Source organism: Rhizobium mongolense USDA 1844 (assembly GCF_000419765.1).
Lineage (GTDB): Bacteria > Pseudomonadota > Alphaproteobacteria > Rhizobiales > Rhizobiaceae > Rhizobium > Rhizobium mongolense.
In genome coordinates, this window is sequence record NZ_ATTQ01000001.1 from 392,059 (window position 1) to 448,652 (window position 56,594).

Consider the following 56,594-nt stretch of genomic DNA (forward strand, 5'->3'; position numbering starts at 1 on the left):
CCAGCTCGAACAGGCAGCGGGCTTTGAACGCGATGATCCATCGGCCGTCAAGCTCGCCAAGCTCCAGGCACTGCTCGCGGAACAGGTGGGTGAGGTGAGCGAAGCTATCCCATTGCTGGCAGAGCTTCTCGGAATCCCAAGCAGCAGCCGCTATCCAAGACTGAATCTTGCGCCCCAGCAGCGCAAGAATCTCACCTTCGAAATGCTCATCGCCCAGCTTGCCAGACTGGCTGCGGAGCAGCCGGTGCTCATGATACTTGAGGATGCGCACTGGCTGGACGCGAGCAGCCTTGAGCTGTTCGGCTTGTTCGTGGACCGCATCCAGCAGCTCTCGGTGCTGCTGGTCATTTCCTATAGGCCCGAGTTCGTGCCGCCTTGGCGTAGTTACCCGCACGTGACAAAGGTGGTCTTGAATCGTCTCGACCGGGTGCAAGCTCAATTGCTGGTCGAACGGCTGACCGGTGGAAAGCTCTTGCCTCTCGGAGTGCTCGATTACATCGTGGCCAACACCGATGGTGTGCCGCTGTACCTTGAGGAGTTGGCCAAAACCATGCTCGAATCTAGCCTATTGGGAGTGGCCGGCGATCAATTTGGACTGCCTGCACCTATACCGCCGCTGGCGATCCCGGTAACGCTCCACGGTTCGCTTATGGCCCGCCTCGACCGCCTCGGCGGGGCCAAGGTGGTCGCCCAGATCGGCGCCTGCATTGGGCGCGAGTTCTCCTATGAGTTGATTGCAGCGTTGGGCGTACTCGATGAGCCTGAGCTGCAGCAGGGACTCGATCAACTGGTTGGTAGTGAGCTGGTTTTTCGGCGCGGAAGTCCCCCTAAAGCGATCTACAGCTTCAAGCACGCGCTTGTTCGCGATACCGCATATCAGTCCCTCCTCAAGAGCCGTCGCCGGGAGCTCCATCGTCGTATTGCCCAGGTCATCGAAGAGCGAGCTCCACACGTCGTGGCCGCCGAGCCGGAAGTCTTAGCGTATCATCTCACCGAGGCCGGACAGCTACCGCAAGCGGTCGTGTTCTGGCACCGTGCCGGCGAGCACGCCAATGACCGGGCGGCGAATGCCGAGGCCGCCGGCCATTTGGCCAAGGGCCTCGATCTGCTCACTCAGATGCCCGAGAACCCGGAGCGCCTCGAGCATGAGCTGACATTGTTGACCACCCTGGGGCAAGTGCTTACCGCTGCGAAGGGCTATGGCCACCCGGAGGTCGAGCGTGTCTACAACCGTGCTCGCAACCTGACGGAGCGGGTCCAAGATACGCCCAGGCTGTTCCCGGTGCTTCTCGGCCTCACCATCAACCATGCAGTGCGGTCTGAGCTTTCCGCGGCGCGGGGCCTTGGCGAACGGCTCTTGGCGTTGGCGCAGCAAGCCTCGGATCCCGTGCTCATGGTGGAAGCGTCCTACGCGCTGGGCATCACCTGCTCCTGGCTTGGCGAATTCGCCTCGGCATGGCAGCACCTCGAACGCGGGATCAACCAGTACGACATCGCCCAGCACCAGGCGCATCTGGCGCTTTATGGACAGGATGGAGGACCGATCTGCCTGTGCCGCGGCGCCATGGCGCTGTGGTATCTCGGCTACGACGACCGGGCGCTGGAGCTGATGGACGAGGCGCTCGCCATTACTGCGAAGCTCGGACATTTGTTCAGCCGCGCCTATGTCCTAACATGGGCGGCGATTCTGCACGTGCATCGACGGGACGTCGCGAAGGCTCAAGAGGCGGCGGAGTTGGCGTCAGCCTTCGCGACCGAACACGGATTTCCATTCTGGCACACCCAGGGGGTCTTCCTGCAGGGGTGGGCGCTGGCCGAACGGGGCCAAGTCACGACAGGCATCGAGCGGTTGCGAGAAGGGCTGGCTGGCATGCAGGCGATCGGGTCACGAATGACCGAGCCTTGGGCAATGGGCTTACTCGCGAAAGCGTATGGCAAGGTCGATCGTTTTGTTGAGGGCGACACCTTGGTTGCCGAGGCGCTTACCATTGTCGCGCGCACTCGCAACCGTTGGTGCGAGGCGGAGCTGCATCGGCTCAAGGGCGAACTCATATCATCGCGCTCGGAGCGCGATCCTGCCGAAATCGAGGCGTGCTTCCGCCGTGCCCTTGACGTCGCCCGCATGCAGGATGCCAAGATGTGGGAACTGCGCTCGGCGGTGAGTTTGGCCCGGCTTTGGCGAGCACAGGGTCTTAGGGCGCAGGTTTGCGAGTTGCTCATGCCGCTCCTCGGCTATTTCTCGGAGGGCCACGGGACCCACGATCTTCAGGACGCCCAAGCGGTCCTTGAGAGCTGCGGAGGTAAGTTGAGCACCTGAACACGAAGCGCTGTTTTAACGCCACGTTGAAGGGATGCCTAGATCGGCGGGTAGGACTTCGGCACGCGGTGCGAGAGTCAGCACTACAGAAGCATGACGTTGACCACCGCCCTTCTCGAACGGCTGACGCATCGCTGCGAGATCGTAGAAACCGGAAACGAACAAATCCTGGCGCTTCAAGAACCGCTCGCAAGGCTAAAACCGGTATCCTCCATCACCCGCACTTGGCCCGCCCTCTGCAACCCCGGCCGGCGCCGGGCGGGCCAATTGCTGATCCGCAAATGCGCATGGGGTGTCATATTGTATGCCAGGGTCAAAAAGAGCTATGACGCCGACCATGCCGAGATCCTCATCCGCCGCATGATCTTCCGGGCGCGCAAAACTCCGATGAGGATGTGAAGCGTAGACTCATTCCGATCGTGCGCCAGCTCGTGCAGAAAGTGGTGATCGGCAAGACGGCCGGCCACCGGCCAGCGACGTTGCAGGTGCACGGCATGATCGCCAGCATCCTGGCGTCGATGGATGTTCTCGACCTGATGACCAAGCGCTATCTCGCGGAAGTACAGAACGATTTCGAAGAGAAGCTGGCGGCCGGCGAACTTGCTACGGAGACTAAACGCAAAGAGCTCCTCAACCGCTAGGTGAGGAGCTCAAGGGCAAATACCCTGCATGGGAAAATTTGCAATTATCACTGGTTGCGGGGGCTCACAACCAACGATTCCTGCGATTGGTCGAACGCTGCATCCCGAGTCTGGCGGGGTGAGAATAAGCTGGTCGAAGATGAAAGCACCATCGGCACGGGGCCGATGACGCGACCGATGGCCGTGCACTCAACAGCGGAGCTCAAAGCAGACTTTTCAGCGTCTTCACGTCAACGCGCCGGCGACCGTTCCGAAGGACGTCGCAACGGCGCTCCAGCGCGGTGATCCGGCTCCGGGCCGCTTAGATTCGCTTAAGAACTTCTATACAAGGAGCACGGGCCAGATCGCGATAAAAGCGTGCTCGCTGCAACAATGACTTCGGAGGGAGTTGGACGAATGCTGAATAGAAGCCAGTTATCGGACCTCTCGATTTTCCTACAAATTGTCCAGCATCGCAGCTTTCGAAAGGCAAGCCTATCATCTGGACGTGACGGTGTCGGCACTTAGCCATCGCATGAAGTCCCTCGAGGAACGACTGGGCGTCCGGCTTCTCAACCGCACAAGCCGCAGTGTCGCCCCGCCGCGGGTCTTGACCTCATCAATTCAGGCCTGGAACAGCTGCAGGCGCAATCCGAGGGAGTAGTCGGAAGTGTCCGCGTCAATGTTCTGCGCGATGCGGTGCCTCTGCTTTTGAGCCCGGCACTGCCAATTTTCGCACAAAGATTTCCGAACATCGAAATCGAAATCGCCGTCGACGACCATTTCGTCGACGTTACGGGGGAAGGCTTTGATGCCGGGCTTCGCTACAGCGGCACGATCCCGGAGGACATGATCGCGATGCCCTTGACTTCGCCCTTGCAATGGATTGCCGTCGGATCACCGGACTATTTCGCTCGTCATGGCCGACCTGTGGTGCCGGAGGATCTGAACAGGCACCGGGCGTTCTGTAATCGCGTCTTTCAAGCTGGGTATCAGGAATATCGTTGGTAGGCTCACGGTTCTCGTCGTGGTCGGCGTTCTGATGCCGCCTCATCATGGCTGTCTTTCAACACATGTCTGAACCGTCGCACCAAGGTTCGTCTCATGGCATTTTTCATAGAATTCGAACACGTGCATGGGTAAGTCCTCCGGAATGGGCACAATATCCTGAAGTCGGAGGCCGCTTGATTTGCTCAGCTCTGGGTCCGCCAGTTGGCTTTCGCTTAAATTGCGAACACGATTAGCCAATTCTTCGAAATAGACCAGATTATCGTCTACCGTCGAAGGAGAAAACGTCCTGCCGTGGGCGGGGATAACGAACTTTGCATCCAGGTCGCGTATCCGCTTGAGTGACGAGCAGATCAAGCGGAGGTCGTCCGGATTTTTACTCCAGACCTCGGGGATTGGGTACTCCACCGCATCGACGGCTAGACAGGTGCGAAGTTCAGGGATCCACACAGCAACGTGGTCGGGCGTGTGTCCCGGCGTATGAATGAGTTCCAGCGTCAGATCGCCGCCATTGAGCGTCATCGAGCCGGAGAATGTAATATCAGGACCGATGAGCTCGACGTTCTGAAATCTTGAATTCTGGCTCGCCTTGTCTCTTAGGACCTGCCGTGAGGACGGATCGCGTAAGCGTTCGAGCGCCGCAGCATGCGCAACGATAGGAGCCTGCCCGGCAACGGCAGCGTTACCCCAGAAATGATCCCAGTCCATGTGCGAGTTGACGACGATCAGCGGGCGAGCCTCCGCTTTTCCCCCAAGCATTTCCAACGCCATCCGGCATAACTCGGGCGTCCCCAGAGTGTCGATCAGGACGTTAAATCGTTCAGTTAGAACAAATATGGCATCAACCTCGTCTCCCGCCCTGACGACCACGATCCGATCGTCAAGTTCGGGGTAAGAGCTCAGTTCTACGGAAACATTCAGCGGGGTTGCCCTTCTCAAAAAATCAACCTTCTACTCAGACAGTTCATGGGCCGAACGACCGTCTACCTGAGCAAGGCGCCTCACGGGAATACTACCACGCGAATCGCTCTATTTGGTTTGGTATCACGTGTTTGTTACTCCACTGTGGGCGGGACAACCGCGGCGCCGAATAGCCTTGGATCGAGCACGAACGGCTCGGCGGTAACTACTTTGATGGCAGCAGCGTCAAGGTGTGCGTGATTGACCAGAACATTAAGGTCGGGCGAGTTGGCGACGGGCACAATGGCCGAAGGCACGCGCAACAGCAGACTAGATCGTCCCTGATGCCAGTTATCCCCTATTTGCTGGGTCAGACCTTCCCGCAGACGCCAATCCTCCGGAAGGGCGTCAAGGGTGACAATCTCGATTTCGGCGTCATCCGGCGTCTCATAAGTGACCATCGTGAGCGGCGGGAGAAGCGCAGGATCTTCGATGTGAACAAGCTTCTCTAAGACACATAAGGACGGAGATGTCGCGCAATAGGTAATCGGGTGGCCAATCGTGTTCCATCGGCCGTCGAAATGAAGACCATATCCATCATCCAACGCATGCGCATATCGCGTCCCCGACAATCGCCAGAGAAGCATCAGGCAGCAGCGCCCCAGGCGATTTTACCGAGTATCGTTTCGATGACCCTGGCGCCCGTTTCAGTCTGTGCCACCACAAGCGGCGTTTGGCCACTAAGCTCGGTGAGAGGCCGGCGCAGCCAGCGACCAGCCTTGTCGGCGGATTCGAACGTCTCCTCGGCGAGGGTCTGAATTCGCATAAGCCGAACGGCACGATCGGATTCATCGACGGTGAGTGGCTGCTTTTTGTCGGCACGATGCCGCCGTGTGCGCTGAGGGATGACGAAGCGCTCGATTTCCTTCTCGCTCAGCCCGGCTAAGCTGAGCCCCTTCAACGCTGTCAATGGCAGGCGGTTGCTGACCGCGAGAGCAAGATCAGCCTGAGAGCGAACCACGGTCCCGAGCACCGAGCGGCCACCGAGCTTCCGGGCGATTTCCTCAACGACGGTGATCGACATCATCTACTCCTGATCTGTTCTGGCAATATGCCATATAGATACGCGGCATATTGCCATTTTACAAGAGCCGATGCTATAAACTCCACGTAGCGGACAGCTTGAAAAAAACGGCCGGCGGGCGATAGAGCACTTGGGAAATCAAGATTTCGATTCGGGATGACGGCCCTGTTGCAAAGAACGAGAGCAGGCGTGGAGTGGGTCGCGGCTTGAAACGTGGATCGCGATGGATGTGATAGTGACAGCGAACAAGACTGACGCAATGAGGAATCTCATATCCCATTCAACCGTGCCCTGGGCAATGTAGGCCAGCATGCCGGTGCTACAGGTGGCGTGGATCCTATGGCTCGGCCATGAGACGGTCAAAACCACGCTGACCTATCTTCACGCGCATCTTGAACCGAAGGAAGCCGCACTTGCGAAGCTGAAGCCATATGAGCGCGCAAAGGCCGAACGATTTTCGACTAAACGACCGGCTTCTGGAATTCCTAAACACGCTTAGCATGAGAACTATGCCGAGTGTCAACGGCCGGTTTTTGGTCGAAATGGCGGGAAAATCGCTTCATACCGCCGCGATAGGAAGAGGCGCTCGGCATAGTTCGGCAGGCGGCATAAACGGCCAAGATCAACGACGCCGATCCTCTGGCCTGGCGGACGCAAATACTTGAACGCATCGCAGCCGGTTGGCGATCGAGCGATATCGAGGCTCTCATGCCCTGGAGCTTCCAAACGTAACGGTCTCAGTTCACCGCTCTGATGTCCGCTGTCAACGCTTCAGACGCACAGATCCATCCGTTTCGTAGAACGGCCCGGTAGATAGCTCGCGCATTGGTGGAGGCGGAACTGAAGGACGTCGGTGATCAAGCTCTGATGGGGTTGGCTACCGCATTCCCGATTATGCGTCTGGGGCTGTTTCTGTCTTACTGCGGGCGTCGGTCTTGCCGGCCACAAAGCGGTGAACGGACATTCCCTTGCCGTTGTCCCGCTTCCGCTAATGCGCGAGTTGCTGAGCCTGCGCTGTTTATGACGGGTCTGCCGCGCCTCCCTTGCAATTGCCCACATGAAGCCAGAGTTCCCGCGCGACTGCCGTGCACACCACCGTCGACTTCTTAAAGAGGATCGGCATTACGAAAGCGGGAAATGGCCGCGTTCGGACATTGCTGGTCGAGAGTGCCTGGACGTATCGGTATCCAGCCCGGATCGGCAAGAGAAAGCTCTATCGTCTCGAGCACAACTGGCTGGCCTACAAGGGCGGCGTCACTGCGTTCTGAGGGAGCAAGCTCAGACATGGGGTAATCGCGGCGCGATCGTCCCAGGCCATTTTCATATGATGATGGCTGGCGGAGGTGGTCGCCCCCGATAAAGTGGAAATACGGGCTCACGATTGGAACCGGGCCAGAACGACTTCGAGGATATGCTTGTGTCAGGCGAGTTGGGCACGGCGCGCAAACAAAAAAGCTCCTCGACCGGTATGGTGAGAAGCTCCAGGGCAAATACGCCGACTGGGCGAATTTGCATGTTTGTCTGGTTGCGGGGGCTCGCAACCAACGATTCCTGCGATTGGTCACCCATGGCCCGCGGATCGCTCTTACCTGTCCGAATCGTCCAGCAAGGCATCCAGCAACATATGCCGGACTTCCGCGAATGGATTGACCACCGTTACACCGCGGAGAATTTGCAAGCTTCCGTGGTTGCGGTGGCCCGATTGAACCGCGACTTGTAATTTCAAGCCTTTTACGAACCTCAGCTAACATGTGCGTTTTGGGGCCACATCCGGACCTTCGCTAATGATGTCTCCAGGTCCGCTTATCGAACCGTTGCGGCCACTGGGTTTGCTCGCGCTATGGCGCAAGTGTACCGCATTCCGATCATTCCTGAGTTTGATCACAGAGCTATCTGGGAATAAACTGGCTGAGGAAAGCCCGTGATCATGAAACCAATGAATGAAGAGCACCTCGCGGTCCTGCGCAGGCACATGGTCGAGTTGATTGCAATCCATGTTGAGCTTGCGAGCGAAGAGCTTGGCAGGGCGGCGCTCAATGAGCGGGTGATGGCTGCGATGCAGCGGGTGCCGCGACATCTCTTCGTGCCAGCCCAGCTTGCGCCGTATGCCTACCAGGACATGCCGTTGCCGATCGGCTTCGATAAAACCATCTCGCAGCCCTTCATCGTCGCTCTCATGACCGATCTCCTCGCTCCCCAACCGCACGAGGCAGTGCTCGAGATCGGCACCGGCCTGGGCTACCAATCCGCAATCCTCGCGGAGCTCGCCGGGCAGGTCTGGAGCGTCGAAATCATCGAGGAATTCGCAAGCCGTGCCGAGGCTCTGCTGCCGGGCCTGGGCTTTACTAATGTCGGCATTCGTGTCGGAGACGGGTCCCGCGGCTGGCCTGAGCACGCCCCGTTCGACAAGATACTGGTCACGGTGGCAGCCGAGCGGTCGCCGCCGGCATTGCTTGAGCAGCTCAAGCCCGGCGGGCGCCTGGTTATGCCGTTGGGATCTGAAAAAGAACAGTCCCTGACTGTCATTGACAAAGATGCGGCAGGGCAACTCAAGATTCGCAAACTTATCCCGGTTCAGTTTAGTCTGCTCGAAACGGTCTAACGCGACGTGCGGACATCCGGCGCGACCGCATCTCTCCGATCGTACACAGAAGTCAAAATTCTGCCCGTCTGCACCGTTGGCGGACGTGCAAGTTCGACCCTTTGCGGACCTTGGTCCGGATCAGCCTCTCCCAATCACTCTGATTGTGCTTATCGGGTGAAGTGCGCGCTGTCGTCGGGCATCGCGATCCCGTAGACAAGCACCTGCTCGTGGCGAAGGCCGCATGACATGACCATGCAGATAGAGCTTTAAGGTGCTTACTATCGGCGAAGTGCCAGTGGTCGCGACAGATATTGATGCCGCGAAGGTTCCCGTCACGACCCAATGGACCCTGAGAGTCGATCACGCTGCGCCACCATGGGGCCCCTGAAGGAACTTTCACCCGGACCTCTAGTCGCGCCCGAAGCCGAGGCATAGGATGCACCAGACCTTTAGGCGGGGGAAGCATGGGCGAAGTTCTCGACGTAGTCGTGATTGGCGCTGGCTCGACTGGGCTCGGCATTAGCTACTTCCTGAAGCGCGAAGCCCGCGAACACAAGGTGCTTGATGGAGGTCGAATCGGTGAGACGTGGCGAACGCAGCGATGGGACTCGTTTCGACTGAACTCGCCGACTATCCGCTCCGTATTGCCCGGCGATTCCTATCGGGGACCGGACCCTTGGGGCNCGATAACCCACCACGAGTTCGTCTCTTACCTCGAAGACTATGCGGANCGACACTGCTTGCCGGTATGCACTCAAACCTCGGTGAAGGAACTGACGCGAGAAAATGGGCTGTTTCGGCTAACGACGGCTCCCGGCGTTCTTCTGGCGCGCAACGTTGTGATCGCCACTGGCGACCAGAATCGACAGGTCCGGCCGCCGGCGTCGGCGGATTTGCCGGTCGAACTTTGCCAAGTGGACTCTTCGGCCTATCGCAACGCGGCCCAGCAAGCGAGATCTCCCCAGGTAAGGACGCACTCCTTCACTGCACGACCGCCGGATTTACTTCGCCGTTCGTTGCCCGCTCGCCCTGGTCGGCACCGCCTCATATCCGGTTCTTGTCCATCGGCCCGCAGTTGCGATCCACGCTTCCTCCCCACGGTCGGTCGCCCTTCCGCCGTTGCGCTTCTCTTCGCTCGCCATGACCAGCTTACGGTGGGACTTCCACCCACAAGAAGGCGCCCATGCTGGGCGCACAACGCAAAAAGGGCTCCGAGTTTCCTCGGAGCCCATTGAGTTTGACGTAATCTTTGGTTGCGGGGGCTCGCAAACAACGATTCCTGCGATTGGTCCAACGGCACGTACCAAAGCTGGCAGCGTAACAATCATTACTCGCCTTGATAGGAACCGAACTCACGACGACTTAGATTAATATCTTTGTTGTAGTGACCAAGGATTGATCACTTTCACCCCGGCGGCCTCGAAAGGGCTCGTGTCTCGAGTTGCGACCGCGAGGCCGTTCGCTGCTGCTGTGGCTGCAATATATCCATCCGCCTTGCCGATCGCTTTCCCGGATACTCGAGCTCGCACCATCAGTTCCGAGTAGAATTGCGAGGCGGCAAGGCCGAAAGGCAGTATGCGCTCGGCAAAGTGCGGAAGCACTTCGCCCTCCAGGCGATCGCGAAGGATAGTTTGCCGTTTGCCTGAGGGCATGGCAGCGATCCCGAAACGAAGTTCAGCAATTGTTATCGCGGAGAGGAACAGTGTCTCGATGGCTTGGGCGTCCATCCACCCGATCACTGCCCCGTCAGGAACCGGTTTCCACGGCTCCGATATCACATTGGTATCCAGCAAGATCATTCGAAAGTCATCGGCTCGGCAGGCGCTTTATCGCGATTTTGCTGCAGAGCTTCAACGTCGTGGTTGGAAAGCTCAGCGTCACGACCTATGGCCGCGAGTAAGGAGCCGAGTTTCACGCGTTCAGATGGACGAACGGCGGCCTCGATAATGTCACGGATTTCGGCCTCGGTGCTTCGGCCATGGTGAGCCGCTCGCACCCGTAGGGCGCGATGCGTTTCATCAGAAAGATTGCGAATAGTGACCGCCGGCATTGATATCACCCTTCTAGAAACGATGACTTTGATATCGAAATACACCCAATGATATCTCATTTCAAGAGGGCCAGATGTGCGACCCTATCAAATTCGATTACGTTGAAGTTGAAATTCCGCTGGTGGAGCATTGAGTCCGTTCAGTTGACCGCGCACATCGTTCCGATCTTTCACATCCTCGACCGCCAAGACTGAGCCATTCGGCGCACGTCCGGACGGACCGAGAGCGTTAAGTTTCAAGCGTTAAACGGGAACCTTTTTCCGAAAGCCACGTTTGTCTGCTGTCACCGAACTCGACCAAGTCGATGACATTCATGGGGCTCGCCGACATGACAGGAGGCGAGCTCCTTCCGTTTCCCTGGTTTGCTCAAAAATAGATCGACATCTCCAGGTCCTGGTCGAAATCCCCGAAGCCCTTGCCAAAAATATTCATGCCGCCCGGATTGTCCGCTTTCTCGTCAATGCCGATGCGAAAGCGAATGGAATGATGATCGGCAATGCCGAGCGAGGCAATCGTCTGTGTCGAGACCATCGCACCATCGATCCAGGTTCCCTTGTCGTCGATCGTCCAGGTCTTGAGTTTGCCGTACTGCGAGCCGCTGAGTTTCCACCAAGCCGGCGAGTACATGCCGCGCCGGTCGCCGAAATCGCCCGGTGACGTCCAGTGGCCGGCCTTGATGCCGTTCACCCAGATCGAGATGTCGGATGGCCAGTTGGCATTGGTCGCCGGGGTCTCGGAGCTGAGCTCCGCCGAAAACTCCACCTTGCGGATCTTCCGGCCCGTGACCTTGGCATTGTTCGGAAATTTGTACTCCACATAGCCGCGGGTGAACCACAAAAGTGCGGCCTGCATGCGTTGCGGGTCGAGGAAGACTTCCTGCACGTCCAGCATGCCGATGACGTTGTTGACCGAGCACAGGCCGCAGGGCGCCTCCGCTTCGAACTCCGTGAAAAGCCCGATCGGCATGCTGACGGTTACGACGTCTTCAGCAGACTTTGTGCCACTGGCGCCGAAACGGATCAGAATTTCGTCGTAAATGCAGGAGCAGACCTTCTGATTACCCTTCGTCGCCTTCATCGTCTGCGTCTGTATCAGCCCTGCCTGTTCCAGCGCCTTCAAGTTGGTCGCTGCCGTCGATTGCGGCAAGCCCATGTGACCGGCGATGTCGTTCACATTCAGGGGGCCTTTCTGGCGCAGCAGGTTGAGGATTTCGATACGCGTCGTTGAACCGAGGGCCTGTACGACTTCGGCATCCTTCATCGGATCGACGGTTAGAAGCTTAGTCTCCATGCTCTACTACTGGTTCTCCAGTCTTTCTCGGCTGTACTTCGCTGATACCATGCAGGGTTGCCGGTGTCGCCGCCTTTTCTATAGGTGCCGGCCCGCGCCTCGGGAGAGCTGCCGCGGACCGGCTGGGCCTTCTCACCTCGGCCCGAAAGGTGTTCTTCATTCGTCTACCCCTTGATGCCGGAAGAGAGCATCAGCGCCTGCGTCACGCGCTTCTGGAAGAGCAGATAGGCAACTGCGACGGGCATGGCGGCGAGGATCGCGACGGCCATGTCACGGGCATATTTGACGCCGAAGGCATCGCTGATCTGGGTAATGCCGACGGTAACCGTCATCATGTCCTCCGAGCTCGTGACAAGGAAGGGCCACAGGAAGGCGTTCCAGGCCATGATGTAGGTGATGATCGCAAGTGCCGTGGTAATTCCCCAGTTCAGCGGCAGATAGAGCTTGAAGAGGATCTGGAATTCCCCGCAGCCGTCGAGCTTTGCCGCTTCGCGCAATTCCTTTGGAACGGAATCAAAGAACTGCTTGTAGACGATGACGACCACCGGAACGATCAGTTGCGGCAGGATGATGCCACCCCACGTATTGATCAGGCCCAGCCGGTGCATGAGCACGAACTGCGATACCACAAGAGCCTGCGACGGCACCATGAAGCTCGCGAGGATGATGCCATAGAGCAGTTTGCGACCCGGAAAGACGATCTGCGACAGCGCGTAGGCGCACATCACGCTGATCACGATCACGACGATCGTGACGGTGACCGAGGTCACGATCGAATTCATGTACCAGGTGGCCAGATTGGTATTGAAAAGCGCAAAGTAATAGGCCGAAAAGTTGAAGACGTCCGGAATGAAGGTGGTTTTCGATACCACCTCCTGCTCCGGTTTGATCGATGTGACGATCGCCCAATAGATCGGGAATGCCCACATGCAGGCGATGCACAAGGTCAGGACGAGAAGAAGCGCGTTGCCGATAGTCTTGCCGGGCATGTGTCAGCGCTCCCTTACGCGCAGAAGCTGGTATTGCAGCACGGAAACGACGACGATGATCAGGAAGAGCATCACGGCGACCGCCGAGCCGACACCACCATGATTGAGGCGGAAGGCCTCGCGGTAAACAAGCTGCAGCAGCACATAGGTCGAGTTGAAGGGTCCGCCTTCGGTCATCAAATATACCTGGTCGAAAATCTTCAGCTGCAGGATAAGCTGGAGCGTGAGAACGAGCGCCGTGACCGGCCAGATCAGCGGCCAGGTGATGCGACGGAAGCACTGGAGGCGCGTCGCACCGTCGAGCATCGCAGCCTCATAATAATCCTGCGGAATATTGCGCAGTCCGGCGATGAAAAGCAAAAGGTTGAAGCCGTTCGTCCACCAGACCGTGACGAGGGCCACCATCGGCATGGCCCAGACGGGATCACGGAAAACACTGATGCGCTTGCCGGTGAAGAATTCGATGATGTACTGCGCGATGCCGAACTGCTGGTCGAGCACCCATTGCCATATCTGGGTGACGACAGAAACCGGCAGAATATAGGGGATGAAGAAAAGCACGAGTATCAGGCTCTGCAGCCAGCCCTTCAGCCGCACGACCATCAGCGCCAGACCAAGGCCGATCAGCGTGTTCGGAATGACGGTCAACAAGACGAAATAGCCGGTGTTCCACACGGACGTATAGAAGAGCTTCTGGCCGAAAAGCTTCACATAGTTGCCGAAACCAACCCATTGCCCCACGCCGATCAGCGGCGCGTCGGTGAAGCTCAAGGCAAACATCTTGTAGACCGGGTAGGCGAATACGACCAGATAGGCGGTCAGAAACGGCGCGATCATGATGATCGCCGTCAGCGTCTTGCCTCGTCTTTCACTGCTGAACACTAAGCATCTCCTTCAAGCGCGTCGGCCGGAGGGTCGCTCCGGCCGGCGAATTTTCACATCTGGCTCTTCAGTTCTTCGCGCATCTGCTCGATCGCGTCTTCCGGTTCGAGCTGCCCGTTCAATGCCGGAACCACGAAGTTCTGCGTCGCTTCGTAGATCGGGCCTGCGACGCCTGCGAGTTTGGAGACCGGATCGAAGGCAGCCGTATCTGCGAGCTTCGCATAGGTCGCATTCGGCTGCATTTCCTTGAATTCCTTGCTGTCGGTCACGGGCTTATAGGCCGGAATGTGACCCGCGCTCGCCCAGGAGATGCTGTGCTCGTTCATCCAGTTGATGATCTCGAGTACGATCTTCACCTTCTCCGGAGCGATCGGCTTGGCATCGCTGTTCGGGATCGCGAAGGAGTGCGAGTCCGCCCAGGTCGCCTGCGTACCCATCAGGTTCGGGATTTCGATGGCACCCCATTCGAAACCGAGATTGCCGTTCTTCTGCAGGTCGACCATGGTCGGCACCTCCCAGACGCCGTTGATATGCATGGCGGCCTTGCCGGAGGTGAAAAGCGCAATCGAGGCTTCATAGGAAATCAGTTTCGGCGAATAGCCGGTGGAGACCCAGTGCGCCATGGTCTGCAGCGCCTTGACGCCGGCATCGCCCGGCAGGATCTCGTCTGCGTCGATGAACTTCGCGCCCTGCTGTGAAAGCAGGGTATAAAAGACGCGCCACATCGAACCGCCTTCGTCGGTGTGCAGCGACAACGGATACTCGACCTTGCCGGTTGCCTTGATCTTCTCGAGAGCGGCATTGAAATTGTCGAGCCCGTCGAGACCCTTGGGCAGACCGTCGTCGCCCAGCAGCCCGGCCTCTTTCAAAATGGTCTTGTTGTAGTAAAGGACGATCGAATGAACGTCGAAGGGAATGCCATAGACCTTGTTGTCGAAAGTCGCCTGTTTCCAGGCAGCGTCGACGTAGTTTTCCTTCTTGATTCCGGCAGAAGCGAGCTCTTCATCCGAGAATGGCCGCAAGATGCCGGTCGGGACGGCGAGCGGATAACGCGACATATGATAGGTCATGATGTCGGGCTGCTGGCCGACGGCTGCGGACGTCTGCACCTTCGTATAGAAAGGAACGCCCCATTCAAGCGTCGTCGCGTTGATCTTGATGTCGGGGTGGGTGTCGTTGAACTCCTTGATGAGCGCCTTCATGCGGATACCGTCACCTCCGCTTAAGAAATCCCACCAGGTAATATCCGTCTGTGCGAATGCCGCTGCCGAGGGCAGCAATGCGATTGCCGCCGAAACGGCCAGTTTCAATAGCTTTTTCACGTCGGTTCCTCCTCGATAAATTCGTAGGTTGTGACCATCCCGCGATACGGAACGGTCTTTGGTCGCAGACCTCCTCCAAGGCCCGCATTCACTTCGAAATCCGGGCTCGGACGCCCGAATTGCGGGTATCAGCTGAGCCTCCTGCCTTCGCTGTCGAAGGCCAGCATTTCGGGCACCCTCAAAGAGAGGTTGATCTTTTCCTTGGGCTGCGGGCGGCTGTCGCGGCACTCGACCGTCATTTCCGCGCCACTCGCAGTCAGAATATGCAGGTAGCCGGTGCCGCCGAGCTCCTCGGTGAATTCGGCCACGGCCGGAAGCGTCACAGTGCCTTCGCTCGCCCCGAGCCCGATATGCTCCGGACGGACGCCGACATGGACGGATGCGCCGGCAGCGACACCCGTGCGCGTCGGCAGATCGAACGGCTGACCGGGCGCGTCTTCAAGCTCGACCCGCAAAAAGCCTTGCCCCGCGTTTATGACTTTTGCCTTCAGAAAGTTCATGCCCGGCGAGCCGATGAAGCCTGCGACGAACATGTTTTGCGGATCGCGATAGAGCTCGAGCGGCGCGCCGACCTGCTGGACGACGCCTCCTCTCAGCACGACGATCTTGTCGGCAAGCGTCATCGCCTCCACCTGGTCATGCGTGACATAGACCATGGTCGCGCCGATCTGCCGGTGCAAGCGGGCGATCTCCATGCGCATCTTTACGCGCAGTTCGGCGTCAAGGTTGGACAGCGGCTCATCAAATAGGAAGACGCGCGGCTCGCGCACGATCGCCCGGCCGATCGCCACGCGCTGGCGCTGGCCGCCGGAAAGCTGGCTTGGCTTGTGATCCAGATAGTCACCGAGACGCAGAATGTCGGCCGCCGCCTTGACCTTCTGCTGGATCTCCGCTTTCGGCCGACGCGCGATCGACAGGCTGAACGCCATGTTTTCGAAAACGGACAGATGCGGATAGAGCGCATAGGACTGGAAGACCATCGCCACGCCGCGCTTGGAGGCTTCCCTGTGGGTCACGTCGTCGTTCTCGATGCGGATTTGCCCGCCGCTCGTCTCCTCCAGCCCCGCAATCATTCTGAGCAACGTCGACTTTCCGCAGCCCGAGGGACCGACAAAAACCGCGAACTCGCCCTGTTCGATCTCGATATCGACGCCATGAATGACCTTGAACGAGCCGAACGACTTGCTGACATTCGTCAGCTTGATACCAGACATGCATCCTCCCGATTGTCGTTTTCATCGGGGCGGCTCCTCCGCCGCCCCGATGGCAATCAGTTCACGCCGAGGCGACAGACAGCAGTATGAAATGATAGGATTTTGCCGGCAGGGCCCCGATGAGCGCACCCTCGTCGGTGATGGAAAGACCCGCCCCCGCCTTTGGGACGATGCGCTCCTGGTTCTCGACCGAGTTCCTGGCCTTCAGATCCTCGCCGGTCATGACGTGATGCTGCACGATCTTTAGACCCTTGAAGCCTTGCAGGTCGACGCTGAGGTCCAACGCCTCGTCAAGGCTGCGGTTGATTGCAAAGAGCGCTATGGTCTTGCCATTGTCGTGCAGCACCGCCGACAGATCGAGATAGGGCACGTCCTGCGCGACCTCGCAGTCGTAAGCGGGGCCGGACGACGACACCGTCAGCGCCGTGCCACGACCGTATTTCGAGGCAAATTGCAGCGGATAATAAATCGACTGGCGCCATGCCGGACCGCCGGCCTTGGTGAGGATCGGCGCAATCACGTTGACGAGCTGCGCCATGCAGGCGATCTTGACCCGGTCAGAGCGGCGGATGAAGACATTGATCAGCGAAGCGACGAAAATCGCATCCTCGAGATTATAAAGCTCTTCGAGGAGCGGCGGCGCTTCCGGCCAATCCCAGCTCGCGATACGCTCGCCGTCTTCCTTGCGATCGTGATACCAGACGTTCCATTCGTCGAAGCAGATCTTCACATCGCGCTTCGACCGCTTCTTCGCCTTGATGTAGTCGATGACGCCGCCGATGGTGACGATATAGCGATCGAGCTCGATCGCCTTGGCATAATAGTTCAGCGTGTCGTTTTCTTCGTTGCCAAAGTACTTGTGCAACGAAATGTAGTCGACACTGTCATAGCTCGCATCGAGAACTGTCGCCTCCCATTCGGGATAACTCTTCATCTTGTCGTTGGACGAGCCGCAGACAACCGTCTCCAAGGTCTTGTCGAAATATTTGAAGGCCTTGCTGACCTCGTTGGCTAGGTGGCCGTACTCGGCAGCACTCTTGTGGCCAACCTGCCAGGGACCGTCCATCTCGTTTCCGAGGCACCAGATACGGACATTGTGCGGGTCCTTGTAGCCGTGCTTGGCACGAAGGTCGCTCCAGTAGGTTCCGCCCGGATGATTGCAATATTCGAGGAAGTTGCGGGCATCGTTCAGTCCGCGCGAGCCGAGGTTCATGGCGAGCATCATCTCGGTGTTGGCAAGCTTCGACCAGTCGGCGAATTCGTTGATGCCCACTTGGTTCGTTTCACGTGTTCGCCACGCCAGATCAAGCCTTGTCGGACGCTGGTCCCGCGGGCCGATACCGTCTTCCCAATGATAGGCCGAGACGAAATTGCCACCCGGATAGCGCACGATCGGCATGTCGAGATCGCGCACCATATCAAGAACATCGGTTCGAAAGCCGTTCTTGTCCGCCTTCGCATGGCCCGGTTCGTAGATGCCGGTGTAAACGGCGCGGCCCATGTGCTCAAGGAAGGAGCCATAGACCCGCTTGTCGACGGTCGAGATCGTGAATTCCCGGTTGAGGGTGGCTTTTGCCCGCATGAATGTTCCTCGTTTATTGAATTTGATTTTTCCGCAAGCTAGACTCGGAAATTTTTTATTTCAAGTATTTTGTTTTGTATCAAAAAATCAGTTTCATATGGTGGGTGTGTGCGATTGCCGAACGTATTTGCGGTGATGCGTAACGCTGATTCCAGGCATGTGTTGTGCCTTGCTTTTTCTTGGCCAGCTGCGCATTTCAGCTTCGCATCCGGTCGCCATCGACCGGCCGCGATCCACTTGAAGGATCGCTGCTGCGGCGTGACATTGACCGCAGAAACTGCGATTATGAGCGCCAGATCGAGAGGAACCGTCACCAGGACAATCCGAGGCAAGGATCTCTTTGCACGTTCGCGTCGTTTCCTCTTCGAGGACTTCTTTGGCGGCGGGACGGCGGATAGTCGGCGGCTATTGAACAGCGATCGTCAACCAGGAAATAACCTTGACCCCGACGAAGCCACCCGGGAACGGACCCCAAGCCGAAAACGATCACCGGGGACCGGCGAATTTTCCCCTCCTCGTGCTCGGAGCCCTCGGCGTCGTCTACGGCGATATCGGCACAAGCCCGATTTATGCATTCCGCGAAGCCCTGAGAGTCTCCGGCCAGGTGTCAGGAATGGTCGACGGCAAGCAGATTCTCGGTTTGCTTTCCCTGATCGTCTGGGCATTGACCTCCATCGTCGCCATCAAATACGTCGGCTTCGTTTTGAGAGCCGACAACAAAGGAGAAGGCGGCACACTTTCACTGATGTCGCTTGCCCGTGAAAGCCTTGAAGGCAGGCCGGTTTGGGTCCTTGTTCTTGGCATTGTCGGCGCGTCACTGTTTCTGGGCGATGCCATTATCACTCCTGCGATATCGGTATTATCGGCCGTCGAAGGCCTCGAGGTGGTCGCCCCGCAGCTTTCGCACTGGGTCGTTCCGACCACGGTTGCCATCATAACGGCACTGTTTCTCGTTCAACGGTTCGGGACGGGCGGTGTCGCATCGGTATTCGGTCCCGTCACCGCACTATGGTTTTTAACCCTTGGCGTCTCCGGCCTTGCGCACATCCTCCAACAGCCCTTGATCCTCTCGGCCATCAATCCGCTTCACGCCATACAATTTCTCGGCACGCATGCTGGAATTTCAGTGCCGGTTCTGGGCGCAGCGTTCCTGGCGGTAACCGGCGCTGAGGCGCTCTATGTGGATCTTGGGCATTTCGGGCGCAAGCCGATCGTCTTTGCCTGGTTCGCGCTGGTGTTTCCAAGCCTGCTTTTGAATTATTTCGGTCAGGGCGCATATGTCCTCAGCCATCCTGAGGACATCGAACATCCTTTTTTTGCAATGCAGCCCGAGTGGGCGCAATTTCCTGTGGTCGTTCTCGCTACCGCTGCAACCGTCATTGCCAGCCAAGCGGTGATTTCCGGGGCATATTCCCTTATCCGCCAAGCGATGCACCTCAATCTTCTGCCGCGCTTCAGCATCCGCCATACGTCGGAAACTCAGGCCGGACAAATCTACATGCCCCAGGTCAATACCTTATTGTTCGTCGCCGTCATCGCATTGGTGACCACGTTTCGAAATTCCAGCGGTCTTTCCGCCGCCTACGGGATCGCCGTCACCGGTGAGATGCTCATTACCGCTATTTTACTTTTCGTCGTCGCCCGACGCGTCTGGAGATGGCGACGGACACTTGCATTGATCGTAATCGCTCCGCTGATCTTGATCGACACCAGCTTCTTCGTCGCCAACGTCGCAAAGTTCGGACAAGGCGGCTGGGTTCCCGTCGCCGTGGCCGTCACCGCCGCGTTCTTGATGCAAACCTGGATTTCCGGGCGTCGCTTGCTGACAATTAGAACGAGGGCGGACGAGGTCCCCCTCACGATGATCATTGACAATCTGACAAGGAAAAAGCCAGCGACCGTGCCGGGAACTGCAGTGTTTCTGACAAGTGACGTCGAAGGTGCGCCTACTGCTCTCTTGCATAGCATGAAGCACTACAAGGTGCTGCACGAGCACAATATCATCCTCAGCGTTTTGACGTCCCCGTCACCTTATGTCGCCGATGACGAGAAAATCTTCCTTGAGAGCCTGCATCCCCTGTTCAGCCGCATCGTCATCACCTTTGGTTATATGGAGACCCCCAACATTCCCCGCGCCCTTATCCTGGCGCGCAAGCTCGGCCTGAAATTCGATATCATGTCGACGACCTTTTTCCTGTCGCGCAGGACGATCTTGCCGTCCGAGAAAGGCGGCATGCCGTTGTGGCAGGATCGGGTGTTCATCGCACTCGCGCACAATGCCAGCAATGCAACTGAGTATTTCCGGCTGCCGACCGGGCGTGTCGTCGAACTCGGCATCCAGGTGACGATCTGATCGACGCGGCGCCTGGCGTTCCGCTTGTGAGTGCAGAGCTTTCTTCGTGACGAAGGGGAAAGAGGCGAATGACGCCAGACAGTTCGCCGGCCGACATAAAACAGTCGTCAGAGGCGATCGTGCTTGTCTTCGGCTTCTATCCCCCAAGGGTCGCGTCCAGAAAATTGCCGCCCGAGTGTTGAGATACGAGCAGGGCTTGCTTCCGGCAGATGACCGCCGTTCTACAACTTCGGTGTCAGCATCTCGAAGCGGTCGCGGACGGTGGAGCAGATGTCGCCGCCCAGGCGGGCGATCGCATCGACAGCTGCTGGATCAACGTGAAGGCGCTCCGGATCGACAACACCGTCACGATAATGCGCAAAGACGATTTCACCGAGGATAACCTGGCGCGACTTGCCAAGCTCCAGCGTGACATGCCTGCGGCATTCGAAGGCGGCAGGAGCCTCGGCAATCCAGGGCGAACCGACCTTTTCTCCGGGCATGGCGGTCAGACCCGCCTCCTTCAGTTCGTCGACACCGCGCGGATACTTCGCGCCGCAGACATGCATCGCCTCGGCGATTGAAAAGGAGACGATGTTGACGGTGAAAACCTCGGTCATGCGGATATTGTGGGCGGTATCCTTGAACGACATATCCGGATGATTCTCGACGCCCAGCGCCAGGATCGGCGGGTCGGCCGAAAGGCAGTTGAAGAAGGAAAAGGGTGCGGCATTGATGCGGCCCTCCCCATCCACCGTCGTCACCAGCGCGATCGGACGCGGGATGATCGTGCCGATCATCAGCTTGTAGCGCTCGCGCTCGCTCAGTGCCGTAAAGTCGAAGGAGATGCTCATATCAGCTTGCTGTCCGCATCGGGGCAAATCTGCTCATCGCGCCCGTGAAGGCCTTGGGAAGCGGCGAGGCATAGGAGCCGCGCTTGCTGGTCGAAAGTCCGAGCGACACCAGCGCTTCGGCCTGCTTCACGGCCGCGGCAACGCCATCGACGACCGGAACACCATAGATCTCCTGCAAATCGCGCGCGAGATCGGTCATGCCCGCACATCCGAGCACGATTGCTTCTGCACCGTCCTCGGAAAGGGCCTTTTCGATTTCAGCCCGAAGCTTTCCGATGGCACCGGAGGCCCCGTTTTCGAGTTCGAGCACTGGGATGTCGGACGCCCTTACCTTCGCCCGGCCGCCCATGCCGTAGCGGTGGACAAGATTGTCGATGAGCACGCGGGAGCGTTCCAGCGTGGTAACGACCGTGAAGCGTTGCGCCAGGAAGCCGGCTGTCGCCACCGCAGATTCGCAAAGCCCGAGCACCGGCACATCGGCAAAGGCGCGCGCCGCATCAAGGCCGGTGTCGTCGAAGCAGGCGATGACCGCCGCGTCATAGCCGGCCCCCTGGCGCTCCTTCAGCTCCATCAGCAGTCCCGGGATTGCCAGCGCCCCGTCATAGTGGCCTTCGATCGAAACCGGTCCCATACGGGACGTGACAGCGATGATGTCCGTTCCTGTTGCGGCGACGGCGCGTGCGGCGATGGCAGCTTTTTCCGTCATCGAGGCCGTCGTGTTGGGGTTTACCAGCAGTATGCGCATGTCATCTGATCTTTGCCTGCCGCCGGCTGAGCATCATCATGATGCCGAGCGCGACGAGAATAATGGTGAAGGAGAAGAGCGTCGTCACGGTTCCGAGCGCATAAAGCACCGGCGTCGTGACGTTCGTCGTCATGCCGTAGATTTCGAGCGGCAACGTGTTGTAGGTGCCCGACGTCATCAGCGTGCGGGCGAATTCGTCATAGGAGAGCGTGAAGCCGAAAAGGCCGACGCCGATCAGGCTCGGCAGGATCATCGGCAAAACGACGTGACGGAAGGTCTGCCATGCGCTTGCGCCGAGATCGCGCGCCGCTTCCTCATAGGCCGGAGAGAAGCGGTTGAAGACGGCAAACATGATCAGCACGCCGAATGGCAGCGTCCAGGTGAGGTGCGCGCCGAAAGCCGAGGAATACCAGGCAGGCTTCAGACCGCCCTGCTGGAAGACGACGCCGATGCCGAGCGAAATGATGATCGAGGGAACAACGAGGCTCGCAACGGTCGCATAAAACAGTGCTGTCGAGCCCCGGAATTTCCGGCGGAAGGCCAGACCTGCGAGCAGCGAGACGACGACGGTGACGATCATCACCATCAGGCCGAGCGAGAAGGACCGTTTGAAGGATGCGCCGAAATCGCCGACGGCCTGCTTTTCGAAAAGGTTGAAGAACCAGTGAACCGAAACCCCGTTCAGCGGGAAGGTCAGGCCACCGTCCGGCCCCTGGAATGACAGGATCAGAACCGCCGAGAGCGGGCCGTAGAGAAAGACCACGAAGACGGCGAAAAAGACCGCGAGCACATAGAATTCGACGGTTCGCTTTTCATGGTTCATCTCAAAGCTCCTTGCGGATGTCGACGACGCGCAGAATGGCGGCGACCATCAAGAGCACGACGACCAGAAGCACGACAGCATTGGCGGCAGCGGCCGGATACTGCAGCAGCGACATCTGGTTTTTCATCATCAATGCGACCGAAGCGCTCTGGCCGCCGGACATGACCTGCACGGTGGAAAAATCCGCCATCACCAGCGTCACGACGAAGATCGTACCGATCGCCATGCCGGGTTTTGCAAGCGGGATGACGACGTTCCAGAGGATTTGCCAGCCACTGGCACCGGCATCGCGCGCCGCCTCGAAGAGCGAGCGGTCGATGCGCATCAGCGTGTTGAAGATCGGCGTCACCATGAAGAGCGTATAAAGGTGCACCATGGCGAGTACGACGGCGAAATCGGAATAGAGCAACCACTCGATCGGCTGCGGAATGAGGCCCATCTCAATCAGCGTCGTATTGACGAGTCCATTGCGGCCGAGCACCGGAATCCACGAGATCATGCGGATGATGTTCGACGTCATGAAGGGGACGGTGCAGACAAGGAAGAGGATCATCTGCGTCGAGGTCTTGCGGATATGGAAAGCCAGGAAATAGGCGACCCAAAAGCCGATGAGGAGCGTCAGCGCCCAGACGACGACGGTGAATTTGAGGGTGTTAAGGTAGATCTTCCAGGTGACCCATGAACCGAGCGTCTCGGTATAATTCATGGTGAGGAAGGCGGGATAGAGCCCCGCAAAATCGTAATCCCAGAAGCTCACGACCGCGATCATCGCGATCGGCAGCAGGAAGAAGAAACCGAGGATCAGAAAGAGCGGCAGGGCCTGGAGATAGGAAATAGCAGCCAGCGGCAGGCGAAAGCCGCCACTTCGAACGCGCTCAGCCTTCTCACCGGGTTGTGCGGAAGCGATCGTTGCCATCTGCCATCCTCTTCGACATTCGCGGAAAAATGGAAGGGATCCGAAAGACCCCTCCCCAGCCCTCCCGCAGAAGGAGGGAGTTTCTGCCGCGACCTCTCCGGTCCCCTCCTCCTGTCGGGAGGGTTGAGGAGACGAACGCGGCGAACACCTTATGCGGCGATGAACTCGTTCCAGCGGCGGACCATGTAGCGGTCTTCGTCCATGACCGAGTTCCAGCAGGCAACAGCGCCCATGCGGGCCTCGAAGGAGCCGCCATCGCGGACGGCGCCGGCCTTCTCCATGACCTTGCCTTCCGGCGAGAGAATGTCGCCCTGCGCCGGCTTGCCCTCGATCCAGTAGCCCCATTCATCGGCCGACATGAAGCCCTTGGCGGTTTCCATGCAGGCAGAGTAGTAGCCCTGGCGGTTGAGGTAGCCGCCGACCCAGCCGGACGTGTACCAGTTGATGTACTCGTAGGCGGCGTCGAGCTGAGCGCCCTTGAGGTGCGAGGCAAGGCCGAGACCGCCGCCCCATGCGCGGTAGCCTTCCTTGAGCGGCTGGTACTTGCAGGCAATACCCTTGGAACGGACAGCGGCAACGGCCGGCGACCACATGGACTGGATGACGACCTCGCCCGACGCCATCAGGTTGACCGACTCGTCGAAGCTCTTCCAGAAGGCGCGGAACTGGCCTTCGCTCTTTGCCTTGATCAGGAATTCAATCGTCTTGTCGATCTCTTCCTTGGTCATGTTGCCCTTGTCGGCATATTTGATGTTGCCCATGGCTTCCATGATCATCGCGGCATCCATGATGCCGATCGAGGGAATGTTCAGGATCGAGGTCTTGCCCTTGAACTTCGGATCCATGATGTCGGCCCAAGTGGTGATCTCGCGGCCGACGAGATCCGGACGGATGCCCAGGGTGTCGGCGTTGTAAATGGTCGGAACCATCGTCATCCACTTCGTCGGCTCCTTGGCGAAGGTCTTGGAATCGGCGCCTTCGACGAAGCCGACCGTATGCGGTGCGGTACCCTGCGCAATGACGCTGTCCGGCTTCATCTTGCCGTCGATGAAGAGCGGCACGATCTTGTCGAAATATTTCAGCTTCGACGTATCCATCGGCTGGAGGACGCCGGTTGGAAAGACTTTCTTGGCAATCCAGTATTCGATGTCGGCGATGTCATAGCTGTCCGGCTGGGTGACAGCACGCTGGGCAGCAGCGTCCGAGTCCGTTGCCGTCATCTCAAGCGTGATGCCAAGGTCCTTCTTGCACTGTTCGGCGATCGCATTGATGTTTGAGACGCCCGTGCCGAACTGGCGAAGCGTGATGCTGGACTGCGCCCAAATCGTCGGAAAGCCGGTGATCAGGCCCGAGCCGGCGGCTGCGCCGATGGCGGCAGCGCCCGTCTTCAAAAGCGAACGGCGGGAAATGCCCTTCTCAGTCTTGGTTGTCTTCGTTTCAGTCTTCATGTCAGTTCCCCTTTTTTGATTGCGAAATTCATGGACGGCCGAGGAGGACGGCATCCTCCAGCGTCCAACTCAAAGACACCGCATCGCCGATCGATACGGGTTTGGCGAAGTAATCGCCGTCGCTCGCGATGACCGTGAAGTCGTCACTGCCCGCGCCGATTGCGGTGATCTTCACCGAAGCGCCGCGATATTCGATGTTGGAAACCACGCCGTGGAAGCCGAGCGTCTTTTCCGCCGGCGCTTCGAGGCGGACGCGATCGGTGCGGATGCCGATATCGACAGGCTCGCCCACCTTCCTGCCCTTACCACGCACGGAAAATGTCTGGCCTTCCGGCACCTTGAGGGTGATCACGCCGCCTTCGGCAGAGACGACGCGACCGGATAGAACGTTGTGGTCGCCCATGAAACGGGCGACGAAAGCCGTGGCCGGGCGCTCGAAGACCTGGCGCGGTGCTGCCGCCTGTTCGATCTTGCCGTCATTCATGACGACAATCATGTCGGCAAGCGCCATCGCCTCTTCCTGGCTGTGCGTCACATGGACGAAGGTGATGCCAAGTGTCTTTTGAAGCTTCTTGAGCTCCGCGCGCATCCGGATCTTCAGGAACGGGTCGAGGGCCGACAAAGGCTCGTCAAGCAGCAGCGCTTCCGGATCGGTGATCAGCGCGCGCGCCAGCGCCACGCGCTGCTGCTGGCCGCCCGAAAGCTGCGCCGGACGCCTGGTCGCATAAGCTTCCATCTGCATCAGCTTCAGCATCTCCAGCGCCTTGGCCCGGCGCTCGTCCTTGCCGACCCCCTTCATCTTCAGGCTGAAGGCGACATTGTCGATAAGGTCCAGATGTGGAAAGAGCGCATAAGACTGGAACATCATCGCCGTGCCGCGCTTGGCGGGAGGAAAATCGGTCACAACCGTATTGCCAAGACGGATATCGCCCGACGAGATGCTTTCATGGCCGGCGATCATGCGGAGCGTCGAGGTCTTGCCGCAGCCCGATGGGCCGAGGAAGCAGCAATATGATCCAGCCGGAATCTTCAAGCTGATGGCGTGGACCGCAGTTGTCGCGCCATAAACCTTCGAAACGGATGCTATATCGATTTCCGCCGCTTTCGACATCATGTCTTCCCCTGTTCGAGAAAGATTAATGCATCCGCCGTGCCAGTTTCATCGCCGGCACCAAACCCCATGAATCACTGGGCTTTTTTGGAACATCCAAGGCCCGCCCCAATTGTGTCCTTCATCGACTTGCACAGGAAATAGGCTTTTGTCTGCAATTTATGCAGATAATCGTATACAATTTGACCCACGCTTTGCTCGCAAATTCCGTTTAACTTTTCTTCCGAAGCTGTCTATCATTGAGGCGATAATCAGGTATCCGATTTCATGAAGTCCACCTCTGACGCAGATCTTTCGGCAGACGATTCAGCCGAGACAAGCACACAGCAGATTCGCGATGCGATCCGAGATGCGATCGTCGAGCGGCGCCTTTCTCCCGGCACGAAACTTTCCGAAGGCGATGTCGGAAATCTCTTCAACGTCAGCCGCACGCTTGCCCGCGCCGCGCTCCAGGCCCTGTCCTATGAGGGCCTCGTCAGCGTGGAGAAGAACCGTGGCGCCTTCGTCGCCTATCCGTCCCCGGACGAGGCCCGGCAGATTTTCGCTGCCCGCCGGCTCGTGGAGCCCGGAATCCTGCGCGAAGCGGCCGCGCGCATTACACCTTCGCAGATCCAGCATCTGAGGCAGCTTCTATTGGAAGAGGGCCGTCTGATGAGCGAGCGCGGCCAAACAGCGCGACGCGCGGAAATCAAGGCCTCCGGCGATTTTCACTTAATGCTCGCACAGATTTCCGGCAATGCCATCATGCAGCGCTTCATGGAAGAGCTCGTCGCCCGCTCCTCGCTTGTCATCGCGCTCTACGGTCAGTCGACCGTATCAAGCTGCGGCCATACAGAGCATGGCGATATCGTTGCGGCTATTGAACACGACGATCTCGATACCGCCTGCCGCCTGATGGTGCACCATATTTCCCATATAGAAGCCGATCTGGATCTGCGCGAACGCAAAAGCTTCGGATTGAAAGAGGCCTTTGCGATCTAGGATCCAGCCAGCTTGGCGGACGAAGGCGTATACCGGCTGTCGGAGCATCGCCAACCCGGATTCATTGCGGTGGTCTATCGGCGAAATGAGCCATGGCAAATTCCGCCGCATTCTGGTTGGATCTCCTGGCGTCGTCGAGCCAGAACGGAAACAACGAGGCCCCGTGGAACAGGCCCGGCACGACGTCGAGCCGCACATCGACATTTGCAGCCTTCAGCTTTTCGAAAAGACGCTGAACATCCCCCCGCAAAGCCTCCTTGTCCCCGACCTGCAGCAGGATCGGAGGAAAACCTGAATAATCGCTGTTTATCGGCGACACGGTTTGAAGCGAGGGGCTCCCCTTCCCCGCATATTCCTTCCCCACCTGTTGTAGCCATTCACGGCTGACGGAAACCTCGTCTTCGCCATGCGCCGGAACCCCCGCACCCTCAAAATCGGCAACCGGGCTGATAGCGATCACGGCAGCGGGCTTCTCGCCGTTCGTGGCGATCTGGCGAAGGGACATTTGAAGCGCCAAGGTTCCGCCGACGGAATCTCCGATCACCACAATATTTGCCGCCTCGTAGCCGGATTCAAGCAGCCAGCGAAACGCGGTGACGGCATCCTCGACCTGCCTCGGAAAGCGGTATTGAGGCAAAAGCCGATATTCGATCAACAGCACATCGGCAGACGAGGCCTTCGCGAACGACGCGGCGATGTTGCGATGACTACGCATGGAGCCGCCATAAAAGCCTCCACCGTGGAGATAGAGGATCGCCCGCCTGCCAAGCGGGTGGTGGAGGCGAGCGGGCCAGATCAACTCGCCGTCAACGCCATCGGCATCGACCTGGCGGATCTGCACCCGGGTTGGCTCAGGCGTGGCACTCATCGCCTCATCGAAGCGCAGCCTTCGATCGCGAAAATCGCTCTTGTCGTCCAGAAGACGCGCGATGATTTCCTTGGCGCGCGATCGCGGGTCCGACTTTGTCGTGTCTTCGGCACGGGCCATGTCGATCGGCGATGATACCAGAAGCAGGCATGCCATCGCCCTGCCAGCCAAACCGGTTTTTGATCGCAATGGCATGAAACTCCTCTTGATCCTCGCCTCGCCTGAATATCAGTGGGGCCCGCCAAGACTGTAGCGGCAATTGCTATCGTGTAAAGAAAGGGAAGCAGTTGCCCGGAGTCTATTTGTCCTGGCCCGCCGCAAGCCGTCCTCAGACCACTGTCGCCATATCGGCGATCACCCTGAGGGGCGATCGGCACCGTCCGGCCGGACAGTGCCGCTTTATGTCCGGCCTTGCCGGGCAGGAGACGGGTGGTGTCCAGACAATGGGTCCGCTCGCGTTTCTGCAGCGCCTTCGAAAAGAAGGATATGTCCGGCTTCTGTAACGGGCCTTCCCGAGTCAATCCCTTTTGAGCTTAATCCCTCGCCGAGTGCTTGCTTCTGTCCGCAGTCGACGCTGGGCCGCTGCTCTATGGGGTCTGCTGAGGACCGGCTGACCAATCTAAGACGCGCAGTCACCTTAGTGCTGCTCCCGGACTGGCGGCCTAACCCATCCATCGTCCCGGCGAAGGGACCTTGCTCCGGGTGGCTGATGGTCGTGCCCGCCCGAAACCTGTTGTTGTCTCCTTCCGGCTCAGGCAGTCATGACTGCTGCCTTGTGGGGGATGAAGTTGGTCTTGTCCTTGAGCATGTGTTTTCTCCTACCCGCAGTGGAAGCAGGGCGACCTCGTCGGCAAAGGGCAGAAGGACTGGGAGAGCGAATCGCTGGTGCGCCTGGTGCGCGAACTCGCGCCGGATACGATCATCAACAACCGGCTCAATCTCGCCGACCTCGTGCCCGACATCGTAACGCCGGAGCAATATGTGCCTCGTGCCTGGCCGGAACGAGACGGCAAACGGATGACCTGGGAGGCGTGCCACACCTTCAGGGGCTCATGGGGTTATCACCGAGACGAGGATAGTTGGAAAAGCCCGGAGCAGCTGATCCAGCTCCTGATCGGCAGTGTGGCGATGGGCGGCAACTTGTTGATGAACGTCGGGCCGACGGCGCGCGGCACGCTTGACCATCGCGCTGAGGCTGCACTCAGCGCCTACGAAGAGTGGATCGCGCTGCATGGGCACAGCATCTATGGCTGCACACAATCTGAATTCTTTGCGCCGCTCGACTGCAGGCTGACGCAGAATGGCAGCCGGCTCTACATCCACCTCTTCAACTGGCCGTTCCGGCACCTGCATTTCGACGCGCTGGCGGGCAAGATCGAATATGCCCAGTTTCTGCATGATGGCAGCGAGGTAGCCTGGCTCAAGCCATCGGGAAATACGCTTTGGAAGAACAGCCAGTTCCCCGTCGGCGAAGATGCCGTCAGCTTCGTGTTGCCGGTACGCAGGCCGTCGGTCACGGTGCCGGTCATTGAAGTTTTCCTGAAGGCGAGAGGCTGTCGAGGTCGGGCCAAATGATCGAGTGGGGTCCATCGCGTCCCCCCGAGGCGTTATAAACCACCCGGGGGGAATTTCCTCCCCCGTCTCCGGTCGCTTCAGTTCCACGTGTGCAGGCACGTCTTCCAGGAACCGTCGCTTTGTTTTCGCAAGATCGTGACGATCGTGCCCTCGTAGCGGATCGCCTTCCCGTCTTCTCCCACACCAGACGCCCACCACTTGCCGCTGGAATAGGCGATGTCGCCCGCATTATGGGCATCAAGCAATTCTATGCCGTGGCCTTTGATCCCGGCCGAGATCATTCCGGCCCAGAAATCGGCGATTGCCGTGCGGCCTTTCACAATTGCATGTGTGTGCGGCAGCACGGTTCCGTCTTCGGTGTATAGAGCCGCTATCGAAGCTGAATCTCCGCTGTTGAAAGCTGCATTCCAGCGGTCGTTAGCGTCCTTGACTATTTCGCGGATATTCGACTCCGGCATGGTCACCTCCTGGCTGTGGGCTAAGCTGCTCCTGCGGCGTGTCCGCTTAGCAATTGCGCGTTCTTAAGGTCTGGCAGTGCCGTACCCTCTGTGAAACTTTCACAAAGTTGGGCAAGCTGTTCACGCGCGGAAACTTCGTTGTCAATCCGCGCAAGGCTCATTGCCGCTCTCAGTTCCCAAAAGCGTGCGCCCTGTGCTCGGGCAGTGGCAAGCGCCTCGCCGAAGCGCTCCGAAGCCATCGTTTTCCGTTCGGGATCGATTTGCAACATGGCCTCTCCCTGAAGACGGAAAACCTCGGCCGCGAACCAACGCTCATTGGTACGTTCGATAACCTGCTGTGCTTCCACAAGCAGGGCGAGGGCCGCGCCCGGGTGTCCGGCTTTCATGGCGATCTGGGCTTGAACCGCCGAGAAGTACGGCGACATGTACTTCGCCCCGGTGCGACACCACTCTTCAATGCCCCTCAACAAATCGGATCTGCCACGATCTGTTTCGCCCTCCTCGGCAATTGCCCAGGCATGCAGGATCATTGCTCCTGCCTGCCAAAAGCGAAATCCCGCCTCTTCTGATATTTCCAGGAGTTCACAGGCCCGACTTTTCACAGCCTCCCGATTGCCGAGTATCTGATGGACGACGCCCCCGAAAAACAAAGGCAGAGCGAGACTGTTGCGATGTCCTAAGCTTCTTGCTTCCCGCACCGCTTCATCATTGGCCGCGATCGCCTGATCAGGCAAACCAAGCGGCAATAGAGTGCGCGCCAGATAATCGAGACAGACGACGCGGGGGTCAAAGGCATAGACGAATGCTTCAGACCGATGCTCCTGCGGGTCATAAAGTGACAGCGCTTCCTTCAAATGGGCGCGAGCACGCAAAAATTCGCCTGCGGGAAGCGCGCTGACACCCGCCGCCCGATGGGCGAAGAAAGACAGGCCGCGGTCATTGTTCTGACCGGCCAGCTCCAGCAGTTTGTCGGCGGCGCGACGTGCTTCAGCAAGCTCGGCCGCGTAGAGATGGTAGAGGCAGAGGCCGTAGAGAACCGGGAACAGCTGGCGCACCTCATCCAGCTCTTCGCACAGCTCGTGTGCCCGCAGGTACGCCGCTCCTGTTTCCGGCGCGGCAAAGCCGTGCGCTGCCACTTGCGCGCTGCCGAGCGCTACCTGAATCGCTAGTTCTCGCCGCGATCGCTCCTGGGAGGGCGGGAGAGCCGCCAATCCGTTCAGGGCATTCCGGAACCGAACAAGCGCTTCCGATATCGAGGAGCGCGAAAGCGCACGCCTCCCGGCCAATTCGTTATATTCGACGGCCTTGTCTAAAAGAGAGGCCTGGTTGAAATGATGCGCAAGCAACTCAGGCTCAGCTTCCACCTTTTCGGGAAAGCGTTCCTCCATGATGTGCGCAATTCGCGCGTGTAGCTGTTGGCGTCGGCTCAATAAAAGGCTCCCGTAAGCGGCATCTTGAACCAATGCGTGTTTGAAGGCGTAGGTGACATCGCCGCCTACACCACGGCGGAATACCAGGCCTGCAGCCACAAGCTGGTCAGTCGCCCTCTCCAGCTCGGGTTCTGCCAGCCCAGCGGCAGCAGCCAGCAATTCGTGACTGAATTCCCGGCCGATCACTGCACCGATCTGGGCAACCTCTCTGACCGAGGCCAGCCGATCGAGCCTTGCCATCAAAGAGTCGTGCAGCGTTGCGGGTACCGCCAGCGAAGGCAGAGGGCCTGACAGTTTGTAGTCCTCGCCTGTGTCGCTAAGCATGCCCGATTCCAAGACGACCTTGGTCAATTCCTCGATGAAGAGCGGCACGCCCTCTGTTTTTGAAAGAATTTGGTCGAGAACCGAGGGCGGAAGACGCTTTCCTGCTGTCATGACCATGATAATCGAGGCCGCCTGCGCTCGACTCAATCGGTTCAGCGTCAATAAAGTTGCGTGCGGAAGGCCATTCCACCGAACCAAGCCTTCCGGCCGGGATGTGGCGACCAGCATGATCGGAAGCTTTTGAATCCGATCCACAATCACATCGAAGAGCTCGGCCGATACGGGATCAAGATAATGCGCATCCTCAAGCAGCATGAGGATCGGCTTTGCTCCCGCAAGGGCGACCAGTTGGTCGACCAAGACCTCGAATGTGCGCGTTTTCAACTTTTGGGGCATCAGATCGGGTTTAGGATAACGGTCTCCCGTGGGGATCGACAACAGGGTGGCAATCAGCGCCACTTCCTCCTGCGGATTGTTGGTCGCTGCAAGCACTCCTTCGAGAAACGCCAGCTGCCGTTCGGGCGGATCCGTCCGTGAAATGTTGGCAGCGCGCAGCAACTGGTCAATGACTGGGAAAAGCGCGCTCTGCGTATGATAAGGTGAGCAGAAATAACGCAAATATGTGACGTTCTCCTCCTTCAACCGTTCGCGAAGTTCCTGAAGGATGCGTGACTTTCCGATCCCTGCTTCGCCAAAGAGCTCGACGACCTGACCTTCCCCCGACGCCGCGAGATTCCATCGCTCGGTCAACAAAGCCAGGTCAAGATCTCGCCCCGCCAGCGGAGCAGTGCCTCCAGCGTGGAGAGCGTCGAAACGGCTTTCCGCCCGGCCCTCCCCGATCACTTGGTAGGAATTCGTGGGGGTATCGAAACCGTGCAGTTTCTGCGGACGGATACGCTTCACCTCGAAGAGCTTACCTGTCAGTCGGAATGTAAGTTCGGAAATCAGCACTGTGTTCGGTTCAGCCAGAGCTTGCAGTCTGGCCGCGAGGTTTGGTGTCTCGCCGACAACCGCATTCTCTTGAGCGGCGCCGGAACCGACTAAGTCGCCGACGACCACCAGACCGGTCGCTATCCCAACACGAACGGAGAGTTGCTGGCCGCCCTTGGTCGACAAGCCCTTGACGGTATCTACAACTGCAAGACCTGCCTTGACGGCTCGCTCGGCTTCGTCCTCATGGGTCTGGGGCCAGCCGAAATAACAAAGCACGCCATCGCCCATCAGCTTCGCCACGTAGCCGTCAAAGCGGACGACGTCGCCCGCCACGGCATTCTGGAACTCACGCAACAGCGCGCCCATTTCCTCAGGATCGAGATGGGTTGAAAAGCCAGTAGAACCCACCAGGTCGACGAACATCACTGTCAGCTGGCGTCTTTCCGCCTCTCGGGGCCGTGCGGACACTGGTTGGGGGCGAGGAGAAACGGCGGTCAAATCCGCCTGACGACGCAGTCGCGGGGCCCTTTGGCCGTCGTCAAGTCCAGCTATTGCCTCGAGTATTTTCTTTCTGTGCGCAAGGGGGGTCACCCCGATCTCTTTAAGGTCGTCGGAGGTCAGCTTCGGCAGCATCTCCGCGTCAATCGCATTGATCTCGAAGGCCGAGGCATACTGCCCGCATCCCAAGCTCTCCAGCCAGGAAGAAATAACCATGGGGTCCCCTCCCCAGGACGACCCTCAAGAAAACACTATACCGCATCCACCGGGAAAAAGCACTCGCCACACATTGTATACCGATGGTGCCGGAGGCGTACTTAAGCCCTGAATAGCCGAAGCTGCCGGGCGATGCCGGCCCCTTTCCAACTTGCGTCCGGGGCACGGATGCAGCCAGCCCCCGAGGATGTGGGGCGCAAGAGCTCCAGCGGCTCATGGCGCAAGAATTTCCGTCTCATCACCGCGGTAGCTCGCGGTCAAATCGGCGTACGACCTTCCTTGCGACAAGCCTCCGGTTGCGCAACGAAAAGCCCGGCGCGGGAGGAGGTGCGCCGGGCTTCGATAATGACTGGCAGCTTGGGAGGAGGAGTGCTGCCCGTCGGACCGAAGCGGCTCGGGAGGAGGGTGAATCGCTTCGGATCATCAAAAGGTAATGCTGCAACGCAGCAAATTCAAGCCCATATATCGATGTTTCCTACCTCGAACGTCAAAAGGCGAAAAGGTCGGGCGGACCCGGCCCTCCGACCATCGCTCTGGATCGGACTCGAGCCCGGATGCCGAACCGACCGCCGTCAACCTCTTGCGGATAAGCGTTTTCGGAAAGCCTCCGATTCGTGAAGCGAAGTTTGGCAACAGCTTAAAATGCCGCTTGCCGATGGTGACCCGTTCTCGATGTCCCTCCGGCGAGGGGCGGGGCTTCTATTGGCGGCGCGGCATGTGGTGTGCCACCACCGGCTCTGCAAAACTCGCCTTCGTTCGGCTGTCCGAAGCTCGGCCAACTTCTCGACAGCCTTCGGCTTCGATTTCGGCGGTTATGGCGTGACCCTCATCGCAGTTGTCTTCATCTCGCTCGTCGCTGCGATCAATTTCCGCGGCGTCGGCGAGAGCGTCAAGCTCAACGGGCGTTTTCGGATCGAAGTACGGTTTTGCCGGATGTACAGCGTTGACAGAACGAAGTGCGGTTTTTTGACAAATACCGCTGGCGAGTCGGGACCTGAAATTTTTGTCAAAGTCAGGCGGACCGAAGTACGGCGCTTTGACAAAATTAGGCGATCGCCGCGAGATCCATTTCGCCAGGGAGGCTCTGTGCGCTTCCGCATATGCAGGACCAGATCGTGGGCCGCGATCCTCAAGGTTGAGATCATAGTCAGGTAGCGGCGTGGTCTTGGCCGTCTCGACGATTTCCTCGATGGTCTGGCGAAATTTCCGCATCGGCACCTTGGCACCGCTGCGTTTGTGCAGCTCTTTCAGGGAATAAAAGGCCGTCGTGTCCCCGGCAGCCTTGCGCGCAAGCCGGTAGATGAAACGAGCGAGCGGCCGTGACAGCAGGAAATAGTCCGGATTGAGCGTCAGGATGGTCGGCTTTCCATCGGGGCGCCCGAGCCCGGGATCTCGGTCTCGACCTGGTCGACCCGATCCTGGTTGGTACGGCTGACCACCTTGTAGCGGCCGATCAGGGGGAAGGTTTCGGTCGCGCGCCGGTCCCGGCCCTCACGGCTACCCTTGAGGTTGGTGATGCGGATATTCGTCGCCGGCAGCCGCGCGAGGGCGCGTTCCAGATCCTCGTACTGGTTGCCGCCCAGTTCGAGCCGGCAGAACTTGAGGATTTCCGCTGGGGCGGAATGCTCGGCTTGAGGCCTTTGGCCTCGTCGATGCGGAAGCGCCGTGTGGCACCTCTCGGCGCGCCTTGGCAACGGACTTCGATTGATATACTAGTATGCACACGAAGTCATGTTCAGGCAGTCCATGCGGCAGGCGTCCAGTTCCGAAGCGATCGATTTTCCGGCTCTTTTGGAAAGACCGGCGAAGCTTCGCCGCGTAACGACGGCGGATGCGATCTTCGAGAGGCTTCATGCCGACATCGTTTCGCTGCGCATGCCGCCGGGAATTGCGCTTCAGGAAAAGCGCATCGCCGAGGAATTCGGCGTCAGCCGCACACCGGTGCGTGAAGCGCTGCTTCGTCTTGCCGAAGGTGGACTCGTGGAGATTTATCCGCAGTCCGGCACCGTCGTTTCGCGAATCCCCGTTTCGGCAATCCCGGAAGCGGTTGTCGTTCGCAAAGCACTGGAAGGCACCACCATCGAGAGTGCTGCCAGGATGGCCAAGCCGCACCACATTGCCAGGCTCGATGCCATCATCTCCCGGCAGAAAGCGCTTGCCGCCCTCGGCGACGTGTCCAGCTTCCATGAAGAGGACGAGGCCTTTCACGAGGCGATAATACAGATCGCCGGCTATCCCGGTATCTGGACCATCTTGAAAACGGTCAAGGTGCAGATCGACCGAGCCCGACGGCTGACGCTTCCAGCCCTGGGCCGCATGGACAATGTAGTTCCCGAACACTGTGCTATCCGCGATGCGATCGCAGCCCACGATGCGGAAGCCGCCCGCAACGCCATGCTTCACCATCTGAGCGCCGTCATCCCCGATGTCGCGGAGCTTCGAACGCGTTATCCCGATTATTTCAGCTGAAGCAGCCGGCAGAACCCATAAACAACGAAACAGCAAGGAGGAAACAGATGCGGCAAGGTTGGAGATGGTTTGGGCCCGAGGCTCCCGTCACCCTAGACGATGTACGCCAGACGGGCGCGACGAACATCGTTTCCTCGCTGCATCAGGTTCCAATCGGCCGCGCCTGGACGGAAAGCGAAGTCAGCGAACGCAAGGCCATGATCGAAAACACGCCGCCTTGCCGCTCGTCCCTCACCTGGTCCGTCGTCGAGAGCATTCCGATCCCCGATGCAGTCAAGCGCAAGGGCGGCCAGGCCAAGGCCGAAATAGAGGCTTGGATTGCAAGCCTCGAAGCCGTCGCCGCCTGCGGGATCCCGATCATCTGCTACAACTTCATGCCCGTAGTCGACTGGACGCGCACCGAGCTCGACTACGAGATACCAACGGGCGCGACCGCCATGCGCTTCGACCACGAGCGCTTTGCCGCCTTCGACCTTTTCGTGCTGCAGCGTCAGGGTGCCGAAAAGGATTATTCAGCGGACGACCTGAAACGCGCCCGCGAAGTCTACGAGGCTATGCCGGAAGCCGAGATCGCCGAGATCACCCGCATCATAACCTCGGCGCTGCCCGGCTCGACAACTGAGCCTTTGACCATTCCCGGCTTCCGCGAAAAGCTTGCCGCCTATGCCGGCATCGACGCCGAAAAGCTCCGCCAGCACCTCATCGAATTCCTTCAGGCCGTCGCACCGGCCGCCGAAGCGCGCGGCGTCAAGCTGACGCTCCATCCGGACGATCCGCCGCGTTCGCTCTTCGGCCTGCCGCGCATCGCCTCGACGGCAGACGACTACGCTGCCCTTTTTGAGGCCGTACCATCACAGGCAAACGGCATGTGCTACTGCACCGGCAGCCTCGGCGTGCGTGCCGACAACGACCTGCCGGCAATCGCCCGGCGCTTTGCCTCGCGCATCTACTTCGCGCATCTGCGAGCCACCAAGCGTGAAGGCGACGGCCGCTCCTTCCATGAAAGCGCGCATCTGGAAGGTGATGTCGATATGGTCGCGGTTCTCAAGGAACTCGTGGCCGAGGACCGCAAGCGCAGCCCGAACGACGAAATCGTGTTCCGCTCCGACCATGGTCACCGCATGCTGGATGATCTGAACAAGACCGTCACGCCAGGCTATCCCGCGATCGGCCGCATGCGCGGACTGGCGGAACTGCGCGGCATCCTCCACGCGCTCGGTGCCAAACCATCCTGATCGTGAGAGAGCTCTCCAGGCCCGCATTCCGATTTTCGCAGTTTGCTTTTCCTCGTTTTGTCTCACCGGAATTTCGGCTCGATGAAAGTGGGCGATTTTTGCGGGCCATATAGCTCTTACGGATCGAATCCGGCACAAATGCTATGGCGGCGTGGGCGCTCTTGGTGTCGTGCTGCGCCATTTTGGATTCGGACCAAAACGAAAACCGCCATCGATTGACCACTGCACTCTCTATTGTACCATCATAGGGGTTGATTTTTAAACTTCAGCGCATTAATTGACCCATTAAAGGGGATTAAACATGCGCCTGACGCTTCAAGTTCATGACAATGGCGAATGGCGTGGGGCCGCAACCCTACAACTGCAAGACGAAGGAGCTGGCTATACGGGCGCCTCGGTCATTGACTACGATCTTGATTACTTTGTTGAGGCAGCTTCTGTCGATTTTGCCAATGGAAAGGCTGTTTGCGACCATCGCGCCCTATCCGTCCGCTATCCCGTAGACCTTGAAAACCGATACAGTCGCCAATGGCCACCCTTCCTGTTGGATCTAATGCCCCAAGGACATGCGCGCCGGAAACTTGCCGAACATCTTGAGCTGAACGAAGCTTCGCGCGAAGCCGATCTTCCCCTCCTGCTCCGGGCGGCGACCGGAGGGATTGGCAATATCCGCATCAAAGAAGCGGCTGATGCCGAAGCGCGTCGACGACGTGAGGTTCAACGCCAGGGCGTGACCGAGAACGACATTCTCGAGCGTACCGATCACTTCATGGAAGTTGCAGACCGTTTCGGCATGTTGGCTTCGGGGTCAAGCGGGCTTCAAGGAGAGTGGCCGAAGGTGTCGATGACCCAGGCGAGTGACGGGCTTTATTACCCAGACGGTTTTGTCGCAGATGACGAGGCGGTGCGTCATGTCATTGTAAAACTGGTCCGCAGCACAGAGCCGGCGGATCGCCTCATTCTCGAAGGCGAAGCACTCTACTCCCGGATCGCGGTGGAAATCGGCCTAAGCGTGAAGGAAACCTCGACATACGCCGAAGGCGTGCTGATCATACCTCGATTTGATCGGCAACGTGGCAATCATGGCCAAGTCGTGCGCCTTGGGCAGGAAAGCCTTGTGTCGGCAATCGGCGTTGCCGATTTCGGCCATATCGGCACCCATGAGGCCTATATCGACGTCCTGAAACAATTCTCGTCTGATCCCTTTGCCGACATCGCTGAGTATATAAGACGTGACGTCGCAAATCTGGCGCTCGGCAATCCCGACAATCACGGACGAAACTCGGCGCTGAGCAAGTATCCTGATGGAAGCATTCGGCTCTCGCCACTCTTTGATTTCGCCCCCATGCGACTGGCAAAGGAAGGAATCATCCGGTCTACCCGATGGGCGTGCATGCGCGACCGTGGCCGCGATCATTTGCCGGATTGGAAGACAATCTGTGCGGAGCTTCTTGATGACCCTGATGACCAGATGCGCCTTCTTTCCGAGCTACGAAAGTTTGCAGAGCGCCTGAAACAAGTGCCTCGGATGGCACGAAAATTAGACGCACCCTCGGAAATCCTCGATCGGGCGATGGCGCGATGCGCTGAGATTGTCGACGGCGTTTTGGCAACGAGTTCATGATGCCGGAAAGGAACTGATCATATGGCTCGATGGAAGAAGCCGAGCAAAGAGGAAGTCCGAGAACTGCGCCAAATCTTGGCGGAGCGCGCTCGCCATGGCGCGCTGCGCCTGCCTGGCGCGGTGCTCGAAATCCGCAAGAGCTTCGGCATGACGCAGGAGGAGTTCGCCAAGACGCTCGGGCTTACCCGCCGACAGGTTGCCGAAATCGAAACCGGCACGGGGAACCCGACCCTAGAGACGCTAGAGAAGATTGGCAGGCTATTCGGCTTTTCTGTTGGATTTGTACCGAAAACGCCGCGCGACGATGAGCCAGGATCACCCCTGGCGTAAAGCCTCTCAGGCTCCGGCTGTTGGCGCACCGACTGTCTGCCACATTTGGCAGCCGCTCATGTGGGTCCTGCCCGGACAGGAGAGCCAATCGGATCCCTGCCGAAAGTCTGGAGAAGGTGGGCGTTGAACCCAGAAGCCTTGACCATCCGGCTAGCGCGATTTTCCATCATCCGCCTGCATGACTTCAGGCGCAAACCGTCCCCTTTCATCCGCTTCCATCAACTCGTTACTGACGTTGCGGATGTGGCGCGCCATCGCCTTGTAGGCGGCGTCGGGATTGCGCAGACGCAGAGCTGTCAGGATTGCATGGTGATCGCCGATCCACAGCGGGCGCACGCTTGGCGCATGGATATGCTCATGCAGTTTTTTCCACATCAGCGACTCGTCGCGCTGAACCCAAAGCGCCTCGACGATGGAAACGATAATGGCATTTCCGGTCATGCGCGCAATCGTCACATGGAAATCGCGGTCGCCCTTTTCGTTGTTTAAGGTGACGTCGGTCTCATGCTCCATCTGAGCGATACAGTCCTCGAGCACGGCAATATCGTAATTCGTCGCGCGTTCGGCCGCCATGGCGGCAGCACTCGCCTCGACTGCAAGCCGGGCTTCCAGAAGCTCGAACGGGCCGGGGCCGGCATCCGCACTGATCTTGTCAAAATTGACCTGATTGCCGCGGACCGGCAAAACGACGATGCCGGCCCTGCCCTTGACTTCCACCAGGCCGCGCATCTCCAGCGCAATAACCGCCTCGCGCACGACCGGGCGGCTGACTTCGAGTTCTTCGGCAAGCTCGCGTTCGGAAGGCATGCGCCAGTCCGGGTTCTTGGCGTTTGCCTCGATCATGCGCGCAATACGGCGTGCCACGATCTGATAAAGCCGCTGCTCCCCCTGAAGCCGAAGCGTTGGTACGGCTGCCCCCATGATATCTCCTTGCGGCGCCACCCTTAAGACGGGTGACGCATGTCTGTTTGGCGCTCAGGCGCTGGCGGCCATACGCCGCTCTTCGTCCGGAAGCCACGAGTGATAAAGCGGATGTTCCGCGGTGATCGGCAGTGGCGTCGGCTTGCCGGTGCGCTGCGAATGATAGGCAGCCGTGACCAGTTCCAGCGAATTGCGCGCGTCCTGCAGCGTTACCGGCGGCTCCTTGTCTTCAGTGATCGCCTGGTGGAACAGCTCGAACTGGCGGGTATAGCCGTCTTCCTTCACTTCGTAGCCGGCAAGCACCTCGTCGACACGCTTCTGGTGCTCCTCGGTGCCTGCGATGAAGCTCCACGGATCACGACCCATCGTATAAGGTTCGAGAATGCTTTCGGCGACGAGGTCATGGAAGCAGAAGCGCAGGCGCGAGATCTCCTTGCGTGAGCCGAGCGTCATGGAAAGTGCCGCCAGCGATCCGTTCTGCATCTTGACGGAAAGCGCCATCGTATCTTCGACTTCGATCTTGTTTACCAGCGTCGCGCCATAGGCAAAGACTTCGGCGCAGGCGCCATGCACATAGTTCAGCATGTCGTGCGCATGGATCGCGTGGCCAAGCAGGCCGCCGCCGAGCTCGCTCTTCCACTTTCCGCGCCAGGGAACTTCGTAGTAGGCAGGGCCACGCCACCAATGGGTCTCGATCGTCGTCAGGAAGGGACGCCCGGTCAGACCAAGTTCGATCAGCAGCTTCAGCTTCTGAAGACCGGAGCCGTAGCGATACTGGAAGATCGGCATGAGTTTCTTGCCGCCGGAACGCGCGACAATGCGGCTCATCTCGTCGACATCGGCAATCGAGCCGAAGAGCGGCTTTTCGCAAATCACATGTTTTCCCGATTCGATGCCCTTCTTGCAGAGTTCGAAATGCGAATCCGGCGGCGTGGAAATATCGATGATGTCGAGATCGTTGCGGACAAAGAGGTCGTCGACATTCTGGGTATATTCGCCAATGCCATGCGTTTCGCAAAGCTCGCGGCCGCGTTCTTCGTCCAGCGAGCAAAGCACCGGCACGTCGAAAAGGTCCTTGTTCCAGTCGTAGCCGATGAGATGGCGCGAAGCGATGCCCGCACCGATGACGCCAACGCGCAATTTCTTCGTCATGATATCTCCTCCTATCGTCCGCCGAGCCGGGAAGCCTTGGCCTGCGCCTCAAGCGAGAGGCGGCAGACCTCGTAGACATGCGCCTGCGTCATCGCCGTTTCCGTGCGATCGCGCACGTCGGCGGTGAATGCTTCAAAATAGTCGAGCTTCTCGCTGCTGCAGTCGATGTAGGTATTTTCCTCGCCGTTCACGAGGAACAGATGATCCTTGCCGGGGCGGCCGGAAATATCGATGTATTTGCGCAGCTCGATATAGCCTTTGGTGCCGAGAATGGTCAGACGTCCGTCACCCCAGGTTGGCAGCGCCTCGGGCGTAAACCAGTCGACGCGGACATAGCCAGACGCCTTGTCGGAGCGAAGCAATACCTCGCCGAAGTCCTGGAATGCCGGTTTCTCCGGCATGCCGAAGTTGCCGATCGCGCTTGCGACGACTTCGCCGCTCGTCGAGCCGGTATAGAAGAGAAACTGGTCGATCTGATGCGAGGCGATGTCTACGATGATGCCACCAAAGGCCTCGGGATCGAAAAACCAGTCGGGCCGCGTCGGAAGCTGCAGCCGGTGCGGTCCCATGCCGAGCGTCTGGATGACCTGGCCGATCGCGCCTTGCTTGACGAGTTTGGCTGCTTTGACCGCCGAGCGAACGCAATGGCGCTCCGAAAAGCAGATCGAGAAGATCTTGCCTGTGTCGGCGACGGCCTTCTTGACCTCCTCCAACTGCTCGATCGTCGTGACACCCGGCTTGTCCGTCATCACGTCCTTGCCGGCCCTCATGGCACGGATCGCAAGACCGGCGCGATCGCGCGGAATGGCGGAGATGCAGATGACGTCGATGGACGGATCGGCGAAAATCGTCTCGCGGTCAATCTGCGGCGCATCCGGATATGTCTTCTTGAAATTTTCGATGAGCGCTGGAACAGAGGTCTTCGGGCAATAGCCAACGAACTCTCCACCCGCCGCTAGCAATCCCTTCACATGATCGAACGTGTGCGAATGGTCGATTCCGACAACGGCAAATCTCAGCATTTTAATATCGTCCTCCTGCAAAAGCCGTGGGAGCTGCGGCTTCTCGTCTCCTCATAATTGGTCAAACCAGACACTCAAAGCTCAAATCTGTCAAGAATGTTTTTGCAATGGGAACTGCGGCAAACCAGCCACATTAGCGCTTGTTTTGCCAAAAATTCTTTCGGCTTGCCGGTTGACAATCTGGTAAGTCCAGACATGTTTATGGCAGATTGCCACCTCGGGCGGGAGGCCCGTCGCGATCACTGGAGGATCTGGATATGAAACGCACCCGCATCGGCTTGTGGGCGGCCTCGACGCTGCTTGCAGCCACGGCGCTGACGGGTATTGCCCAGGCGCAGGAGCTCACCGTTTTTTGCGACGATATCGGCTTCGGCTGCCTGACCATGGATCCCGTCGTCAAACGATACGAATCCGAAAATCCAGGCGTCAAGGTCAAGCTCGAGACCGTTCCCTATCAGTCGCTCGTCGAAAGCCTGCCGGTGCAGCTCGAATCCGGCGAAGGCCCCGATGCGGCAATCGTCACCGACCTCGGCGGCCTCAGCCGTTACTATCTAGACCTGACGCCTTATGTGAACGCGGCGAATTTCGAGAAGGAATACAGCCAGACCCTGCAATGGCTGCGTGGCTCCAATCCGACGAGCAAGGCGATCAACGGCATGCCGACGACGCTCACCGTCAATGGCGCCTATGTCAATCTCACCTTGTTCGAGCAGGCGAGCGTGCCGGTTCCCAAGGAGGGCGCAACCTGGGCCGAATGGGCCGAAGCGACACGCAAGGTAGCCAAGGCCACCAATACCGAATACGCCATGGAGATGGACCGCTCTGGCCACCGCTTTGCAAGCCTTGCCATCAGCTACGGCGCCGAATTGGTCGATGAGGAGGGCAAACCGGTTATCGACAAGGGGCTGAAGGACGCCGTCGAACAGTTCGTGGCCTGGCACAAGGACGGAACAATGCCGATGGACCTTTGGGGAGCGGTCGGCGGCGCAACGCATCGCGAGCTCTTCTCAGATTTCCTGAATGCCAAGACCGTGCTTTACTTCGGCGGTTCCTGGACGCTCAGCCAGATGGACAAGGAAGTCGGGGACCTCTTCGACTGGCAGGTTGCACCTGCGCCCTGCGGGCCCTCATCGTGCACCGTCATGCCGGGCGGCGGAGCGCTCGTCGGCTTCAAGCATACCAAACAGCCCGAAGCGGTCGGCAAGCTGATCGACTATATCGCCCAGTCGAAGAACAACGCCGAAATCGTCTCGGCGGCCGTGGAGATTCCGGCGGCAAAATCGCTGATCGAAAATGGCGTGACCTATCCGGGCGCCTCTCAGCGTACGCAGCAATCGCTTTCGACCTTCATCGCCCAGATCCCGAAAATGGCGCCGGCCGCCTACCGCTTCCAGGGCTGGCGCTATCAGCGTGCCATGATGAACGCGCTGACGACGCGCATCAGCCAGGTCCTGAATGGCGAATTGGAGGTCGATGCAGCACTTGACCGTGTCAAGCAGGATGTCGAGCTCGCCATCAAGGCGGCCGGCCAATAGACAGGCTGAACCGGAAGGAGAGCGGTATGGCCACAAGGGCTCGACTTGCGACGGTTGCCGGCGGCGTCATCCTCCTGCCGGCAAGGCTCGCCGAGCCTTTGATGACGGGCCTGCAAATGATCCTGGGCATCCGGCGCATGCCGTGGGTCTTTCTTCTGCCGAACCTCCTCGCCGTTTTGTTTTTCTCGCTCCTTCCGGTCGCAATCAACGTCTTCTATTCGGTCACCGGCAGCGACCGTCTTTATCCGAGCGAGCGACCCTTCATCGGTTCTGTCAATTACGAAACGCTGTTCGACTGCACCAACTACCTCGATGCATCCACCTGCTCGAGCGATCTCTTCTGGCGGGCGCTCGGCAACAGTCTCGTCTTCGTGCCGATCCAGGTGATCTGCATGATCGGCGTCGCGCTGCTTGCCGCTGTCTGCCTCAACCGCGAGATCCGCGGCCGCGGCTTCTTTCGCGCCGTCTTCTTCTTTCCCGTCATGCTTTCGCCTGTCGTCGTGGCGTTGACCTGGCAGTGGATCCTGCAGCGCAACGGCGCGTTGAACGGCATTCTAACCTGGCTCGGACTTTCGTCCGTCAACTGGCTGGTATTTCCAAATACCGCCTTCTTCTGGTCGGTCTTCGTCACCGTCTGGGCGCATATGGGCTTTTACACGATCATTCTGCTTGCCGGTCTGCAGTCGATCCCGCGCGATGTCTACGAAGCTGCCAAGATGGACTCCGCCACCAACTGGCGGGTCTTCACGCGCATCACGCTGCCGCTTCTAAAGCCCGTCCTGCTTGTCGTCTTCGTCCTCTGCGTCATTCGCTCGGTCCAGACTTTCGATGAGCTTTACGTGCTGACAGGCGGCGGCCCCGGATCTGCGACGATGCTGATCGTCCAGTATATCTACGAGGTCGGTTTCGCCGTGCAGCCTCGCAACTTCGGTCTCGCGGCCGCGGCCTCGCTGCTGCTCGGCGTCGTGCTCTTGATCTTCACCGGCCTGCAACTGCGCCTGTCGAGGAATTCGCAACATGGCTGACGTTGCCCTGTCCAAATCCGGAGCTCCCATGCGCGGTCTGCTCTTTGCCCGGCGCGGGCGCAACAGGCTCGACGTTACCGATTGGCTCACCTATGGATTCCTCGTCCTTGGACTGCTCATCATGTTCACGCCAGTTGCCTGGGTGGTCCTGTCTTCTTTCAAGACGCAGGCCAATCTGCAGGAATTTCCCCCGAGCATTCTGCCCTATTCCAGCGAAACCGCCGTGGTTGAAGGTTTCGACCAGCCGCTGCCGCTCTTCGACGTAACCTTGAAAGACGGCACGAAGGTGCGGCTTGCGCAGATCCGCCGTGTCGGCAGGAATGCGCAGATGATCAATCCGCACAACCCTGGCGCCGGCCGTGTCACCGTTGCCGTGACCGATGCCGTCCCCGTCCGCAAGGTGCGCCTTGCGACCGAGAACTACACCAACCTGGTCGCAAGTTCCGGCCAGGCGATGAGCCGCTATGTCTATAACAGCCTTTTCATCACCACTGTTGCGACCATTATCACGCTGGTGATGAATTCCATGGCTGCCTTTGCGCTTTCGAAGTACCGTTTCGCAGGCAGCAGCGTCGCCTTGATTTCGATCCTGTCGACGCTGATGATCCCGGCAACCGTGGTTCTCGTGCCGACTTACCTCATCGTTGCCGAGCTCGGCCTTGTCGGTAATCTCTGGGGTGTCATCCTGCCGACCGTCGCGACGCCGACCGGCGTCTTCCTGCTGCGCCAGTACATGCTGACGATCCCTGACGAACTGATCGAAGCAGCGCGCATGGATCATGCGAGCGAGTGGCGCATCTTCTGGAGGATCGTCCTGCCGCTTTCCAGCCCGGCGCTTGCCGTTGTGGCGATCTTCTCGATCCTGTCGCGCTGGAACGACTTCCTGCTGCCCTTGATCGTCCTCAATCGCCGCGAGGTCTATACGCTGCAGCTGGCGCTCAACTCTTTCCAGAGCGAGTTCGAGGTCCGTTACGATCTGATGCTCGCCATGACGACCCTGACGGCGCTGCCGCTTGCCTGCGCCTTCATCTTTCTGCAGCGCTACATCACTAGCGGCATCGCATCCACGGGCATCAAGTGAGTTTCGTTCATGGCAAACCTCGTACTTGAAAATGTCAACAAATCCTTCGGTACGCTGCAGGTGATCCCCGATATCAATCTCGATATCAAGGATGGCGAATTCGTCGTCTTCGTCGGCCCGTCCGGCTGCGGAAAATCGACACTGCTTAGAATGATTGCCGGGCTCGAAGAGGCAACGGGCGGCGACATCCGCATTAACGGCGAAAGCGTCATCGACACGCCGGCCGCCGATCGCGGCGTCGCCATGGTCTTCCAGTCCTACGCTCTTTATCCCCACATGACCGTTCGCCAGAACCTGAGCTTCGGACTTGAGAATATCCGGATGCCGAAAGACGAGATCGACCGCCGCGTTGAAGCAGCCGGCAAGCTTTTGCAGATCGACACGCTGCTCGACCGGCGCCCCCGCCAGCTGTCCGGCGGTCAGCGCCAGCGCGTCGCGATCGGTCGCGCCATCACCCGCGATCCGAAGATATTCCTCTTCGACGAGCCGCTTTCCAACCTCGATGCGGAGCTGCGGGTGCTGATGCGCGTCGAGATTACCAAGCTGCACGAGCGGCTCGGCAATACGATGATCTATGTGACGCATGACCAGATCGAGGCGATGACGATGGCAGATAAGATCGTTGTTCTTCGCAAGGGCGTCATCGAGCAGGTCGGTGCGCCGCTTGATCTTTACAATCGCCCGCACAACACTTTCGTTGCCGGCTTCATCGGCTCACCGCGCATGAACCTCATCGAAGGGACAATCGGCACTTCGACCAACGGGAGGCTCGCCTTCGAGGGCGCCGGATTGCCGCGGTTGGAGTTGCCTCTTGAAGCCGAGCTTGCAACCGGACGGAAAGCAACACTCGGCGTGCGGCCCGAAGATTTCCTGGTCGGTGAAAGCGGCTGGCCAGCCGAGGTCGCCGTTGCCGAACAGCACGGCGCCAACAGCTACCTGCATTGCACCCTTCCAAGTGGCGAGCCGATCCTGGTGCACCAGCAGGGCCAGAGCCGGGTCGCGCGCGGCGATGTCCTCAACATCGCACCCCGTTCGGGCCATTGGCATCTGTTCGATGAAACAGGCCTGCGGATCAAAACCGACTGACCTGCCGGGACAATCCTTCGACTGAACCTTCAATGTCCGTCCGGCGGAACGGCATCCGGCGTGATCGTGTCCCTGAGGTTTTTCCGGTGGAAGATGAAAAGCCCTGCAACGACGATGATCGCCGCGCCGATGAGGATCTGCATATCGGGTACGTCATCGAAAAAGATCATGCCAAGCACGATCGCCCATATGAGCAGCGTGTATTGCAGTGGCGCCAGCAGCGATGCCGGCGCAAGCTTCAGCGATCGGGTAATCAGCAGGTGGGCGCAGGAGGCGACGACGCCCAGAAGCAGCATGCCTGAGTAATCGAGAAGTGTCGCCTGACGCCAATGGCCGATACTGAGAATGATCCCGGCAATGAGAGCAGCGATCGTCTGCCAGGTGACGAGCGTGGTGTCGCTGGTCGCGCGCAAGGAGCGGTTCATCACCAGCGTGAGCGCGAAGGCGAGGCTGCCCGTCAGACCGAAAAGAGATGGCAAGGACAGCATCGCAGACGATGGACGGAGCGCTACGACAACACCGGCAAAGCCGATGAAAACCGCAAGCCAGCGGCGCCAGCCGATCTTCTCGCCGAGGAAAAAGTGCGAAAGCGCGGCGACATAGATAGGCCCCGCCATATAGAAGGTCATGACATCGGCAAGCGGCAGATAGGCGACGGCTGCATAAAACAGGCTGACATCGCAGGTCGTCATGACGACGCGCATCACCTGCTGCCCCTTTTGCTCGACATTGAAGAGCTGCCGCGTCCCTTGCCGGACGATCATCGGACCGAGCACGATGAAGGCGCCGACCGAGCGGATCACCAGCACCTGGCCGACAGCGAAACTCGCAACCAGCCATTTGCCCATCGCATCGTTGAGCGCAAAGAGGAAATCGCCGAGCAGCATCAACAAGACGCCCGTCAAGATCACGTTCGAACTGACGGCAACGGCACTGCGCTTCATCCTGACATTCCTTGATACGACACCGCGAGGCGGCCGAGTGCGGCTTCCGCTTTAACAGCACCGATGTCAAGGTCAGGGTGAAGCTTAAAGCGTGTCAGCGGCGCGATTCAAGCGCCATGCGAACGGCAAGTCCTCCAAGGACGGTTGCCATCAGCATGCGCTGTGCCCGCATCCAGGCCGGCCGTTCGCCGAGAAAAAGCGCGATGGACCCGGCAGAAAGGGCGATGAGTGCGTTGACGCTGACGCTGATCGCGATCTGCGTAAAGCCGAAAGCGATCGATTGCAAAAAGACGCTGCCGCCCTGCGGGTTCACGAATTGCGGCAGCAGTGAGAGAGAAAGGATGGCGATCTTCGGATTGAGTAAGCTGGTGACGAAGCCCATGGCGAAGAGCTTGCGATTGGTATCGCGCGGAAGGTCACGAACGTGAAAGGCCGAGCGGCCGCCGGGCCTTACTGCATTCCAGGCAAGCCAGGCAAGATAGGCGGCGCCTGCCAGCCGAAGCGCATCATAAGCAAGTGGCACGGCGAAGACCAAGGCCGTAATCCCGAGCGCTGCCGATAGCATGTAGACGACGAAACCGAGTGCCACACCGCCAAGCGAGATCAATCCGGCCGCCGGTCCCTGGCATATCGAGCGTGATACCAGATAGATCATGTTCGGCCCGGGCGTCAGAACCATGCCGACAGCGATAAGGGCAAAGGCAAGCAGACTTGCAAGTTCGGGCATAACGGTCTCCGGCTCGATCACCAACTGATGAAGGAGCCCCTGGCAGGCCGCAAGAGTGGAATTGTACGGATGACAATTTAAAGCCGCAGCAACTTCCGCCCACCGCACGGCCGTTGTCAGAGCGGAGTTTTCATGGACCGGATCAAGCGCAAGCTGCGCCGGGCCGCGGTTGCGGCGGCACCGAGAAGCACGATCCAAAGCCCGAGCCAAAGGACATGGTTCTGCAGATCCCAGTAAGGTTCGCCGATCGAAATGACAGCAGCCATGGTGACGATTGCCATGCGGTGCTGCTTGGCCATCGGGCCTGAAAAATCACTGCCGTGGCCCGTCGCCCGGCCAAGCTCGCGCACATAGGCAGTCAGCACTGCGAATGCTGCAGCCGCCCAGCCAAGGCCGGGATGGTCGATACCGAGACCGATGCCGGCAAAAATCAGCATGTCGGCGGCGCGATCTGGAAATTCGTTCCAGAACGGCCCGTCGGCTTCTGCCTTGCCCCCTTCGACCGCCACCATGCCGTCAAAGAGATTGCAGAGAAGCCTCACCTGGCAAAAAAGTGCCGCAAGAGCGAGAAGGACCATGCGCGAATAGCCGGCGTCGCGTCCGGCGACAAAGAACAGGAGACCGGCGATGAAGGCAGCGGCGATGCTTGCCTGCGATATCTGGTTCGGTGTGACGGATCTCGCCGCGATCTTCTGCGCGATCGCCTTTGCCCACCAGGTGTTCCGGCTGTTCAACGGCCGGCGATCTTCAGTGTCCGTCATCACTTACCTTCCCCGGTCAAAAGAGAATAGTTGTAAATCGCCGCATAGCTGGTGGAGACGACAAGCGGCACCGCAACGGTCCTTAATATTTCGGGTGTTGCGGCGAGTGCGTGGATGGCGATGAGAATGCTTGCAGAACCGAGGCAGGCGATGAGAGGCGGCGCAATGAATGCGGCAGTGCCTTTGAAGCGCTTCGAAAATGTTTCGACCGCCGATTTCAAGAACAGGGTGAGGCAGGCAGACAGCGCGCCCTGAACGACGCCGGCAAGCAGCATGCGCGGCAGCGGATGGACGCGATTGGCAAACAGCGCCCAGCCTCCCATGGCGAGAAAGGCGAAAGTCACATGAACGGTGCTGCTGCGTCCAAGCCGTGCGACCCAACCACTCATGTCAGCGACCACCAGTAGCGGACAAGATGAAAGAAGATCGGCGCCGAAAACACCACGGAATCGAGCCGGTCGATCAGTCCGCCGTGTCCCTCGATGAGATTGCCCCAATCCTTGACGCCCCGGTCGCGCTTGATAGCCGACATCACCAGGCCGCCGAAGAAGCCCATCAGCGTGATGACCAGCGAAAGCAGGCCCGCCTGCAAAGGCGTAAACGGTGTGATCCACCAGAGCGACGCCCCGATCAAAGTCGCACTGGCGACACCGCCCGCAAAGCCCTCGACGGTTTTCGACGGCGAGAGTTTCGGGGCGATCTTCGTTCGCCCGAAAAGCTTGCCCCAGACATACTGCAAGACGTCGCTGAGCTGCACGACGATGACCAGAAATGCGATGAGAAGAACGTTGCGGTCCTCATAGCCGGGAATGTTCAACGTCAGCAGCGCCGGCACGTGCGAAGCGCAGAAGACACAGATCATCAAGGCCCATTGCACTTCGGCAATGCGGATGAGGAACCGTTCGGTATCACCCCGAAGCACGGAAATGATCGGCATCAGCAAAAACGCGTAAACCGGTACGAAGATCGAATAGATCCCGTATTCTTCAGCCCACAGCAAATAATACTGAATGGGAAGCACCACGAAGAAGGCCGAGGCGAGCGCCCAGTGATCAGCCCGCTTCGTGTTTGTCAGCGTGATGAATTCTCGAAGCGCCGCAAAGGAGCAGAAGGCAAAAAGAATGATGACACCGGCACGACCCGCCAGAAACGCGACGCCGATGAAGATCACCATGATCCACCAGGCCTTGATGCGCGCATTCAGGTTCTCGACGGCGCTATTGGAGCCATCCGGGGAAAGGCGCCGATGCAGGACATAGCCAACCAGTGAGGCAAAGATCAGCACGGCGAAAATGCCGAGCACGAGCGTAATAAGATCGGACCGCGCGTCGTTCATTCGCTGCCGCCTAGTTTTGGAGAAAGGGAAATCAAGGCGGCCCTTGCCCTTGCCAGGAAGCCGTCCTTGGTCTCCCCGGGTTCAAGCCGCATCGGGCTGCCGAAGGTGACCGTGCAGATCAGAGGAATTGGAACGATCTCGCCTTTCGGCATGACGCGATTGAGATTGTTGATCCAGACCGGCACGAGATCGATCCCCGGGCGCACTGCAGCCAGATGGAAGAGGCCGCTCTTGAAAGGCAGAAGCGGCTCCTCTGTCTGGTTGCGCGTGCCTTCCGGAAACAGGATCAGCGACGAGCCGGCATCGATTGCCGCCGCCATCTGCTCGACCGGATCCTGCGTGCGCCTTTCACGGTCGCGCTCGATCAGCACGGCATTGAAGACTTCGCGGCCAATGAAAGTGGTAAGCGGCGATCTCAGCCAGTAGTCTGCCCCGGCCACGGGCCTTGCTCGCCCGCGCAGACGCGGCGGCAGGACCGTCCAGATCAGAATGAAATCGCCATGGCTCGAATGGTTGGCAAAATAGATGCAGCGCCGGGGCGGCAAACCGTCGTTCGCCCAGATCGCCCGCACAGCCGTGATTGCGCGGGCAAACAGCACGATAGCGATCGCGACAGGCGTTGCGATCAGGCCTTGCATCTGCTTCATCGAGCCCAGCTCCCGCATTCAGGATTGCAGGAGCGTAGCCGCGTTTTCGACAAATCGGAAGACGGTTGGAAAGCCGATAAAGATTTCCACATGCAGCGGGCGGATCATGCCGTCCGCTCTTCACCTTCTACAGGTTCCGGCGAGAGGAGGATCTTGTCGACGCGGCGGCCGTCAAGATCGATGACCTCGAAACGCCAGCCGTCCTTCACGAAGCTTTCGCCGAGATCCGGCAGGTGTTTCAACTCTTCCAGCACAAGGCCGGCGACGGTCTGGAATTCAATGTCATCCGCCAGCTTGAAGTTCATGAATTCGGCGAACTCGTCGATCGGCGTCCAGCCGGAAACAAGATAGGAACCGTCGCCGCGGCGAACGATTGCCTGCTCGTCAGCAGGTCCCTCTTGTAGTGCGCCCATGATCGCTTCCATGATGTCGCCGGAAGAAACAATGCCCTCGAAGTGTCCGTATTCGTCGTAGACAAGCACCATGTGGACCGGTGATTTGCGGATTGCCTGGATGACATGCGTTGCCGTCGAAAGGTCCGAGATCACCGGAACTTCATGGGCAAGCGAGAGGATGTCTGCATGGCCATGCGCGTCGAGCGCATCGTAAAAGTCCTTCACGAAGAGCACGCCAAGCACCTCGTCAGAACTGTTGCGGCGCACAGGCAGGCGCGAGCGGTGCGTTCGGTGCAGCTGCTTGCGAATGTCTTCGATGTTGTCTTCGATGTCGACGACTTCGACGTCGCGGCGAGGCGTCATCAAGGCTCTCGCCGTCCGGTCGGCAAGGCGCATGACGCCGGATATCATCGCGGATTCCTCGCTCTCGATCACGCCGGCACTCTGCGCCTCGGCGAGCACCGTCTTGATCTCTTCGTCGGTCACCCCATCGCTGCCTTTTCCGGACTGACCAAGAAGCGAAAGCACAAGCTTGCCGGACGCGTCGAGAAGCCAGACGAGCGGCAAGGCAAGCTTGGAAAGCAGGGCCATGGCCGGAGCAACCTTGCTTGCCACCACTTCAGGTTCGCGAAGCGCAATCTGCTTCGGCACCAGTTCGCCGATAATGAGCGAAAGATAGGTAATGGCAACGACCACCGTGCCGACGCCAAGCGCATCGGAAAGGGCGGGGGAAACGCCCTGCGCGCTCAGCCAGGCCGAAAGACGGCCGCCCAGCGTGGCGCCCGAAAAGGCACCCGAGAGAACGCCGACAAGTGTAATCCCGATCTGAACGGTTGAGAGAAAGCGGCCCGGATGTTCGGCAAGTTTGATGGCTTGGGCAGCTCCCCGGCTCCCATGATCGGCCAGGACCCTCAGACGGGCGGGACGTGATGAAACGACGGCAAGTTCGGACATTGCGAGCACACCGTTCAAGATAGTGAGCAGCACAACGATTATGATTTCCAGAAACAAAAGAAGCCTATGATATTGACAGCGATGCCTCAAAATAGGAGCAAAGCGCCAACAATGAAAGCAAGGCCTGCATCTTGCTTCGGCTATTTTTGCTCGGCGCTTCTGTACGGGTTGTGCGCTGGCCCCCTCACTGGGCCGAAGCCGGTGAGACCCGCCATATCGTGTTGCCGACGTCATCGGCAACAAGTAACGCACCCTTGATGTCGATTGCGACGCCCACAGGTCGGCCAAAGGCCTTGTCGTCCGCCCCGATAAAGCCCGTCAAGACATCGCGCGGCGGGCCGGAGGGCTTGCCATCGACGAAAGGCACGAAGATCACCTTGTAGCCGCTGCGCGGCTTGCGGTTCCAGGAGCCGTGCTGGCCGACGAAGGCACCGCCGACATAATCCGGACCAAACAGATTGCTCGTGTTGAAGGTCAGGCCGAGCGAGGCGGTATGAGGACCAAGGGCATAATCGGGGACGATGGCGCTCGCTACCATTTCAGGGTTTTGCGGCTTTGCCCGGCTATCGATATGCTGGCCGAAGTAGCTATAGGGCCAGCCATAAAAGCCGCCTTCTTTCACCGAGGTCATATAGTCGGGAACGAGATCGCTGCCGAGCTCGTCGCGTTCGTTGACTGCCACCCAAAGGGCGCCCGACCGCGGCTGCCAGGCAAGACCATTTGGATTGCGCAAGCCGCTTGCGAAGACGCGAACAGCCTTTGTGGCAAGATCGATTTCGAGGATCGAGGCACGGTTTTTTTCCGCATCCATGCCGTTTTCCCCGACATTGCTGTTGGAGCCCACGGTGGCATAGAGCTTGGTGCCGTCAGGGCTCACGATCACGTCCTTCGTCCAGTGCTGATTGATCGGGCCTGCTGGTAGATCGGCAATTTTCGCGCCCGGCGTGGTGATCGCCGTTTCACCTTTCTTATAGGGAAAAGCCATGACCGCATCGGTATTGGCGACGTAGAGCGTATCCTTAAAATATGCCATGCCGAAGGGAGAATTGAGATCTTTCAGGAAGACGGTGCGCATCTCGGCTGCACCGTTCTTGTCGCCATCGCGCAGCAGTGTGATGCGGTTTGCACTTTTGACCTCGGCGCCGGCCCGGCTCATGACGAGACCTTCGAACCAGCCGCGGATGCTGAACCCGGCGTCTTCACCTTTTGGCGGCTTGTTGCTTTCGGCAACAAGGACATCACCGTTCGGCAGGACATGGATCCAGCGCGGGTGGTCGAGGCCCCTTGCAAAGGCTTCCACCTTCAGCCCCTCTGCGGCTTCTGGTGTGGCTCCTTCTGGCCAGCTCGCCGCCTCCGCGACATTGACTGTCGGGATCAGCGTCGGGTTCGGCGCGGGCAGCGTCGGTGAGGGACCGTAGCCCTGTTCGATCGGGACGGTGGCGGATTCGCGCTCAAAGACGAATATCCACCCTGCAACAAGGATGAGAAGAAGGACGACAATGAGGATCTTCTTCATGGATGATCTTTCATGCTAGACCGTGCTAACGGTTTGACCGCTATAGGTTTCAATGCTCCTGATAAATTCGAATGATGGAGCAAGTGCCCCAAGGTTCAAGATTTCAACGGCGCTGCTGTGTTTCTCAAGACCGCAACTTCCATCATGGCGTTTTGAAGCGTGACAAAACCATGTACGAGCGACTTGAGCGACCGCACAGTATGCTGAGCCTTGAGGCATGTGCGTAAAGAGACTGCCTGAGACTTCAGGCCCAGACGGCCCCATTGTACGATTGCGGACCTATGAAGTTTATCGGGAACCCACCGAGTGCGAGGGCATTAATTCCTCCGTAGAAGGAGGACGCCATGCCAACAGTCTCCGTTGCACAGCCTTGCAGCGCTCAGGCAGAAATTGTCTCGCTTCTTCCAGCTCTCAAAGCCTTTGCGAGGCGTTTCGAGCGGGTTGAAAGCGACGCCGACGATCTCGTTCAAGAGACGGTCTCCAAGGCGCTTTGTCATATCGAGCAGTTCCACAACGGCACGAGCCTGAAATCCTGGCTCTTTACGATCATGCGCAATACGTATTGCAGCAGCTACAAACGCCGCAAGCGCGAACCGGTCGGTTGCGTCGGCGACCTGACCGACCGTCAGATACCGGTCAAATCGACGCAGGAATGGTCGCTGAGAGCCCTGGACGTGCAGGCAGCGATCGACAAGCTCGGAGCATCGCACCGCCATGCACTGCTGCTGGTGGTGAACGGAACAAGCTACGAAGAAGCGGCTGCGATCTGCGACTGCCAAGTCGGCACCATCAAGAGCCGGGTGAGCCGCGCTCGCAACCATCTTCTGGAAATGCTCGGCGAGACGCAATCTTCCGAAGCAGCCTCGTTACACTAGCAGAGGTGCGCAGCAATGAGCCGCCACGACAGGAACGAATGGATCGCCAAGAGGGCCTATGCACTTTGGGAAGCGTCCGGGCGCCAACATGGCCGCGATGGCGAGCACTGGGCACAGGCTGTGCGGGAGCGAGACGAGCTGGAGCGCACGCAGGCTTCGGCCGACGGGCGCGAGGTGCTGGTCCGGTTCAGACCAAGACCACCGGCCGCCACGTTGCCGAAACCCATCGGGCACCCGCCGGCGATAGCGAGCGGCTGAAGGATGCTTCATGCAGTCCTGCGGTCTGCACCCCTTGCGATGAGACGCCGGCTAAGGTTCTTATCAACCGAGACCGGTCGCTTCCTTCACCCTGTTGCGCGATAGCGGCAGATCGACCAGCCGCTTTCCCGTCGCATCGCGGATTGCGTTGGCGAGTGCCGCACAGGTCGGCCCCTGCGCCGCCTCGCCTGTGCCGAGGAAGGGCTGACCGGGCCGATCGAGAATATGCACTTCGACGCTTTCTGGAACGCTCCTAAAGCGCAGTATCGGATAGCTCGACCAATCAGTGCTGGTAATGCGGGTGCGATCGAAGGTGACGGCTTCATAGAGCGTCCAACTGATCGATTGCAGGATGCCGCCCTCCGTCTGGTTGCCGATCCCGTCGGGATTGACGGCCTGACCGGCATCGATGGCGGCAACGGCGCGCAGCACCTGCACACGGCCGGTCTCGCGCTCGACCTTCGCTTCCAGTGCGACCGCCAGATAGGCGGCCCGGTTCTTGTAACGCGCAAAAGCAAAGCCGCGACCGTGACCGGAAGGCACTTCGCCCCTCCCCCAGCCGAATTTGTCGGCCGCGAGCTTCACGACGTCGCTGGCGCGATCATCTTCCAGATGACGCAGGCGGAATTCGACAGGATCGGCTTTGGCGGCAATAGCCAGCTCGTCCATGGTGCTTTCGATCGAGAAGACATTGGCATAAGCGCCAAGGCCGCGCAGCGCCGAAACCCGTAGCGGCATGTCGGGCAGGAAATGCCACAGCACCCGGCGGTTCGGGATCGCATAGAGAGGATCGGCATTCCGATCGCCGCTGCCATTGGGACTGATGCTGAGTTTCGGCGGTTCTAAGGGCGTCGGCTGTTCCTTGGCGCGGCCGGCAAGCAGCGAGCCGGCATTGCCGGGGCGCGTGCTATGGGTATTGCTCCACACATCATAGGTCCAGTTGTCGATCCTGCCGCTTGCATCAAGAGATGCCCGGACCTTAGACACCATGCCAGGCCCGTAAGGTTCCCACATATGCTCCTGTTCGCGCATCCACTGGACACGCACAGGGCGGCCGGGAATTTTCATGGCGATGAGTGCTGCGTCGGCAGCTGCGTCGTCAGCACCGTTGTGCCCGTAGCAGCCGGACCCTTCCATGTGGATGACACGCACCTTCTCCTCCGGCATCGCCAGCATCTGGGCAATCGCACCCCGATCGGGGAAAACCCCCTGCGTGTGCGACCAGATATCAAGGCTGCCGTCGGCCTTCAGAAGCGCGACCGCACAGGAAGGACCGATCGAACCGTGCATCTGGTAGGGACGCGTGAAGGTTGCCTCGTAGATCGCGCCGTTCGGGAAGCTCGGAT

At 59.1% G+C, this 56,594-nt stretch carries 55 protein-coding genes and 3 pseudogenes (2 of these 58 only partly in view); 22 read left to right on the plus strand and 36 right to left on the minus strand.

Annotation, left to right across the window (positions count from 1 at the left end; genetic code table 11):
* From A3C3_RS0102200 to A3C3_RS46600, 5 genes and pseudogenes are all read left to right on the plus strand, one after another.
* Positions 1-2,317, plus strand: the 3' portion of a protein-coding gene (locus A3C3_RS0102200) for an adenylate/guanylate cyclase domain-containing protein (protein ID WP_022712983.1). Its footprint begins 1,046 nt before the window's first position; 2,317 of the gene's 3,363 nt are visible here — the last part of the coding sequence; its start codon lies off the left edge, out of view; it ends in the stop codon at positions 2,315-2,317.
* 99 nt (positions 2,318-2,416) lie between these two features.
* Positions 2,417-2,516 (plus strand): annotated as a pseudogene (locus tag A3C3_RS44960) (ATP-binding protein); the annotation flags it as partial.
* Positions 2,517-2,712: 196 nt separating this feature from the next.
* Entirely contained in the window at positions 2,713-2,958 is a 246-nt protein-coding gene (locus tag A3C3_RS37540; protein WP_022712985.1) for a hypothetical protein, read from the plus strand.
* A gap of 514 nt (positions 2,959-3,472) precedes the next feature.
* Positions 3,473-3,601, plus strand: coding sequence for a LysR family transcriptional regulator (locus tag A3C3_RS46595; protein WP_233450598.1), 129 nt, complete (start codon positions 3,473-3,475; stop codon positions 3,599-3,601).
* Entirely contained in the window at positions 3,577-3,948 is a 372-nt protein-coding gene (locus tag A3C3_RS46600) for a LysR substrate-binding domain-containing protein (RefSeq protein ID WP_267903819.1), read from the plus strand. Before A3C3_RS46595 ends, A3C3_RS46600 begins: the two co-directional genes overlap by 25 nt.
* 42 nt (positions 3,949-3,990) lie before the next feature.
* Here A3C3_RS46600 and A3C3_RS0102220 read toward each other — a convergent pair whose 3' ends face one another.
* From A3C3_RS0102220 to A3C3_RS43110, 4 genes are all read right to left on the minus strand, one after another.
* Positions 3,991-4,866 carry an MBL fold metallo-hydrolase gene (locus A3C3_RS0102220; protein ID WP_028739326.1) on the minus strand — a complete coding sequence of 292 codons (876 nt, stop codon included), beginning with the start codon at positions 4,864-4,866 and terminating at the stop codon, positions 3,991-3,993.
* Positions 4,867-5,000: 134 nt separating this feature from the next.
* Positions 5,001-5,492: an RES family NAD+ phosphorylase gene (locus A3C3_RS0102225; protein ID WP_022712988.1), complete on the minus strand. Its 492-nt coding sequence runs from the start codon at positions 5,490-5,492 to the stop codon at positions 5,001-5,003.
* Positions 5,492-5,929 carry a type II RES/Xre toxin-antitoxin system antitoxin gene (parS, locus tag A3C3_RS0102230; RefSeq protein WP_028739327.1) on the minus strand — a complete coding sequence of 146 codons (438 nt, stop codon included), beginning with the start codon at positions 5,927-5,929 and terminating at the stop codon, positions 5,492-5,494. The genes A3C3_RS0102225 and parS overlap by 1 nt, the downstream gene beginning before the upstream one ends.
* A 138-nt stretch (positions 5,930-6,067) precedes the next feature.
* Entirely contained in the window at positions 6,068-6,241 is a 174-nt protein-coding gene (locus A3C3_RS43110; RefSeq protein WP_084796887.1) for an MHYT domain-containing protein, read from the minus strand.
* A 309-nt stretch (positions 6,242-6,550) separates the two neighbouring features.
* On the opposite strand from A3C3_RS43110, the gene A3C3_RS43115 reads away from it, so the two are divergent.
* From A3C3_RS43115 to A3C3_RS43120, 4 genes and pseudogenes are all read left to right on the plus strand, one after another.
* Positions 6,551-6,661, plus strand: coding sequence for a transposase domain-containing protein (locus tag A3C3_RS43115; protein WP_411741252.1), 111 nt, complete (start codon positions 6,551-6,553; stop codon positions 6,659-6,661).
* A 377-nt stretch (positions 6,662-7,038) separates the two neighbouring features.
* A pseudogene (locus A3C3_RS37550) lies at positions 7,039-7,155 on the plus strand (IS110 family transposase); the annotation flags it as partial.
* A 701-nt stretch (positions 7,156-7,856) separates the two neighbouring features.
* Positions 7,857-8,531, plus strand: a complete 675-nt coding sequence (locus A3C3_RS0102250) for a protein-L-isoaspartate(D-aspartate) O-methyltransferase (RefSeq protein ID WP_022712992.1) — start codon at positions 7,857-7,859, stop codon at positions 8,529-8,531.
* 446 nt (positions 8,532-8,977) lie between these two features.
* Positions 8,978-9,748 (plus strand): NAD(P)-binding domain-containing protein, encoded by a 771-nt coding sequence (locus A3C3_RS43120; protein WP_084796888.1) that lies wholly within the window; start codon positions 8,978-8,980, stop codon positions 9,746-9,748.
* Positions 9,749-9,880: 132 nt separating this feature from the next.
* Here the strand turns inward: A3C3_RS43120 and A3C3_RS0102255 are convergent, their stop codons facing one another.
* The 9 genes from A3C3_RS0102255 to A3C3_RS44965 form a co-directional block, all read right to left on the minus strand.
* Positions 9,881-10,312, minus strand: a complete 432-nt coding sequence (locus tag A3C3_RS0102255) for a type II toxin-antitoxin system VapC family toxin (protein WP_022712993.1) — start codon at positions 10,310-10,312, stop codon at positions 9,881-9,883.
* Complete coding sequence (locus A3C3_RS0102260; RefSeq protein ID WP_028739329.1) at positions 10,309-10,563, minus strand: FitA-like ribbon-helix-helix domain-containing protein; 255 nt, start codon at positions 10,561-10,563, stop codon at positions 10,309-10,311. The genes A3C3_RS0102255 and A3C3_RS0102260 overlap by 4 nt, the downstream gene beginning before the upstream one ends.
* A 367-nt stretch (positions 10,564-10,930) precedes the next feature.
* Entirely contained in the window at positions 10,931-11,854 is a 924-nt protein-coding gene (locus A3C3_RS0102270) for an ArsR/SmtB family transcription factor (RefSeq protein WP_022712996.1), read from the minus strand.
* A 164-nt stretch (positions 11,855-12,018) separates the two neighbouring features.
* Positions 12,019-12,843 carry a carbohydrate ABC transporter permease gene (locus tag A3C3_RS0102275; protein ID WP_022712997.1) on the minus strand — a complete coding sequence of 275 codons (825 nt, stop codon included), beginning with the start codon at positions 12,841-12,843 and terminating at the stop codon, positions 12,019-12,021.
* Positions 12,844-12,846: 3 nt separating this feature from the next.
* Positions 12,847-13,680: a carbohydrate ABC transporter permease gene (locus tag A3C3_RS0102280; RefSeq protein ID WP_051154425.1), complete on the minus strand. Its 834-nt coding sequence runs from the start codon at positions 13,678-13,680 to the stop codon at positions 12,847-12,849.
* A gap of 98 nt (positions 13,681-13,778) precedes the next feature.
* Positions 13,779-15,047: an ABC transporter substrate-binding protein gene (locus A3C3_RS0102285; RefSeq protein WP_022712999.1), complete on the minus strand. Its 1,269-nt coding sequence runs from the start codon at positions 15,045-15,047 to the stop codon at positions 13,779-13,781.
* Positions 15,048-15,175: 128 nt separating this feature from the next.
* Positions 15,176-16,261, minus strand: coding sequence for an ABC transporter ATP-binding protein (locus A3C3_RS0102290; protein WP_022713000.1), 1,086 nt, complete (start codon positions 16,259-16,261; stop codon positions 15,176-15,178).
* Positions 16,262-16,322: 61 nt separating this feature from the next.
* Positions 16,323-17,843: an arabinosylfuranosidase ArfA gene (arfA, locus tag A3C3_RS0102295; RefSeq protein WP_022713001.1), complete on the minus strand. Its 1,521-nt coding sequence runs from the start codon at positions 17,841-17,843 to the stop codon at positions 16,323-16,325.
* 38 nt (positions 17,844-17,881) lie between these two features.
* Positions 17,882-18,157, minus strand: coding sequence for a hypothetical protein (locus A3C3_RS44965; protein ID WP_145611681.1), 276 nt, complete (start codon positions 18,155-18,157; stop codon positions 17,882-17,884).
* 203 nt (positions 18,158-18,360) lie between these two features.
* On the opposite strand from A3C3_RS44965, the gene A3C3_RS37555 reads away from it, so the two are divergent.
* Positions 18,361-20,196: a potassium transporter Kup gene (locus A3C3_RS37555; RefSeq protein ID WP_233450600.1), complete on the plus strand. Its 1,836-nt coding sequence runs from the start codon at positions 18,361-18,363 to the stop codon at positions 20,194-20,196.
* 221 nt (positions 20,197-20,417) lie between these two features.
* Here the strand turns inward: A3C3_RS37555 and A3C3_RS0102305 are convergent, their stop codons facing one another.
* From A3C3_RS0102305 to A3C3_RS0102330, 6 genes are all read right to left on the minus strand, one after another.
* Complete coding sequence (locus A3C3_RS0102305) at positions 20,418-21,029, minus strand: flavin reductase family protein (RefSeq protein ID WP_022713003.1); 612 nt, start codon at positions 21,027-21,029, stop codon at positions 20,418-20,420.
* A 1-nt stretch (position 21,030) separates the two neighbouring features.
* Positions 21,031-21,774 carry an aspartate/glutamate racemase family protein gene (locus tag A3C3_RS0102310; protein WP_022713004.1) on the minus strand — a complete coding sequence of 248 codons (744 nt, stop codon included), beginning with the start codon at positions 21,772-21,774 and terminating at the stop codon, positions 21,031-21,033.
* A 1-nt stretch (position 21,775) separates the two neighbouring features.
* Positions 21,776-22,597 (minus strand): ABC transporter permease, encoded by an 822-nt coding sequence (locus A3C3_RS0102315; RefSeq protein WP_022713005.1) that lies wholly within the window; start codon positions 22,595-22,597, stop codon positions 21,776-21,778.
* Position 22,598: 1 nt separating this feature from the next.
* Positions 22,599-23,513 (minus strand): ABC transporter permease, encoded by a 915-nt coding sequence (locus A3C3_RS0102320; protein ID WP_022713006.1) that lies wholly within the window; start codon positions 23,511-23,513, stop codon positions 22,599-22,601.
* Positions 23,514-23,662: 149 nt separating this feature from the next.
* On the minus strand, positions 23,663-24,961 hold the full coding sequence (locus tag A3C3_RS0102325) for an ABC transporter substrate-binding protein (protein WP_022713007.1): 1,299 nt from the start codon (positions 24,959-24,961) through the stop codon (positions 23,663-23,665).
* 28 nt (positions 24,962-24,989) lie between these two features.
* Positions 24,990-26,072, minus strand: a complete 1,083-nt coding sequence (locus tag A3C3_RS0102330; protein WP_022713008.1) for an ABC transporter ATP-binding protein — start codon at positions 26,070-26,072, stop codon at positions 24,990-24,992.
* A gap of 267 nt (positions 26,073-26,339) precedes the next feature.
* Here A3C3_RS0102330 and A3C3_RS0102335 point away from each other — a divergent pair, with 267 nt between their 5' ends.
* Complete coding sequence (locus tag A3C3_RS0102335; RefSeq protein ID WP_022713009.1) at positions 26,340-27,053, plus strand: GntR family transcriptional regulator; 714 nt, start codon at positions 26,340-26,342, stop codon at positions 27,051-27,053.
* A gap of 61 nt (positions 27,054-27,114) precedes the next feature.
* Here A3C3_RS0102335 and A3C3_RS0102340 read toward each other — a convergent pair whose 3' ends face one another.
* On the minus strand, positions 27,115-28,116 hold the full coding sequence (locus A3C3_RS0102340) for an alpha/beta hydrolase (protein WP_145611683.1): 1,002 nt from the start codon (positions 28,114-28,116) through the stop codon (positions 27,115-27,117).
* A 618-nt stretch (positions 28,117-28,734) separates the two neighbouring features.
* Between A3C3_RS0102340 and A3C3_RS37560 the strand changes: the two are divergent.
* Positions 28,735-29,496 (plus strand): annotated as a pseudogene (locus tag A3C3_RS37560) (alpha-L-fucosidase); the annotation flags it as partial.
* 77 nt (positions 29,497-29,573) lie between these two features.
* Here the strand turns inward: A3C3_RS37560 and A3C3_RS0102350 are convergent.
* The 4 genes from A3C3_RS0102350 to A3C3_RS47855 all read right to left on the minus strand — a co-directional run bounded on the left by A3C3_RS0102350 (position 29,574) and on the right by A3C3_RS47855 (position 35,049).
* Entirely contained in the window at positions 29,574-29,954 is a 381-nt protein-coding gene (locus A3C3_RS0102350) for a YybH family protein (RefSeq protein WP_022713011.1), read from the minus strand.
* Between the two features lie 20 nt (positions 29,955-29,974).
* Positions 29,975-33,355: an adenylate/guanylate cyclase domain-containing protein gene (locus A3C3_RS0102355; protein WP_022713012.1), complete on the minus strand. Its 3,381-nt coding sequence runs from the start codon at positions 33,353-33,355 to the stop codon at positions 29,975-29,977.
* A 699-nt stretch (positions 33,356-34,054) separates the two neighbouring features.
* On the minus strand, positions 34,055-34,711 hold the full coding sequence (locus tag A3C3_RS47850; RefSeq protein WP_312866123.1) for a replication initiator protein A: 657 nt from the start codon (positions 34,709-34,711) through the stop codon (positions 34,055-34,057).
* Complete coding sequence (locus A3C3_RS47855) at positions 34,705-35,049, minus strand: replication initiator protein A (RefSeq protein ID WP_022713014.1); 345 nt, start codon at positions 35,047-35,049, stop codon at positions 34,705-34,707. Before A3C3_RS47855 ends, A3C3_RS47850 begins: the two co-directional genes overlap by 7 nt.
* 52 nt (positions 35,050-35,101) lie before the next feature.
* Between A3C3_RS47855 and A3C3_RS0102370 the strand changes: the two genes are divergently transcribed.
* From A3C3_RS0102370 to A3C3_RS0102385, 4 genes are all read left to right on the plus strand, one after another.
* Entirely contained in the window at positions 35,102-35,824 is a 723-nt protein-coding gene (locus A3C3_RS0102370) for a GntR family transcriptional regulator (RefSeq protein ID WP_028739333.1), read from the plus strand.
* Positions 35,825-35,871: 47 nt separating this feature from the next.
* On the plus strand, positions 35,872-37,059 hold the full coding sequence (gene uxuA / locus A3C3_RS0102375) for a mannonate dehydratase (protein ID WP_022713016.1): 1,188 nt from the start codon (positions 35,872-35,874) through the stop codon (positions 37,057-37,059).
* A gap of 301 nt (positions 37,060-37,360) precedes the next feature.
* The gene (locus tag A3C3_RS0102380) at positions 37,361-38,683 is read left to right on the plus strand and encodes a type II toxin-antitoxin system HipA family toxin (protein ID WP_022713017.1); all 1,323 of its coding nucleotides are present in this window, start codon (positions 37,361-37,363) and stop codon (positions 38,681-38,683) included.
* A 21-nt stretch (positions 38,684-38,704) separates the two neighbouring features.
* Positions 38,705-39,013, plus strand: a complete 309-nt coding sequence (locus tag A3C3_RS0102385; RefSeq protein WP_022713018.1) for a helix-turn-helix transcriptional regulator — start codon at positions 38,705-38,707, stop codon at positions 39,011-39,013.
* Between the two features lie 150 nt (positions 39,014-39,163).
* On the opposite strand, the gene A3C3_RS0102390 is transcribed toward A3C3_RS0102385, so the two are convergent.
* Genes A3C3_RS0102390 through A3C3_RS0102400 form a run of 3 tightly spaced genes read right to left on the minus strand, consistent with a single transcriptional unit; the run spans position 39,164 to position 42,108 of the window.
* Positions 39,164-39,934: a FadR/GntR family transcriptional regulator gene (locus A3C3_RS0102390; protein WP_022713019.1), complete on the minus strand. Its 771-nt coding sequence runs from the start codon at positions 39,932-39,934 to the stop codon at positions 39,164-39,166.
* A 54-nt stretch (positions 39,935-39,988) separates the two neighbouring features.
* Positions 39,989-41,086 (minus strand): Gfo/Idh/MocA family protein, encoded by a 1,098-nt coding sequence (locus tag A3C3_RS0102395; RefSeq protein ID WP_022713020.1) that lies wholly within the window; start codon positions 41,084-41,086, stop codon positions 39,989-39,991.
* An 11-nt stretch (positions 41,087-41,097) separates the two neighbouring features.
* Positions 41,098-42,108, minus strand: coding sequence for a Gfo/Idh/MocA family protein (locus A3C3_RS0102400; RefSeq protein ID WP_022713021.1), 1,011 nt, complete (start codon positions 42,106-42,108; stop codon positions 41,098-41,100).
* Positions 42,109-42,365: 257 nt separating this feature from the next.
* On the opposite strand from A3C3_RS0102400, the gene A3C3_RS0102405 reads away from it, so the two are divergent.
* From A3C3_RS0102405 to A3C3_RS0102420, 4 genes are all read left to right on the plus strand, one after another.
* A complete protein-coding gene (locus A3C3_RS0102405) occupies positions 42,366-43,643 on the plus strand; it encodes an ABC transporter substrate-binding protein (RefSeq protein WP_022713022.1) in 1,278 nt (425 codons plus the stop codon).
* A 101-nt stretch (positions 43,644-43,744) separates the two neighbouring features.
* Positions 43,745-44,668, plus strand: coding sequence for a carbohydrate ABC transporter permease (locus A3C3_RS0102410; protein WP_051154426.1), 924 nt, complete (start codon positions 43,745-43,747; stop codon positions 44,666-44,668).
* Positions 44,661-45,749 (plus strand): carbohydrate ABC transporter permease, encoded by a 1,089-nt coding sequence (locus A3C3_RS0102415; protein WP_022713024.1) that lies wholly within the window; start codon positions 44,661-44,663, stop codon positions 45,747-45,749. The genes A3C3_RS0102410 and A3C3_RS0102415 overlap by 8 nt, the downstream gene beginning before the upstream one ends.
* Positions 45,750-45,758: 9 nt before the next feature.
* Entirely contained in the window at positions 45,759-46,835 is a 1,077-nt protein-coding gene (locus tag A3C3_RS0102420; RefSeq protein WP_022713025.1) for an ABC transporter ATP-binding protein, read from the plus strand.
* A gap of 29 nt (positions 46,836-46,864) precedes the next feature.
* Here A3C3_RS0102420 and A3C3_RS0102425 read toward each other — a convergent pair whose 3' ends face one another.
* From A3C3_RS0102425 to A3C3_RS0102465, 8 genes are all read right to left on the minus strand, one after another.
* Complete coding sequence (locus tag A3C3_RS0102425; RefSeq protein ID WP_022713026.1) at positions 46,865-47,779, minus strand: DMT family transporter; 915 nt, start codon at positions 47,777-47,779, stop codon at positions 46,865-46,867.
* 94 nt (positions 47,780-47,873) lie between these two features.
* Positions 47,874-48,506, minus strand: a complete 633-nt coding sequence (locus A3C3_RS0102430) for a LysE family translocator (RefSeq protein ID WP_022713027.1) — start codon at positions 48,504-48,506, stop codon at positions 47,874-47,876.
* A 116-nt stretch (positions 48,507-48,622) separates the two neighbouring features.
* A complete protein-coding gene (locus A3C3_RS0102435) occupies positions 48,623-49,267 on the minus strand; it encodes a CDP-alcohol phosphatidyltransferase family protein (RefSeq protein WP_022713028.1) in 645 nt (214 codons plus the stop codon).
* Positions 49,267-49,656 (minus strand): hypothetical protein, encoded by a 390-nt coding sequence (locus A3C3_RS0102440; RefSeq protein ID WP_028739335.1) that lies wholly within the window; start codon positions 49,654-49,656, stop codon positions 49,267-49,269. Before A3C3_RS0102440 ends, A3C3_RS0102435 begins: the two co-directional genes overlap by 1 nt.
* A complete protein-coding gene (locus tag A3C3_RS0102445) occupies positions 49,653-50,603 on the minus strand; it encodes a phosphatidate cytidylyltransferase (RefSeq protein ID WP_022713030.1) in 951 nt (316 codons plus the stop codon). The genes A3C3_RS0102440 and A3C3_RS0102445 overlap by 4 nt, the downstream gene beginning before the upstream one ends.
* Positions 50,600-51,241, minus strand: a complete 642-nt coding sequence (locus A3C3_RS0102450; RefSeq protein ID WP_028739336.1) for a lysophospholipid acyltransferase family protein — start codon at positions 51,239-51,241, stop codon at positions 50,600-50,602. Before A3C3_RS0102450 ends, A3C3_RS0102445 begins: the two co-directional genes overlap by 4 nt.
* Positions 51,242-51,354: 113 nt before the next feature.
* Positions 51,355-52,656: a hemolysin family protein gene (locus tag A3C3_RS0102460; RefSeq protein WP_022713033.1), complete on the minus strand. Its 1,302-nt coding sequence runs from the start codon at positions 52,654-52,656 to the stop codon at positions 51,355-51,357.
* 127 nt (positions 52,657-52,783) lie between these two features.
* On the minus strand, positions 52,784-54,115 hold the full coding sequence (locus A3C3_RS0102465; protein WP_022713034.1) for a PQQ-dependent sugar dehydrogenase: 1,332 nt from the start codon (positions 54,113-54,115) through the stop codon (positions 52,784-52,786).
* A gap of 344 nt (positions 54,116-54,459) precedes the next feature.
* On the opposite strand from A3C3_RS0102465, the gene A3C3_RS37570 reads away from it, so the two are divergent.
* Positions 54,460-54,990 (plus strand): sigma-70 family RNA polymerase sigma factor, encoded by a 531-nt coding sequence (locus A3C3_RS37570; protein WP_022713035.1) that lies wholly within the window; start codon positions 54,460-54,462, stop codon positions 54,988-54,990.
* A gap of 15 nt (positions 54,991-55,005) precedes the next feature.
* A complete protein-coding gene (locus tag A3C3_RS37575; protein WP_022713036.1) occupies positions 55,006-55,248 on the plus strand; it encodes a DUF2934 domain-containing protein in 243 nt (80 codons plus the stop codon).
* Positions 55,249-55,311: 63 nt separating this feature from the next.
* Here the strand turns inward: A3C3_RS37575 and A3C3_RS0102480 are convergent, their stop codons facing one another.
* Positions 55,312-56,594: the 3' portion of a xanthine dehydrogenase family protein molybdopterin-binding subunit gene (locus tag A3C3_RS0102480; RefSeq protein WP_022713037.1), read on the minus strand. Its footprint extends 961 nt past the window's final position; only the last 1,283 of its 2,244 coding nucleotides appear in the window; its start codon lies off the right edge, out of view; it ends in the stop codon at positions 55,312-55,314.

Bases quoted from the DNA above. Each gene is read 5' to 3' on its own strand.
- A3C3_RS46595 (WP_233450598.1), top strand. From the start codon at position 3,473: ATGAAGTCCCTCGAGGAACGACTGGGCGTCCGGCTTCTCAACCGCACA.
- A3C3_RS0102225 (WP_022712988.1), bottom strand. From the start codon at position 5,492: ATGCTTCTCTGGCGATTGTCGGGGACGCGATATGCGCATGCGTTGGAT.
- parS (WP_028739327.1), bottom strand. From the start codon at position 5,929: ATGTCGATCACCGTCGTTGAGGAAATCGCCCGGAAGCTCGGTGGCCGC.
- A3C3_RS43110 (WP_084796887.1), bottom strand. From the start codon at position 6,241: ATGCTGGCCTACATTGCCCAGGGCACGGTTGAATGGGATATGAGATTC.
- A3C3_RS0102250 (WP_022712992.1), top strand. From the start codon at position 7,857: ATGAAACCAATGAATGAAGAGCACCTCGCGGTCCTGCGCAGGCACATG.
- A3C3_RS0102255 (WP_022712993.1), bottom strand. From the start codon at position 10,312: ATGATCTTGCTGGATACCAATGTGATATCGGAGCCGTGGAAACCGGTT.
- A3C3_RS0102260 (WP_028739329.1), bottom strand. From the start codon at position 10,563: ATGCCGGCGGTCACTATTCGCAATCTTTCTGATGAAACGCATCGCGCC.
- A3C3_RS0102270 (WP_022712996.1), bottom strand. From the start codon at position 11,854: ATGGAGACTAAGCTTCTAACCGTCGATCCGATGAAGGATGCCGAAGTC.
- A3C3_RS0102275 (WP_022712997.1), bottom strand. From the start codon at position 12,843: ATGCCCGGCAAGACTATCGGCAACGCGCTTCTTCTCGTCCTGACCTTG.
- A3C3_RS0102280 (WP_051154425.1), bottom strand. From the start codon at position 13,680: ATGATCGCGCCGTTTCTGACCGCCTATCTGGTCGTATTCGCCTACCCG.
- A3C3_RS0102290 (WP_022713000.1), bottom strand. From the start codon at position 16,261: ATGTCTGGTATCAAGCTGACGAATGTCAGCAAGTCGTTCGGCTCGTTC.
- arfA (WP_022713001.1), bottom strand. From the start codon at position 17,843: ATGCGGGCAAAAGCCACCCTCAACCGGGAATTCACGATCTCGACCGTC.
- A3C3_RS0102305 (WP_022713003.1), bottom strand. From the start codon at position 21,029: ATGAGCATCTCCTTCGACTTTACGGCACTGAGCGAGCGCGAGCGCTAC.
- A3C3_RS0102310 (WP_022713004.1), bottom strand. From the start codon at position 21,774: ATGCGCATACTGCTGGTAAACCCCAACACGACGGCCTCGATGACGGAA.
- A3C3_RS0102315 (WP_022713005.1), bottom strand. From the start codon at position 22,597: ATGAACCATGAAAAGCGAACCGTCGAATTCTATGTGCTCGCGGTCTTT.
- A3C3_RS0102320 (WP_022713006.1), bottom strand. From the start codon at position 23,513: ATGGCAACGATCGCTTCCGCACAACCCGGTGAGAAGGCTGAGCGCGTT.
- A3C3_RS0102325 (WP_022713007.1), bottom strand. From the start codon at position 24,961: ATGAAGACTGAAACGAAGACAACCAAGACTGAGAAGGGCATTTCCCGC.
- A3C3_RS0102330 (WP_022713008.1), bottom strand. From the start codon at position 26,072: ATGTCGAAAGCGGCGGAAATCGATATAGCATCCGTTTCGAAGGTTTAT.
- A3C3_RS0102335 (WP_022713009.1), top strand. From the start codon at position 26,340: ATGAAGTCCACCTCTGACGCAGATCTTTCGGCAGACGATTCAGCCGAG.
- A3C3_RS0102340 (WP_145611683.1), bottom strand. From the start codon at position 28,116: ATGCCATTGCGATCAAAAACCGGTTTGGCTGGCAGGGCGATGGCATGC.
- A3C3_RS0102350 (WP_022713011.1), bottom strand. From the start codon at position 29,954: ATGCCGGAGTCGAATATCCGCGAAATAGTCAAGGACGCTAACGACCGC.
- A3C3_RS0102355 (WP_022713012.1), bottom strand. From the start codon at position 33,355: ATGGTTATTTCTTCCTGGCTGGAGAGCTTGGGATGCGGGCAGTATGCC.
- A3C3_RS0102370 (WP_028739333.1), top strand. From the start codon at position 35,102: ATGCGGCAGGCGTCCAGTTCCGAAGCGATCGATTTTCCGGCTCTTTTG.
- uxuA (WP_022713016.1), top strand. From the start codon at position 35,872: ATGCGGCAAGGTTGGAGATGGTTTGGGCCCGAGGCTCCCGTCACCCTA.
- A3C3_RS0102380 (WP_022713017.1), top strand. From the start codon at position 37,361: ATGCGCCTGACGCTTCAAGTTCATGACAATGGCGAATGGCGTGGGGCC.
- A3C3_RS0102385 (WP_022713018.1), top strand. From the start codon at position 38,705: ATGGCTCGATGGAAGAAGCCGAGCAAAGAGGAAGTCCGAGAACTGCGC.
- A3C3_RS0102390 (WP_022713019.1), bottom strand. From the start codon at position 39,934: ATGGGGGCAGCCGTACCAACGCTTCGGCTTCAGGGGGAGCAGCGGCTT.
- A3C3_RS0102395 (WP_022713020.1), bottom strand. From the start codon at position 41,086: ATGACGAAGAAATTGCGCGTTGGCGTCATCGGTGCGGGCATCGCTTCG.
- A3C3_RS0102400 (WP_022713021.1), bottom strand. From the start codon at position 42,108: ATGCTGAGATTTGCCGTTGTCGGAATCGACCATTCGCACACGTTCGAT.
- A3C3_RS0102405 (WP_022713022.1), top strand. From the start codon at position 42,366: ATGAAACGCACCCGCATCGGCTTGTGGGCGGCCTCGACGCTGCTTGCA.
- A3C3_RS0102410 (WP_051154426.1), top strand. From the start codon at position 43,745: ATGACGGGCCTGCAAATGATCCTGGGCATCCGGCGCATGCCGTGGGTC.
- A3C3_RS0102415 (WP_022713024.1), top strand. From the start codon at position 44,661: ATGGCTGACGTTGCCCTGTCCAAATCCGGAGCTCCCATGCGCGGTCTG.
- A3C3_RS0102420 (WP_022713025.1), top strand. From the start codon at position 45,759: ATGGCAAACCTCGTACTTGAAAATGTCAACAAATCCTTCGGTACGCTG.
- A3C3_RS0102425 (WP_022713026.1), bottom strand. From the start codon at position 47,779: ATGAAGCGCAGTGCCGTTGCCGTCAGTTCGAACGTGATCTTGACGGGC.
- A3C3_RS0102430 (WP_022713027.1), bottom strand. From the start codon at position 48,506: ATGCCCGAACTTGCAAGTCTGCTTGCCTTTGCCCTTATCGCTGTCGGC.
- A3C3_RS0102435 (WP_022713028.1), bottom strand. From the start codon at position 49,267: ATGACGGACACTGAAGATCGCCGGCCGTTGAACAGCCGGAACACCTGG.
- A3C3_RS0102440 (WP_028739335.1), bottom strand. From the start codon at position 49,656: ATGAGTGGTTGGGTCGCACGGCTTGGACGCAGCAGCACCGTTCATGTG.
- A3C3_RS0102445 (WP_022713030.1), bottom strand. From the start codon at position 50,603: ATGAACGACGCGCGGTCCGATCTTATTACGCTCGTGCTCGGCATTTTC.
- A3C3_RS0102450 (WP_028739336.1), bottom strand. From the start codon at position 51,241: ATGCAAGGCCTGATCGCAACGCCTGTCGCGATCGCTATCGTGCTGTTT.
- A3C3_RS0102465 (WP_022713034.1), bottom strand. From the start codon at position 54,115: ATGAAGAAGATCCTCATTGTCGTCCTTCTTCTCATCCTTGTTGCAGGG.
- A3C3_RS37570 (WP_022713035.1), top strand. From the start codon at position 54,460: ATGCCAACAGTCTCCGTTGCACAGCCTTGCAGCGCTCAGGCAGAAATT.
- A3C3_RS37575 (WP_022713036.1), top strand. From the start codon at position 55,006: ATGAGCCGCCACGACAGGAACGAATGGATCGCCAAGAGGGCCTATGCA.